We start from the raw sequence: 57,671 nt of genomic DNA on the forward strand, positions 1-57,671 counted from the left end.
ATTACTATCACCGTTATAAGTGAGGTTTAGATAATGAACCGAGGCGTTAAGGTTTTTCTTTTTCCCTAGAGCAAATTGAGCTTCCAAGCCTAGGTCGTGAGATTCTAGCTTTTCAACGTTCAGTTTGTTTTCTTTATTTTTGAATAGGTATTCGAATTCCAGTTGAAAATTTCGACCCACTTGATATTTGAGCTTTAGTTCATTTTTAAGGAAATTCAACTTATAATCTTTGCTAGAATAAACTTCGCTTCCACGTTTTTTTGCCCCTTTATCAAACCGATTACTAATTTGCCAATCTTGCTTTCTCCAAATTAGTCGTAAGCCATTTTGACTTAGTTGACTTTTTTCAAAACCATTATTTAAGAGAAGTTTACTTTCATTATTCAAATAGATATAGTCATAAGTCACCTTCGCCTTTTTCGGATGAAATGAAAAGGTATTTTGTAGAGACGATGTCAGGTTGATAATGTTGGGATTGTCTTGGGTCGATGAAAAAGGATTGCCATATAGGTTGAAATCATTATTCGTACTCTTTTTAGCGATTCTATAGGAAAAGCGATTACCAAATGAAGAGGCAAACTTCACAAGCTTAGAGTTCCCTTTAAGGCGCTTCAGTTGAATGTTGAAGCTTTGTCTGTATTCGCTAGTGTAAACCTTTCTGTAGTTGGTTGTGATATTGGAAATACGTATGTAGTTGGCTTCATCTTTAAAGCTCGAAATTTCAAATTCATTGATCTCTTTTATCTCGTTTTTATTGTAATCTGTCCATTTGTAAACGCCTTGTCCTGCATTTACCTCTAAATATGAATAGATGCGATCTGCTTCCAGTCCAGAACCCAATTCGTAATAGGTAGCTGTTCTAATAATTCCTTTAAAGATTCTTGAACGATGCTCGAGTTTACCCAGGAAGTTTTCTTCAGGTTTTTCATCACTGATATCTCGATTAAGAATACGTAGTTTTCGATAGTTACTAGTGAGCTTTAATTGGTTTTTTTTGTTCTTCTTTAACCATAGAATAAAACCGATGTCCTCTGATTCACTTTGAGAGCTCATTTTGTTTTCCCAAGGCAATAAATCTTTACGATATTGATAGAATGTTTCAAATTGATTTTGGCTTGTCTTACTGCTCTTTAGGTAGGCCTTGTAAGTTTTATTAGCAAAACTGTTGGCTAGCAAATTATGGCTTATTTTCTCTTTCCATTGATTATTTTCACTGTGTTGTTCCACTCCAATATTTAGAAATTTCAGTTTATAAATGGCAGCAATGTTATTTCTGAAAAACCTAGTTTCTGTGTCGTTTTGATCACTTGTCAAAAAGTTTGCATTCCAATTTAACTCAAATCGATTTTTGTGATATTGTGCGATGGCATTCTGTCGTAAGCCTTTGAATTGAGATGCCTGATTTAGGGCAGCAATTTCGTAAGTAAAACTGCTGATCTTATCCTTATATGTGTTCTTAAGTTCTATAAAATGCTCCTGACTCTTGCTTATTTGCGCCTCAATATTCCAATTTCGATTGAATTCGGGGGATCTGAATTTCTCCACTTCTTGAAAGTTGTCACCCAGATAATTATAAGCGATTGAAGTAATTAAAAATTGATTTGTGTCCTTAAGAATAGTTTTTCTATTGCTTTCAAAATTAAAGGCTAATGCTTTATTGTTTTTATCATCAATGGTAGAAAAGGTGTTGAGATCCTTATTGCTCAAAGCGAGTTCGAATAGACTATTGGCACGCTCAGAATGTTTGAATTGACCGCCAAAACTTATCATCTGATGTTTCTCAGGAGCTATCATTTGTGAGTTAAGTGAAAAATCACCCTGAGGGATTGAGTTAATAGGTGCTATCCATTCATAGACTCGCCCATTAGCTGAAGATTCAATTTGCTTGTAGTTACCTTTTTTATCACCTACATAAGAGAAGCGGATTCTATAAACAGCTAAACTGGGTTCGGTGGAATGGACATATGTTTCATAATCTGTCCCATCAATTTGTTGAACAAGCTTCTCGTATAGAACGAGATCATTTGTGTATTCTACTAGTTGAATTTGTGGGGTGATGGCAGCTTGAAGATTATCACCTAGCTGACTAAGTAGGGTTTTCTGCTCGTCGTTCAGATTCTGGCTGATGGTGTTGTTTTTATTATCCTGCTCGTTATAGAAGTTGAATTGGAAACTGGCTTTTTCACTCTTTATTTCGGTACTGTTATAAATGAGGTATCTGGAATAATTCTCTTCAGAATATTCAAACTCTGTAATAATTCGGGAATTCCTGTTTATGGGTTGACTTGTGTTGAAGCTTAGTTCGGCGGTGTTGTAATTGATCGTATAATCTTTATTTTCTCCACGAGAGAGAAGTTTACCGTCCTTGTAGATCTTCTCCGAACCGGCAAGAATGATGATATAGGTCTCGTTGTTTGTGCCAAATAAGCGGTATGGCCCCTGATTCCCCTCTACACCTTGAATTTCTATTCTGTTGAATTTTCCTTTAGCAATAGAAGCACTTATTTGCGTGTGGACTTGAGTTTTCTTCCCCTCAGAAACGGAACCGCTGTATTGACCACCCTGCACTTTTTTTCTAAACCTTAGGAAGTGTGATTTTTGTGAATTTTCAATCTGATAATCTCCCAAGGTAAGCTCATGTCTTTCGTTGAATAGCTTGATGTAGATACGATCGAAATCTTGTATCTGCTGTGTGTTTCCATCGGGCTGAATGGGAATGTTATCATCGGTTATGGCTGCTAGTATACTAACGTTCTCGCTAAGTTTACCTGATAGTTGAAGATTGAGATTTGAATTGCTAACCACATCCTGATTATTCCCTAATGACAAGCCACGGGTGTAACTTCCCTGTTTATTTAGTTGAGAACTAAAGTCGTTTCCCTGTGTCTGATTATTTTGAGCTAAAGAGTAGCGTTTGCCCCTCAGGACATCGGGCTGGTTGATTTCATTTGTGTGGTGTTTATATAAGACCTGAGAGACTTTGTAATTAAATACACGGTAGCTAATTGTAGCTTGTGCTCCTTTAGCTTTTAGTTTGGCTTTCGGAATAAAAATACCCTTGGCTAGGTTTAGTTGATAGTACGTATTATCCAATAACTCATTAGCGACCCATAGTTTTATTGTCGCGGGTAATATTAAAAGAGAATCAAGTTGGATACTGTCTTTTGTAATGTCAATCTTTCGGGTTCTGATATTGCTTGATTCCTGAGCATGGCTGGGCACACTCATAATAAGAATAAAGCAAAAGATCAGAATCTGTTTCAAGGCTTAGGAGTTAAAGGCTGAGTTTAATTTAAGGTACTAAATTTGGGGATAATTTTTTAAGACTAGACAGATGGACACTAAAAATGTTTAGTTTTGCAGTGTGAAATATGTATTTAATTCATGTCGATCAAAATTATCTTTATTTGTTTAATAAATAAGATTTCGTTTACATTCAAAACGACTTTTTAGATTCTAAATTGCTTAACAAATGATTCTGTTTTATAATCTATCTATTTTCTTTTATTCTTTATTGGTACGAGTTGCATCTTTATTCAACCCTAAAGCTAAACAATGGGTTAATGGTCGTAAAGATATTCTTAAAAAGATTGAAGAAGCTGTAAAAGGTGAAAGCAATTTGGTTTGGTTTCATTCGGCATCCTTAGGGGAATTTGAGCAGGGGAGACCTGTGATAGAAGCTTTCAGAGCCAAGCATCCCGATTATAAAATAGTATTGACCTTCTTTTCTCCATCAGGATATGAGATTCGTAAAAACTATGAAGGTGTAGACTACGTTTTCTATTTACCAGCAGATACGAAGCGAAATGCAAAGGAATTCATTCGATTGATAGATCCTAAAATGGTTTTCTTTATTAAATATGAATTCTGGTATCATTATTTAAACCAGCTTAGAAAAAAGGACGTACCTACCTATATCTTTTCCACAATATTCCGTCCTAATCAGATGTTTTTTAAACCATGGGGAGCATTGTATCGAAAAATACTGAAAGCTTTTACTCATTTCTTTGTTCAGAATGAGGAATCAATAGAGTTGCTAAAAGGAATTGGGTTTGAAAATGTGAGTCTGGCAGGTGATACCCGTTTCGATCGCGTTTATTCTATTGCTCAGCAAGCCAAAGTTTTACCACAACTTGAAGATTTTGCTCAAAATCGACCTGTGATGATTGCTGGGAGTACCTGGCCAAAGGATGAGGAAAATATCATCAAATACATCAATACCTCAGCTGCTGATTATAAATACATTATAGCTGCCCACGAGGTTGATGAGAATCATATCAAGAATATTGTAAGTGGTATTGAAAAGCCATACGTACGATTTACCACAGCTACAAAAGCAGAGATAGACGCTGCTGAAGTATTGGTTGTCGATTGTATTGGTGTGCTATCTTCTATGTATCGTTATGGTGATATTTCCTATATAGGTGGAGGTTTCGGTCGTGGTATTCACAATACCCTTGAAGCTGCTTGCTATGGAATGCCGGTTATTTTTGGCCCAAATTACCACAAATTTAAAGAAGCAAAAGATCTTCTTGCTCTGGGCGGAGCTCATACCTACGAAAACTGTGAGAAGTTAAATAGCCTTCTCGATTCTTATCACGAAGATGCCAAGCTGAGAAAAAAATCTGGCGATTCTTCAAAAAATTACGTTGATAAGATGAGGGGCGCCACAGATAAAATTCTTAACACAATAAAGTTTTAGTTTAAGCTAAACCTATCTTTCTTCACGATTTCAGCTTGTTAGTGTTGTTCTAAATTTCATAATCTTATTTTAAATAGATTTTTCACCAATTTTATTCAGAAAGTCGCTATTCTCAGTACGTTCGGAACGTATTGTGTTATCTAGATATTTTCTTTTTGGAAAACTTTTTGGTTTTATTAAAATCGTTAAATATTGACTGTGAGGTTATTAACAGTAAATTGTGGATAACTTTTCTCGATTTCTCTGTATTGGTATTGTTGGTTTGGAAAACGATAGCTAAATTGCATAAGAGAAAACAAAAACTGAAAAAAAACAGAGCTTTCACGCTTTTATGTAAATAAATAGTGAGCTAAATCTACAATTAATATTGATCATGACAGTTAAAGACAAGAAACAAGAGCCGATGGTTAAACAACAAACTTTTGATTCAAATGACGCTTATCAAGCCTCTCTAGAATATTTTAGAGGTGATGAATTAGCTGCACGTGTTTGGTTGAATAAATATGCCTTGAAGGATTCTTTTGGCAATATTTATGAGAGAACACCTGATGATATGCACCGTCGTATCGCAAGTGAAATTGCACGTGTTGAGCAAAAGTACTCTAACCCCTTGTCTGAAGACGAAATCTTTTCAGTATTAAAAGATTTTAAATATATCGTACCTCAAGGAAGTCCGATGTCTGGTATTGGAAATAAATTCCAGATTGCTTCTTTGTCTAACTGTTTTGTGATTGGAAATGAGGGTGATTCTGATTCTTATGGAGGCATCATGAAGATTGACCAGGAACAAGTTCAGTTGATGAAACGCCGTGGTGGTGTTGGCCATGATTTGTCACATATCCGTCCAAAGGGTTCTCCTGTCAAGAACTCAGCTTTAACATCTACGGGTATTGTTCCGTTTATGGAGCGTTACTCGAATTCAACTCGTGAAGTGGCTCAAGATGGTCGTCGTGGTGCTCTAATGCTAAGTGTATCAGTAAAACATCCAGATTCGGAAGAATTTATCGATGCGAAGATGGAGCAAGGTAAGGTTACAGGTGCGAATGTTTCTGTGAAAATCCTTGATGGTTTTATGGAAGCTGTTCTTGCTGGGAAAGAATATACTCAGCAATACCCTATCAATTCAGATAATCCAACTTATACAAAAGATATTGATGCTGGTAAATTGTGGAAGAAAATCGTTCACAATGCATGGAAATCAGCTGAACCAGGTATTTTATTCTGGGATACTATTGAGAAAGAGTCAGTGCCTGACTGTTATGCAGATCTAGGTTACCGTACTGTTTCGACTAACCCTTGTGGTGAGATTCCATTGTGTCCTTATGATTCTTGTCGTCTTTTGGCTATCAACCTTTATAGCTATGTAGAGAACCCATTCACACCTCTGGCAAGTTTTAATTACGATTTGTTTAAGAAGCATGTTGCAATGGCTCAGCGTATCATGGATGATATTATTGATCTTGAGCTAGAGAAAATTGATGCTATTATTGAAAAAATTGAAAAAGATCCTGAAGAGGCTGAAGTGAAACGTGTTGAACGCAACTTGTGGCACAACATTAGAACCAAGGCTAAAGAAGGAAGACGTACAGGTGTTGGTATCACTGCTGAAGGGGATATGGTTGCGGCTATGGGCTTGCAATATGGAACTGAAGCTGCTACAGATTTCTCTGAAGAAGTTCACAAAGTGATTGCAATTGAGGCATATCGTGCTTCTGTTCTTTTAGCTAAAGATCGTGGTGCATTTACCATTTTCGATGCTAAAAGAGAAATCAATAACCCATTCATTCTACGTTTGAAGGAGGCTGCTCCTGATATGTATGAGGATATGGTGAAATATGGTCGTCGTAATATTGCTTGTTTGACAATTGCACCAACGGGAACAACCAGTTTGATGACACAAACAACATCGGGTATCGAGCCCGTATTTATGCCAGTGTACAAGCGTCGTAGAAAAGTGAATCCAAACGATAAGAATGTTCGTGTTGACTTTACGGATGAGCTAGGCGATTGTTGGGAAGAGTTTGTTGTATTCCATCATAAGTTTGTGACTTGGATGGAAGCTAATGGTATTGAAACAGCAAGACATTTTTCAGATGAGGAAGTTGCTGAGTTGGTAAAACAATCACCATACCATAATGCAACATCGAATGATGTAGATTGGTTGCAAAAAGTACGTATGCAAGGTCGTGTTCAGAAATGGATTGATCACTCGATTAGTGTAACAGTGAACTTACCAAGCGATGTGTCTGAAGAACTGGTAGGCGATCTTTATGTTGAAGCTTGGAAAAGTGGATGTAAAGGTTGTACCGTTTACCGTGATGGTTCACGTTCAGGTGTATTGATTGCTAATGATAAAAAAGAAGAAGCAGCTGGAAAAGGTATGCCTGAAAAGCGACCTGCTGAGCTTGAAGCTGAGGTTGTACGTTTCCAGAACAATAAAACAAAGTGGATTGCTATTATTGGTCTTTATGAAGGACAACCTTACGAAATCTTTACGGGTATTCAGGATGATGATGAGGGCATTCTATTGCCTAAGTCGGTGAATAAAGGATTTATTCTTAAGCGTAAGGATGATGAAGGCAATACGCAATATGATTTCCAATACAGCAACAAGCGTGGCTTTAAAACGACTTTCGAAGGTCTATCGTACAAGTTTGACAAGGAATTCTGGAACTACGCAAAATTGATCTCAGGGGTATTACGTCATGGTATGCCAATTGAGCAGGTCGTGAATTTGATTTCAGGTCTGCAGCTCGATAGTGAGAATATCAATACATGGAAAAATGGTGTTGAACGTTCACTTAAAAAATACATTCCAAATGGAACTCAAGCCAAAGGGATGACATGTGAAGATTGTGGATCAGAGCATGTTATTTACCAGGAAGGTTGTTTGATTTGTCAATCATGCGGAACTTCTAAATGTGGATAAACAATTAGAACAATAAAATAGGAAAGGACGTTCGTAATGAGCGTCCTTTTTTTGTTTTTTCTTTTTTTCGCTCAAGCCGCTGGGCTCTTACTTTTTGCTTAGATCAAAAAGTAAGCTCCCCCGGAGGGCAAATGAGCACCATTGTATTTTAGTTCGCGAATCAAAAATCAAGTCAGTCTGATCCTTGTTCACTCTCTGTTGAAGCAATTGTAACACGCCTCACGGCAGACTGACAAAGCCCGCTCAAATTTTTTTAAGAAAACAATATTTTTTTTCGTTCTCAGATCGCGGTGCATTGAGCGAAGCCGAAAGGAGAGGAGTTTGGGGAGGTGGTTAAATAATTTGGACTTGCAACAAAAATAGGAGGCATTAAAACCAAAAAAAATCCGATCGTTAGACCGGATTTCTTAATAATGATTGAGAATGTAAATCTCTATTTTTTCTTTCCCTTAGAGAATGAATCTTTAAGCGATACAGTACGGTTAAAGATCAACTTCTCTGCAGAACTGTCCTTATCAGTTGAGAAATAACCCAAACGCTGGAATTGGAAACGATCTTCAGCTTTTGAATCTTTCAAACCAGGCTCTACAAAACAGTTGTCAAGAATTTGTAATGAATCCTCATTGATGAACTCTAAGAAGTCTTTTTCTTTGTGACTATCTGGTGCTTCGTCATTGAATAAACGATCGTAAATTCTAACTTCAGCTTTAGCAGCATGCTTAGCAGAAACCCAGTGAAGTGTTCCTTTTACTTTACGCTTGCTTTCTTCAGATCCGCTACCTGATTTTGATAGTGTATCATAAGTCGCGTGAATCTCGGTGATATTACCATCAGCATCCTTCACTGCTTTTTCACACATCACAATATAACCCGCCTTAAGACGAACTTCTCGACCTGGAGTCATTCTAAAGAATTTCTTAGGAGCATCTTCCATAAAGTCCTCACGCTCGATATAAAGCTCTCTAGAGAATGGAATTTCACGAGAACCTGATTCTGGATCTTCAGGGTTGTTTTCGATGCTTAGGAATTCTTCTTGTCCCTCAGGGTAGTTGGTTAATACCAATTTCACTGGATTAAGAACAGCCATCACACGAGGTGCTGTTTTGTTCAAATCTTCACGTACACAGTGCTCCAAAACTGCAACATCAATAACGTTATTACGTTTTGCTACACCAATGGTATCTGCAAAGTTTTTAATCGAGTTTGGTGTATAACCTCTACGACGCAAACCAGAGATGGTTGGCATTCGTGGATCATCCCATCCAGAAACGTGCTTTTCGTTAACCAATTGAAGTAGCTTACGCTTACTCATTATGGTATAACTCAAATTTAAACGTGCAAATTCACGTTGCTTTGGTTGGTACTCTGTATCTGTAATATTACCTACAAACCACTCGTAAAGTGGACGGTGAACCTCAAATTCAAGTGTACAGATTGAGTGAGTAATACCCTCTAAATAATCCGACTCGCCATGAGCATAGTCGTACATTGGGTAAATACACCAAGCGTCACCCGTACGGTGATGATGAGCATGCATAATACGATACATCAATGGATCGCGCAAGTGCATGTTTGGTGATGCCATATCAATTTTGGCACGCAAAACCTTATCACCATCCTTAAATTCGCCTGCTCTCATTCGAGCAAACATATCTAAGTTTTCCTCAACAGAACGGCTACGGAAAGGACTTGCAGTACCTGGAGTTGTTGGTGTACCTTTTTGCTCAGCAATTAACGCTGCAGATTGGTCATCAACATAAGCCTTACCATCAGTAATCAATTTCACAGCCCAATCGTATAGCTGTTCAAAATAATCAGATGTGTAATAAGGATCGCCATCCCATTTAAAACCTAGCCATTTAATATCTTCCATTATAGAATCTACGTACTCGGTATCTTCCTTTACAGGATTGGTATCGTCGAAACGTAGGTTACATTTTCCCTGGTATTGCTGGGCAAGGCTAAAATTTAGGCAGATTGCTTTTGCATGTCCAATGTGTAGGTAACCGTTTGGTTCCGGAGGGAAACGGGTGTGTACTCTACCATCATTGACATTGTTTTTCAGATCCTCTTCAATGATCTGCTGGATAAAATTCAGAGATTTTACTTCTTTAGCACTCTCTTCATTCATAGTCTTGTTATCCATACTTCACTCTAATTTAGATGATACATGTATTGCCTGAGATTGTTTATGATCTCGCCTTGCTTTATCTTTCGATTTACCTCGATAAACGATTTAATCACATTAAAGCAGATATAAAGGGTTCGAACTGACAAAAGTAGAGATTTTCACTAAATAAAACGGCTCCTATATCTATGAATTTGCATGATAGCTTGAAATAGAATTCGGCTTAGGGAAATTTGTCCTATATTCGCCCTGAAATATTTTTACAAGTATGAAAGGAATTATAGAACTAGAAGGATTGGAATTTTACGGCTATCATGGCTGTTTTGTTGAAGAACAGGTGGTAGGCAATAAGTTTGTTGTGTATGTGCGCATGGAGTATAATGCTGAGAAACCAGCTGCCTCTGATGCCATTACCGATGCACTCAACTATCAGCGAGCATACGAGATGATTCAGGAAGAATTTAAGATTAAATCTCACCTGCTTGAACATGTTGGTCAACGTTTATTGGATATGCTTTACGCTAAATTTCCAGAATTGGAGCATGCTACCGTTAAAGTATCCAAAATGAATCCCCCTATGGGCGGGCAAATCGAGAAAGTTAGTTTAACTTTAAGTCGATAAGTTTTTGATTCTCTTTGAACTGCGAGAATTGAAGAAAAAAAATATTAGAAAAGCTTTAAAAAGTTTGTAAAGTATTTTCTTTATTACTTATCTTTGCATCGCTCTTAAAGAGAAAAGGGTCTCTTGGCCGAGTGGCTAGGCAGTGGTCTGCAAAACCATCCACGGCGGTTCGAATCCGCCAGAGACCTCAACTAAAACCCATCTGTGAATTTCACGGATGGGTTTTTTCTTTTTGTATACTGAAGGTTCTAAATTCCTTCTTCCTTAGCAATTTTCAGAACAGCATGCTGATGTCATCGAACTTCTAAAAGATGGCAAGTCCATCCTATAAACTGCCACATCACGACGATTTTATCACAGGGAAGACCTTTTTCGCATAACAGTCAAAATTTGATGTATTAGCCTGCAATTTGCAGTTCTCTGCGCGTATATAGTGCACTATCTTCTTTGTTTATTTTTTTGATCTTCTGGCTTATAAATCGTAAATTGTATATTGCTCGATAAGTATTTTTAAACTCATAATATCTACCAAAAATCTTTCTGCATAAGGTACTCTGAATTTGAAATATAATACCCTTAATATTTGATCTTATGTATCAAATAAATAGTAAGGGATACAACATATATTAATTGATTAAAGTAAAAGCTATGGCAGAAAGTGTTTACAAAGTAGTTGAACTAGTGGGTACAAGCCCTGAATCGTGGGAAAAAGCCGCAGAAGTTGCTGTTAGTAGAGCAGCTGAAAGTCTGCGTGACCTTAGAATAGCGGAGATATCGAAACTCGATCTACAGATTAAAGATGGGAAGATTGAAGCTTATCGTGCAAGAGTGTTGGTTTCATTTAAGTTTGAGGGGGGACATTAAACCAGCACACCGTATAAGTAATCGCTTGAACAGAGGTTTCAAGATGTCTTAAAAAGAATATTCAAAATAAAAACCCATCTGTGAATTTCACGGATGGGTTTTTTCGTATGTGTAATTTTTATTGTTTTCATCTATTGTAACAAATGTTACTCTTTTTTCATTTTAAAAGCCCGACTTTTGTTTATGTGTTAGTAGTAATCAGCTTAATACAATAGATCATGGAGATAAAAAAGATATTTGAAGCGGAGTCGTTTGTAAACGGTCATGGTGTTGAAGCCAGAAAGTTTCATCAAGATGAGTATATGATGATGGTGCATTTAAATTTGAAGCCAGGTGATACTATTGCTAAACATGCAGCACCTCTTGATGTTCGTTTTTTGGTTTTGGAAGGAAAGGGAATTGTTGAGATAGGAGACGAAAGCAAAGAAGTGGAAGCAAATACCCTAATCGAAAGCCCTGCAAATTGCGGACATGGTTGGAGAAACGAGAGTGATTCTGTTTTGCGAATTGTTGTAATTAAAATGATGAAATCTGCAAAATAGTAAGAATTGAAAAGATATAAATGAACCCATCTGTGAATTTCGCGGATGGGTTTTTTCTTCTTGTATAATGAAGGTTCTAAATTCCTTCTTCCATAGCAATTTTCAGAACAGTATGCCGATGTCATCGAACTTCTAATAGATGGCAAGTCCAAGCGAAAAAATGCCACATCACGACGATTTTCTCACAGGGAAGATTTTTTTCATATAAGAGTGCAAACTTGATGTATTAGCCTGCAATTTGCAGTTTTCTTCGCGTATATAGTGCACTATCCTCCTTGTTAATTTTTTTGATCTTTTGGCTTATAAAGCGTAAATTGTATATCGCCCGATAAGTATTTTTAAACTCATAATATCTATTAAAAACCATACTGTCAAAGGTCCTCTGAATTCAGGAAAGTTTATCTGTCAATTCCCGAATTAATTGTTCTTTCATTCTTTTTTGATTTCCGGTGCTTCTTGTTGCAGATATTTAATTCCAGCAAATAAATTTCCTTGTTTTCGATTTTGTCTTGGTTCGATGCTCTCAATTAATATTGCTTCCAAAATGTCTCCAAAATATTTGATAGTTATATCGTCAAAATAACAGGCTATATGCTTGTGTATCTAATGAATAAGTTGTATGTTCTGATTAATTAGAAACGCCATAGGTTTCTCATTAATTCCTATGGCAAAAAAAAAAATAATGAAAGAACACCTACTTCTAATCCGTTAGTTAGGGGCTTTGCTCCTTTGGACCTCTCATATACAAAAATAGCCTGAAAAAATATTTTTTCCTATTACTCTTATTTATTTTCAAGATCTTTTTTATACACTGAATTGATGAAAATTAAGTTACTAATTTTGTTACCAACTAAATTATTGTATGATGAAAACTACATATTGTACTAAGATTATTTCTTTATTACTGGTTATTGGACTTTGTATTTCCTGTCATAAAACATATGATGAACCCTCAGAAAATTGGGATGTTGATTTGAATTTATATTTCAATAATCTTCCAAATATTTCTGAAGAAATGCCAGACGAGACGGCAGAAACAGTAGTTGAAGGGCCGATTCAAGAAGAGGATTCCGATTATAATTATTCAATAACAAAATATCATGCAGCGGAGGGTTTTGATGAACAAATTGTTTTGAATCCAACTACTGATGTTATTTATCCGGGTGCATTGGTTCAAGGAGAATCAATCCTTGATGGAACGTATACCCTTATACCGGCAAAACGCAAACCAATAAAAATTTCCACTTCTCTTATCGGTTCAGAATCTGTTTCAATTGAAATTCAAGATCCTAAACTGTCTTCTGTTAGAGAATCAATAAACAAGCTTATGAATCAGGAATATGAATGTCCACCAGCAAATATGGGTTTTGAAATCTATGATGCATATTCCGAGCAGCAATTAGATTTATCTTTACACGTAAGTTACAAGGGTAAAGCACTTAAAATTAGTGGGGGGTTTGATTACAACTCGCGGAAAAAAAATACCCGACTGGTAGCCAAATTTATTCAAAGCTACTACACTATCGATATGGATCAACCACTAAAACCTTCCGACTTATTTGAGGAACAAATTGACAAGGCACTTATTGGCACCTTTGCTCCCATGTATATTTCAACTATTACGTATGGGCGGTTAGCATTTTTTACAGTTGAATCGAGTTTAAGCAAAGATAGTGTGAAAGCCTATCTTAATGCTTCCTATAGAAAAGTATCAGGGGGAGCTTCCATAGAATTTAATCGTCTTTTAGCTACTTCCAATATTAGGGTCTATATATTGGGGGGATCTGGTGAGGATGCTTCGAAAGCAATCGATGGTTATGAGGCATTTAAAAACTATATTAAACAAGGAGGGAATTATTCCAAGGAATCGCCTGGTGCGATAATATCGTATACGCTGAGAAACATAAAGGACAATTCGATTGCAAAAATCGTATACGCTGCTGACTATAGTATTGTTGAAAGATTTCCGAAAGCTTTTAATTATGTTTTTACTATAGATGCACTTGAAATAAAGGACATGAATGATTTCAATGATAAAAATGGCATTTATACACAGTATCCTAATAAAGAGGAACTAATTGGAAATATTAAATGTAATGTTTCGGGAACAGCCGATGAAGAGGAATTGTGGCACTATTATGGAGGATATTGGCCAATTGCTCGTGATGTATATAAAAATTTAGATCAGGATCCAATCGATTTTAAAGATGGACACTGTACACGAAAACCTGCCGTGTTTGACAATATATTCATGAATGATTCTATTACTTTTAGATATTCATTTAGTGATTATAATTGGAATATATCTAATGAATTAATAGAAGAACATGAAGAAACAATCTCTGTATCAGAGCTAATTAATACAGCAGATAGTGGAAAAGACCTTCTCGTTAACAAAGAGAAAATATATATTAGTTTTAAAATTGCTTATGAAAAAACAGAGAATTAGTAATAAAAGAGATCAAGACTAAAAACTTGCCAAAAAAAACAGACGAAAATCCCTTCTGTTGATGGTTTGCAAAAACCAGTTTTAAAAATGCCGAAAAGTAAAGAAACAACCCTTTTAAGTGATTTGCAACCTTATACCTATATCAAACCCTTAAGAAGCGATTTAGGCGCATTTATGGGCGGTTATGAGCGCAACAGATATGCAATGTGTTAAGAGGTGAAAAAGGAGCGGGAAAAAGCCGCTTATTAATGAAAGCTATTAACCTTTTTGCATGAGAAGATTTAAAATGTCTATTTCTCTCTCATTTCAATTCCAGTATGGTGCGATTAAGAGACCTCAATTAAAACCCATCTGTGAATTTCACGGATGGGTTTTTTCGTATGTGTAATTTTTATTGTTTTTCTCTTTTGTAACAAATGTTTCTCTTTTTTCATTTTAAAAGCCCGACTTTTGTTTAAGTGTTAGTAGTAATCAGCTTAATACAGTAAGTCATGGAGATAAAAAAAATATTTGAAACGGAGTCGTTTGTAAACGGGCATGGGGTTGAAGCCAGAAAATTTCATCAGGATGAGCATATGATGATGGTTCACCTAAATTTGAAGCCAGGTGATACGATTGCTAAACATGCAGCACCTCTTGATGTTCGTTTTTTGGTTTTGGAAGGAAAGGGAATTGTTGAGATAGGAGACGAAAGCAAAGAAGTGGAAGCAAATACCCTAATCGAAAGCCCTGCAAATTGCGGACATGGTTGGAGAAACGAGAGTGATTCTGTTTTGCGAATTGTTGTAATTAAAATGATGAAATCTGCAAAACAATAAGAATTGAAAAGATATAAATGAACCCATCTGTGAATTTCGCGGATGGGTTTTTTCGTAGTTTATTTTTTCTGCAAATCTGATATTTTTCCGTTTATCTATAAAACTAATTAGTTTTCGTCCTATTCTGCCATTGAATCGACTTTGTTACGGTTTAATTATTTGCTCAGTAGCCTCGATTCGTTTAGGGAAAAGCTCAGCCCGTCAAGTATTTTTTATTCATGTTTCTTTTTTCAGTAAATTAAATGGACTCGAATTTTCAGGTTCTTAAGTCTTGCTGATTCAAGCTTAAGTCATTGGGCAGGAGTTGATTTGAAACATTTAAGTCATTAAAAAAATGCTTATTATGGAAAGAGTAAAGGCGTATGCAGCAAGTGAGGCAGGGGGACAATTAAAACCTTTTGAATATGAATTACCTGAATTAAAGTGTGATCAAGTGGATATCAAAGTTCATTATTGTGGTATTTGTCATTCTGATTTAAGTATGCTAAATAATGAATGGGGCATGACGAATTACCCCTTTGTTCCAGGACATGAAATTGTAGGCGAGGTCGCTGCAGTAGGTCATCATGTGGAAACGCTAAAGCCTGGCGATTTAGTTGGCTTGGGCTGGAATTCAGCATCCTGTATGCACTGTAAACAATGTATGGATGGCAGTCATCATCTTTGTAATAGTCTTGAAGGTACTATTGTGAGGCGACATGGTGGCTTTGCAGATTATGTGAGAGGGCATTGGTCCTGGGCTATTCCTCTTCCTGAGGGTATCGATATGAAGAAAGCTGGTCCCCTGCTTTGTGGTGGCATTACCGTATTTAATCCGATTATTTTAGCGGGTGTAAAAGCCACCGATAAGGTAGGTGTTATCGGTATTGGAGGACTTGGTCATATGGCTTTAAAATTCCTGAATAAATGGGGTTGTGAAGTCATTGCGTTTAGCTCTAACCCGGATAAAAAAAGGCAGATACTCTCCATGGGTGCAAGCAAAGTTATCAATTCCAGAAATCCTGATGAATTAGAAAGCATTGCGGGTAGTTTGGATTTTATCCTGAACACCACCAATGTCAGTTTAGATTGGAATGCCTATTTATCTGCTCTCGGACCAAAGGGAAGATTGCATACGGTAGGTGCCGTTTTAGAACCGATGGCTATCCCAGCCTTTTCCTTGATAATGGGTGAGAAATCTGTTGCAGGTAGTCCATTGGGTAGTCCAGCACTCACGCTTAAGATGCTCGAATTTTGTGTTCGTCATGATATTTATCCCATGGTGGAAGAGTTTCCTTTAGCAAAAGTGAATGAAGCTATGACACATTTGGAAGAAGGAAAGGCCAGATATCGTATTGTTTTGAAGGTATAATCGATTGCTAGCATTATCAGATGAATAAAAATCTTAGAGTTAAGATTTGATATACAAAAAACGAGCTCCAAATGGAACTCGTTTTTTTATCATACCTGAAAATGAATTATGATTTTTCGACTAAATAGGTTAATGTTGAGACCCCAGATAATCGTAACTGTTTTATCAAAACGGTCATGATTTCCTTTTTAATGTCTTTTTTTGCACTTAATTGAACAACTGCCTTTGGGTTTTTCTTAAAAAATAGTTTCATTCTATCGGCCAACTGATCAAGAGGGCAAAGTTCATCATTAAAGAAAATCCCATCTTTTGTGACTTTCAGATTCATTGATAAGCCTGATGTATTATGACTTGGGAGCTTCATAACACGAATAGGAACGATTTTATCTATGAAGCTGCGTTCCGATCCTTTTAGATCAAAATAAGCTTTATTGAAGAAGTTTATTGCTTTCTCCTTGCGAACTTGAAGATGCGCTTTTCCAATGGCTTTCATTGTGAAATCCAGTGCTCCTTTGCTTGTGCCTTTATCGAATTCGTAAACAACAACACCTTTGCTTATTTGAGCTTTATTTTTTCCACCAAAACTCATTTCTTTAACTTCTGGTCCTGTTTTCCCCCAATAATCTTTGCCCTGAATAAAGCTTTTTACAATGGCAAGAATTTCGTTCTTTGAAGTTATTTCATCATTAATAAGATAATCATCTGCTCTGTTTTGCATGATTCGCAGAACATTTCTTTTTTTAATTTTGGACTCTACTGATTCAGTCCCCTTTTCGGCCATATTAGCCAGTTTGGTTACAACCTGATTGCTTTTAGGCAGATTTTTGGCTGTCCATTGACTTAGCCATATCTGGCTACTATCAGCTTGAACCATAAGAGGAGGTAGTGTATTTACTTTCTTTATGATTTCGGGCTGTGTGAAAGCTTGTAAGAGCAGAAGCCCCATAGGTATAAAGAGTAATGCTTTTGCAACGCCCCATCGTTTAACTTGTTTCTTTTTCATCATTTTTAATCGTTTTGAGATTGAACCTTGTTTGAAATGATTGGCTACAGCAAAACGTCTTTTGCCCACAGCTTTTTCTAAAATCAACAGTTGATATTGTGTTGCATCGATGCCTGTGTTGAGTACGGCCTGATCGGCCTGAAATTCATGAACCAGTTTGAGTTCTTTCTTAAGTAACCATGCAAAGGGGTTGAACCATTGCAAATAACAAACCAGTTCGATTAAGATCACATCAAATGAATGATACAATCGGATATGTGCTTCTTCGTGCAGAAGAATGGCTGTTTTATTCTGTTTGTAGTCCTGTTTCGAAAGCACAATGTAATTTAAGAAGGAGAAAGCCTGTATGGCATCGCTAACAATTGCCAGTAGGATATCTTTATAGGGTTTAATAGTAGCTTTTCTCAGCCATTTTAAAATACTTCGGTACGAGAGTAGAAAATGAATACTAAGTAGGCTTAGAATGCTCAAGTAGACTATTGCGGTCCAGTTTATTGGCTTAGACTTAGGTGTTTCTACTAGTGGTTGTTTTTGATTTGGACTGATAACAGCTGTTTCGAGCAAGGGCATTTCAATCAATTCCCGAACTTTTTGAATGGGAGCTGAGCTGATTTCGTTTGCTGGAATTAAATGTGCCAGTAAAGGCATAGCAAAGGCTGCACAAACCGATAGCAAAAGTGTTAGTCTTTTGTATTTGTGGTTGGCGTCTTTGTTCAGCAAAAGCTTGTATAGCACATAGAAGAATGCCAGGCTGATACCGACCTTTATCATATATGTTATGAAGATGAGCATAATTAGCTTTCTTTAGATTTTTCGATGTCCTTAATCAGTTTTTTAAGCTCGTCAAGCGATAGGTTTTCTTCTTCAACAAACATGGACACGACGCGTTGGTATGAGTTATCGAAGTATTTTTGAACGACATTTCCCAAAGTTTTTTTGCGATAATCGGCTTCGCTAATCGCAGCAAAATAGCGATGTGTTTTCCCAAAGGATTCGTGATTGATAAAACCTTTCTCTTCTAAAGCTCTTACCATAGTTGATAGGGTGTTGTAATGCAATTTCTGATCGGGATACTTCTTTTGAAGATCTTTAACAAACATTGGGCCTTCTGCCCAAAATAATTGCATGATCTCTTCTTCCTTTTGTGTTAGCTTCTTCATAATGGGAATATTTTAAATCAAATATAACTATAAATTATAGTTATACAACTATATATCATAGTTTTCATTTCGTAGAACTCTGTGTTTCTGTTTTGTATGAATGCTGTGTTTTAACTTAATCCTTTTGTTTGTGAGCGCTGCAGACTGAGAATTAAGGTTCAATCGTTTTTCTTCAAATTTTTATTTTTTTTCAATATGATAGATGATGACAAAATATCTCTCTTCAATTTTAACAGTATTTAAGTCATAAATCATTTTAACTTTTCTACATATAAGCCTTAAGGCTCACGAATTTTTCTATATTTGTTAGAACAAGCCGGAAAGATGTTGTAGGAAACGACAGTAGCTTGAAAAAGTGTTTAATTTAAAAATTATAGACTATGTTATTTTTCTCAAACGATAATGCTCCCAAAACAAGTTATACGCCACTAGAATTAATCAGCGAGATGGAAAAGCGAGATGATATTCTACTTATTGATATTCGCGAATCGCATGAACTGGCGCAAGGAGGGATAGAGAATGCAATTCACATTCCTATGGGTCAAATACCAGAGAAGATGGGAACTTTGCCTAAGGATAAGGATTTGGTCGTATTTTGCCATTTAGGCTTCAGAAGCAAGCAGGTAAGACGCTATCTTCAAAAGGGTGGATTCCATAGAACAGCACATATAAAAGGTGGAATTAACCGTTGGAATCGCGAGGTGCCTACTAAATAGTTTAAGCCTTCATCAATGATATTTAAAAGCTCAATAAGTTAACTTATTGAGCTTTTTTTTCGTTTAGACAAATTTCTCTCGCTTTTGCAGATTGATTAAACTCCAAAGAATGGAGATGACTGATCCTCCGACAAGCATCATTCTGTTTTGATAGAGCACATTTTGCCAAATGGAGTAACTCATGTTGCTGGGTACATCAAAAGGGTTCAGGAAAATATTCCATTTGCTAGATTCCAGAGGTTCTGCCAAAATCAGAAATACCAAGCCAATAATCACCATAACAACCGCTGCACCGCTGGCATTTTTGATGAGAGTTGTGAATAAAAAGGATAAACTCGCCAGGAATATCAGGCTATACATAAGCTCGTAAACCATATGGAAAACAGGGATGTGAATGACTGTGAATACGACTATCCAAGACATAAATGTCATAATAAGCAGTAAGAGCAAGATGGTGAGTATAAAACGCACCAGATAGACCTTGTAGCGGTAATTGGGAATACCGAATAGGATCTCGAGCATGCGTGTGTCTTTATCGGATTGGATATTATAAATGACGGGATAAAAAAGGATAAGAATCCCCGGAAAAATAAGTGTCGAGAAAATATCAGCCTCTTCGGGACTATCGCTCGAGAAAAGCATAATACCCGCAACCATAAGGAAGAAGGCAAAAGCAGCAATCAGAAAATAGATGAACTTATTGGCAAATATAATCTTGAAATTGTAGCGGATAAAATCGCGTATGAGTTTTAATTGTTCTATTCCTTTCATAAATATGATATTTTGAGAGAGCTATAAGAGAAACTCCCTTTTTACCCTTGTTTTTCTTTACTCCGCCTGAGGCGGACTTCGTTTCACTCAGCCTTAACATCTTTTATACCTTTAGACCTTTTGACTTTTATACTTTAAACTTTTACTTTTCTTTCTACACTTCATCCTTCAGCTTGATGAGCGGAGTCGAAGCATCCTTTTCATTCAACAGACAGAGGTAAGCATCTTCCAGATTGGCTTTTGTGTTTATGGCTCCATACCCTGGATTTTCATCAGACAGACAACGAACTCGTATTTGATCCCCATCTCTCATATGATGAATAATGACATGATCGGCTTTTAGCTGTTCAAATTCCTCAATTGAAACGCTAAGCATCCAAACTTTTTCATTGGCAATACTGGCCATGTGCACTGGCTCTCCCAAATACTTGAGTTCACCCTTTTTCACAACCCCAACTCGATTACACGAGCTAGCCACATCTTCGATGATATGGGTAGAGAAAATCACAATTCTATCCCGACTTAATTCAACCAGAAGGTTTCTAAATCGGATTCTTTCACGAGGATCAAGTCCAGCTGTTGGTTCATCAACCACTAAAATTCTTGGTAAGTGAAGCAAAATTTGAGCGATTCCTATTCGCTGTTTCATACCGCCGGAGAAAGAACCAATTTTATCATCTTTCTGATCGAGCATATGCACAGCACTCAATACATATTCAATGCGCTCATGTCTTTCCTTATTATTTTTTAATTTCTTGATGATACCCATATAATTTAGGAAATCCCAAGCACTCATATTTTCGTACATGCCAAATTCCTGTGGGAGGTAACCAATCAAACCCTGTAGCTCTTCACGTTTCTCACGTACATCAATTCCATTAATAGTGATTTGACCATAACTCTGTTCGAGGATACCGCAAATAATTCGCATGAGCGTTGATTTACCAGCTCCATTGGGGCCTAACAAACCAAACATGCCATTTTCGATTTTCAGCGATACGCCTTTAAGCGCCTTGAAAGGCACTTTCTTTTTGCCGATAATTGGTATGATTTGAACAAAGCGATAGAAGTTGCGTCTAATAGCTCCAAAGCTTCCTTTTATTCGGTTGATATTGATCTTCTCACGATATAATTTGTCCGATGATAGTTTGATAACTAAGGCTAAATACCAAACAATACCAACAGGAATCAAGAGACCAATCAGATCGTATTGCTGATAAGCAAAGTTGAGTACAAAGAGTGGGAAGAACCAAAAAGCAGCTTTCTGGATAGTATAAATCAAATACTGAGCCCATTTTCGTTTAGCCTCCTTTTTCAGATGATCCCGATAAGCCAGAATTGGCTGCATAAAGCTCAGTAAGATGATCTGGAGAAGTATGGATAGCATCAAAATCCACATTTGAATTTGGAGATGATAGAAAATGAAGAAGACCATAAAAGCGACAAGAGGGATTTGCCAAATTAAGGCTATAAAATTGTTTAAGGATTCGTAGGCTAATTTTAAGCCAAGGCGTTCTCTAATTTTAAGTCCAGACTTCCATTCGCGAGTAAATCTGTTATCCCATTCATAAATTTTAACCAGATTTCTGATTTCAATATGTAAAGGTTCGTCGGGAGCAATAAGTTCTTCGTTGGCCTTCCGTAAACTAGCCGATATAAAATAGATGCAAGCCGGCACAGACAGCAATAATACCAGAAAATCAATAATCTGCCATATTTTACTATCAACTTCAGCAAAGATGAAATAGCTTCCTAATATCCATAGGGCAAATTGAATGCTTTTCACCCATGTTTTCTGACTACGTAACCATTTGAGACTCGTTTGTAAACCCGCATATACGGTTGGAATAAAGACCAAGGTAAGAACAGTGCTTAAGCTTAAACCACCAATAACGGTGATAGCAAAAGGAACACCAATGTCAGTTACATACTCACCCCTTCCAAGTGCCAATGGTATTAAGGCAATAATGGTTGTAATAGCTGTAATAAGGATGGGGCGAATTCGAGCTAATCCTGCCATAATGAGAGCACGAGATTGTCGATACCCCCGTTTTTGAAGCACATTGGAATAGTCAATCATGATAATGCCATTGTTGACCACAATACCCAAAAGGATAATAAAGCCCATAAAAACATTAGGGTTCATAAGCGGTGTTCCTGTTAAAATAAGGGCTATCAATGATCCGATGGCTGCCATAGGAATAGAGAACATCATGACAATAGGCATGGTAAAGGATTCGAATACGGATGCCAGAATCATAAAAATTAGAATAAAAGCCATCAAAAACAGAAAGCCAAATTCTTCCAATTGATTTTCTTCGTGTATCACTTCAAGGGCGATGCCTGAAGGGAGATTTAAACGCTCCACTAGCTCGTCTATTTCGACTCTTGCTGCTGTTAAGAGATCTTTATCGTCATTAACTTCATCGATAAATTGATATTCTACCTCTAGCTGTTTCTCTTGATTGGTTCTTTTAATACTTGACAAACCATCGGTGAAATTGAGATTACTAATATTTTGTAATTCAAATTCGGCACCTTGATTTCCTCTTACTCTAAGTTGTCTCAGGTCTTTGGCATCACGGGTTTCTTTTGTTGTTTCTCCCAGTGTTTTTATGATGATATCGTATTCATCGCTGCCATGTTTGAACTTAACACCACTGGAAAATTCCTTTTGAAATGAATTCAATTCTGACAAAACTGAATTGACAGGAATATCGTAGATAGCCATTATTTGCTTATCCAATTCCAGAAGCATTTCAGGACGTTTGTTGGGTATTTTAATCGAAACGTTCTTGATAGATGAGAGTTGTTCCACATAATATTGAAGATCATCTGAGAGATCTAGCATCTTATCGTAATCTTGTCCTTTAATAACGAGTTTTTCTTTTTGTGTACCCAGACCAAATAAACTCATTAATGAGTTGCCCCCATCAAAATCACCACCACCGCTACCAAAGCGTCTGCCTTTCGCTGGTGGTTCCCAACTGAAGGTCGCTCTCGGTATTTCGCGGACACGTTCCAGTATGTTTTTTTTGATTCCAGGAACGCTTAGGTTTTGTTTTTCACGATAGTCGTCAACTAAAGAGATGGTTAGAATAGCTTCCTCTTCGTAAACCTGACTGGTAACATCCTTCTTCTCTTCAAGGGATTCAATATTTTTTTCTACTTCTCGAATAACGAGATCTGTGTTGTTAAGAGTTGTTCCTCCGGGAAGCGTGACATAAAGCGTGAGTTCTTTCGTTTCGGCTTCATTTTTCGTCATGAAACTCAACCCCACACTGATTAGGAGGGTGATAAAGAATAAACCAAGTGCGCCTAGTATGGTTCTTCCAGGAAATCGCATGCATGACTTTAATATAACCAAATACACCTGAACGAGTCGGTTATGATAGGAGATGTTCTCAAAATTTACAGCGGGAATATTCCCCTTACGTTTCAAGAACGAATGGGTTATCATGGGTATTAAAAGCAGGGCTACAACCAATGAAACCAGAAGTGTTGAAATGATGGAAACACCGATGTGTTTTCCCATTAGCTTAATCAGAAAGTTTGTTGAGAACAAAAAGGGCAAAAACACCATAATGGTTGTTAGTGTAGCTGCAAATATGGAACGCCAAACTTCTTTGGTTCCCTGAATAACCGCTGTATCTGGATCAACTTTTTTAGCTGCCAGTCTATAGATATTTTCGAGGACGACAATACTATTGTCGAGCAGCATACCTATGGCAAGAGCCATACCCAGTAGTGTTAGTGTATTGATGCTAATATCGTAGGCATAGAAAAAATTAAAGGCCGTATAAACGGATATAGGAATGGCCAAGGCAACAGCGACAACCAATCGTATGTTTTTTAAGAATATCCAAAGAATAAAAATGGCCAGTATCCCACCAACAAGAGCCAACTCGATAATTAAATCGATATTGGTTTTCATGGTTTCGGCAGAATTGGATTGGACGACTATGCTAACCTCTTTGCTTTCTAGTTCTTGATTAAGCTCCTCAATTTTTTCAATTACTGTGTCGGCCAAATCAATAATATTTGATTGAGCATCGCGTGTTATTTGTATCGTTACGGCTTCTTTTCCATTAACACGAGAGTATGAACTTTCTTCCTTGACGCCAAAGCGAATATCAGCAATATCTTTAAGTTTGATTTTGCCTTGTTCCTTGACGACCAATTCATGAATATCTGTGATATCAGTAAATTCTGAAACCACATTCACAAAGTGCATTCTGTTTTTTTCAATAACTTTTCCCGCAAAATCTCTTCTATTGTTATTTTGGCTAAGAGCAGAACGAACGTCTGAGGGACTAATGCCATAGCTTTTGCAGACATCATCGCGGAGCTGTATTTCAATCGATTTTTCACGACCGCCAAAAATGGCCGTATTAGCAACTCCATCTATATTGCTGATCTTATCGATTATTTCGTTTTCAGTAATTTGTCTAACTCTATCAACACCTCCACTACCGCGAACTTGTAAGTTCATGAACATATTGGTGAGTTGCTCCATATCAACCTTCACAACCTGAATCATAAATTCTTTAGGAAGATTTTTCTTGGCTTGTTCTACTTTCTCAGTTAATTTAAGGTAAGCGTACTTGGTGTTTGTTCCTTGTTCGAAAGAAATTTCAATCCAACCTCTTTGTTGTCCAGCCGTAGATGAAATTTTTTCAACACCTTCAAGACTTCCCACAATCCCTTCGAGAGGAATAATGGCTTGGCTTTCCATATAGCGAGGATCTACTTCCTGACTTGTACCAACCTGTACAAATAGCAAGGGGAACTGTGTATTTGGAAGCAATTCAACCGGAAGTTGCTTGTAGGAGAAAAAACCCAACATGCTAAGCCCGATAAAGAGCATTGCGATTAAAACCTTTCGTTTTATAATGAAATTCATTTCTGTTCAGATTTTAGTATCAGGCTTCGATTAACTTCTTTGGTATTACTCAGTATCTACTGACTTTGAAAAATGACTCTGTACTCTATCGAATACATAGTAAACACATGGTATTACCACTAATGTTAGTAATGTTGAGGTAATCAAACCTGCAATTACGGCTATGGCCATTGGGGCTCGTAAGGCGGCACTTTCACCAAAACCGATGGTAAGCGGCAGTAAGGCCAAAATGGTTGTAATACTGGTCATGACAATAGGTCTAATTCTATTCTCACCAGCCATTACTATCGAATCGATTAAGCTCTGTCCTTGTCGCTTAAACTGGTTAATGGCATCAACCAGAATAATGGAGTCATTTACCGCAATTCCACCCAGCATAATAATACCGATATAAGCCATGATATTCATTGGAATTCCCAGAAGGAAAAAGGCCCAAACGGCACCAACTCCAGCCAATGGAATGGTTAGTAGAATGGTGAATGGATGAATTAGTGATTCAAACTGAGAAGCCATAACCATATAGACTAAAATGACAGAAAGAATCAGAGCAAAACTTAAGTTTGAAAGGGCTTCCTGCCTTTTCTGCTCTTCACCAATAAGGCTTATCTGATAGCCTTGTGGTAATTCTAAGCCTGCTAGTTTAGCGTTAACTTTATCTATAACCTGATCAAAAGCCTCTGAACCTTGAATATCGGCACTAATTTTACCAATACGAGTCTGGTTTCGTCTTAGCATTTGCTTGGGCGATGAGGATTGTTTGATATTGGCGACTTCGTATAGTGGTATTTCAGCATCACCGCTTTTAATCAGTATCGTATTAAGCTCCGACAGACTTATATCAGGCAGTTGGATACGGATATCATTCATCTCACCACCTTGTTCGAATTTACCAGCATCCTTACCCATTAAAAGATCCTTAAGTTGGCTGGTAATAGCTTGTGTGCTTAGATTAAATAGTCCAGCCTTATAGCGATCTATGACAACATCAACTTCGGGTGCTCCCTCTTCAATATTGGTTTTTACATTCGTTAAATCAGGTATTTGAATTAATCGTTCCTTAACTTGATTTGAAAGGCGTTCCAAGACCTCCATATTTTTTCCTTTTATCTCTACTTCTATAGGTGCACTCTCAGTTCCGATGGTCGATTGCAAAGCTGTTTCGTCACGAATAATCGTAATTTGAGCATTGGGAATGTCGGAGATTAGTACACCAACATGATTTAGAATCTCTTCAGAGTGATCTAGAAATTCACTTCTCAATCGAACTTTGATATTGGCGGTATTTTCGTTCTGAAAAACAGATTTGCTTGTTGATGAACTGGAGCCAGGCCCCACCTGAGTGTAAATAGTTTCGAATTGCTTACCCATAGATTGACGGAGCATGGATTCAATTGCTTCAACTGTTTTGGCTGTTCTTTCAAGTTGCGTACCTTCTTTTAATTCAATATCGAGACTAAATTCACCCGTCCCACTTTTAGGGAGGTATTCGTTTCCAACATAGGGCATAATGAGACCGGTAATCACAATGATGACAGTTGCACCAGCAATAACCAAGGCTCTTTTATCGAGTAATTTCTTTAGTAATTTGCCATACCAGGCAATTTTCACTGATTTGAATTTGATATTTTTCCCTTTTCCTTTGTAAGCAAAATTGAATAGCATCGGAATCATCAGAATGGCAACAAAAAGAGAGGCAATTAGTGAAAAAGCAACCGTCCATGCCTGATCTTTAAATAAGGCACCCGAGGCGCCGTGCATATAAACGATAGGTAGAAAAACAACAATGGTCGTTAGTGTTGAAGCGACAATGGCTCCTCCTACTTCTGAGGTTCCCTCTATGGCGGCTTCTTTTACCGAGAGACCCAATTCCATTTTTCGGAATATATTTTCGATCACCACAATGGCATTATCAACCAGCATACCAGCTCCCAGCGCCAAGCCTCCCAAAGTCATGATGTTTAGACTGAGGCCATTAAAATACATTAGGTTAAATGTGGCAATAATAGAAACGGGAATCGCAAAACTCACGATAGCTGTTACTTTTACGCGACGTAGAAAAACGAAAAGAACAAAAATAGCGATGAGGACACCTAGTAATGCTGTTTCTTGAACTTCATCAATGGCCTTTTGAATAAACTGGCCCTGATTTTGAACAGTAATAAACTGGTAGCCGGGTAAGGCTTTTTTGATGGTGAGCATCGTCTTTTCAAAATCCTCCACAGCCTGAACGGTATTCGAGCCAGTCTCTTTATAAATGGATAATCCGACACATCGTACACCATTAATTCGCACAATGTTTTGAGCTTTTTTAGCTACAAAACTTACTTTAGCCACATCCTTCAAAAGAATAGGGACTTTGCCTTTTACAAGTGGCTGCTTTTGATTGTTTGATGGCTGTGAAGCTCCTGTTGGCGCTTCTTGTTTAGTACCTACAATAACATTCTCAATTTCATGAATATTTCGAATTAAACCAGCACCCTTGATGATATACTTTGTGCCCATTTCCACAATACTTCCGCCGGATACATTTTGATTGAGGCTTTGTATTTTTTGTGCAATCTGATCGATTGTAATTTGGTGAGCATCCAGTATGTATTGGTTGGTTTCTATACGAACTTCCTTTTCCTGAGCACCAGTTAGTTCAACTTCGGCGATACCTTTCAAACGAATCAGTTCATTACGAATATAGTTTTCACCTACTTTTCGTAATTCATTCATATCCTGTATTTCAGGATGAAGCATGCCTACTATTAGAATTGGAGAGGCATTGGGATCGTGTTGTGTGATCGTAAATTCATCTATCTCGGAATTCTGGCTGAACGAAGAAAGGGCCTTCTGTAAATCTAGGAAGGCTTCGTCCATATCGTTACCCCAGGTGTATTCAACGGTAAGTCTTGCCGATCCGACCATACAAACGGATGAAACCTGACTGACACCTTTTTGTCGAATAGTTTGCGCTTCGATACTTTCAATGAATTGTTTTTCGATCTCTTCGGGTGGACGCTCACCTGCCTTAATTTCCACAAAAATGCGAGGTGCATTCATTTCTGGAAACAGATCAACGTTTAATTTACCAAGCGAGACGTAACCTAAAAGTAATATCGCCATTACAATCATGGATACTGTCACTGGGTAGTTGACCGAAAACTGTGTTATTTTCTTCATTTTGTAAGCCTTTATAATCGTTTTTATGCTATTTTGAATTGAGAACGAAGGGGTTTCAAAATATCAAACCTATTTTATAATTTTAATCTTTGAGTTGTTTCTTAATGTTTCAAATCCTTTCACAACCAAACGATCTTTTTCTTCTAATCCTGAGATGATTTGTACTTCTTTAGGATTTTCCAATCCAAATTGGATCTGTCTCTCTTCGGCTAATCCTTTATTCACCACAAAAACAATATTCCCATTCTGTTTGTTCAAGATTATATCCTTAGAAATAACAATAGCTTTATCGGCTTTAGCAACTACAATTTCCCCTTTTGCAAACATGCCAGGACGCAATAGTAATTTTGAGTTATTGATATTGATAATGGCTTTGAACGATCTTGTTTCAGAGTTGATGGCAGGAGATAATTGAGCTAAAACACCACTTAGCGTATCTCCAGGAATTGTGTAATTGACAATCTTTACTTTTTGTCCTTTTTTAACCAATGTCATATTCTTCTCAGCGAGATTAATCTCCATATGTAGCTTACTATAATCCATAATACCAATTAGTGGAGAGCCCGCATCAATTTTAGTATTCTGGGTGTAATAGTTCAGACTAGTAATCGTACCCGAAAAAGGCGATTTAACTTTTAGCTTAGCTAAACGAAACAAAGCATCTTCGTATGAGTACTTGGCGTTAATCGATTCAATTTCTGCTTTTTTTACATCCGAGAGGGTCACACCACCTTTTTTATACAAAGATTGTTGCTTTTCAAAACCTTGTTGGGAGATTTGTAAATTCAATTCTTGAGATTTTATTTTGATATTATTCTCGTACTCTTTGTCTTCCAACACAATAATTTCAGTGCCGACCTTAACGTAATCACCCAAAGCATATTTTTTTCCCGTCTTAGGATTTACCTGGAGGTGATATTTTCCAGCAAGCTCACTTTTTAATGAGACTGTTTTAATCGGATTTACTGTTCCTGTTGTACTAATGAATTTTTCGATACTTTGGATAGCAACTTCTTTCACTGATACTTGTACTGCAATATCCTTATTTAGGTCAGTTGCTGTATCGTTACAGGCTGAAAATAACGTGATACTTAGGATTAAGATGGCGATTCGTTTCATTGTTATGGTGTTTATATGGTGTATCATGATTGGCATTATTCTTAGTTTTTAAGCAAATTATCTTGCAATTCCTGAGGGACAAAAGACCTGTTGTGTTCAAAATCCCATAGGGACTGAATTTTAAGATTTAGCAACTCTAACTTGTAGTTGATTAGAGAATTGGCAAGGCTCATTTTCTTTTCAGAAAGCTGATTTTGGAAGCGTTCCAAATCCATACTAGTTAAATCGCCATTTTTGTAGCGTTCCAGATTAATATCGTATGTGAGTTCAGCATTTTTTTGGTTCTGTTCAGCAATCTCAATTTGTTGTATTAAATTCTTTAGGTTTCTGTAGATTTTTCGAATGTTGATTGTAATATCATTCTTCAAGCTGTTCATATCGATTTCGCGACTGTCTATTTCCAATTCTGCAGCTCTAATACGAGCTTTTCTCTCTCCCCAATCAAAAATGGGAATTGAAAATGTTACCCCAACTCTCGGACTTTTAGTAGGTCTATCGTAAACTTTTCTCCATTCTTCATTGTTTCCCATTAATCCAACTGATAGACTAACATTACCATTGAAAGCATTTTGTTCAGTCGTTTCTATTAAGTCAAATCGGGCATTATTTAAATCGATTTGTCTTTGGGTTAATTCTAACCTTTGGCTTAAACCGTTTTGAATGGCTTTCTCAAGATTAACAATCACTGGAATATATTTGATGTCGGTACTAACAGCAACTTCTTCGTATAATGAGATTCCTAAGAGCAACTTGAATTCGTCTTTTGCATTTTCAAGGTCAACTCGTTTATTGTCAAGGTTAGATTGACTGGTGGCGTAATTCAATTCTGCCTGATAAAGTTCTTCCTTAGCCGATAAACCACCTTCAACCTTACTGTCGATAATCTCCTTACTCACTTTTTGATTCTCAAATTCCTCTTTAGCAATTTTAAGAGCCATTTGTTTTTGGTAGATCGAATAAAACGCTTGATTCACTTGCCTTTCCATATTTAGCATTTGGATGGAATAGGATAGGGTGGCATTTTCTAAATTCAATTCGTTACGAGTTAAATCCATCTTCGTTTTATTGAATTTGAAAAGAGGCTGATCGTATTGGATGTATAGTGAGTTGTTGTATCCCGCATAATTTGAGCTACTTGCTTCAGAGAAATTATCTTGATAACCAAATTCATCGCTTAGAGATAAACGGCCATCAGATAATTTAATGGGTTGTGAAACGGTGAATGTTCCTTTAGACCCCTTATTTTCGGATGTATTCCAAGTCGAAAAATATTCATTATATGACTCAGTCTTTTCATAAGTTATGGGTGTAATATCAAGTGTGAATCGAGATTTCAATGAAGCCAATTGAGCATTTAATCGCTCCTTGTTTTGCTCCATGTTAATCTTTGATTTCATAATATCAGGACTGTTTGAAAAGGCTATTAAAAGAGCTTCATCCAGTGTAATTTCTTTTTGAGCTTGAGAGCCTAAGGAGCTTAGTAATATTACTCCGGCACATATGAATATCTTCATTAAATCAAGCTTTTGTTTCGTTCTGATCATGCCTTATATAGTTTCTGGTTATTTACTTGTTTTCAACCCATTTAATTGCATCTGCAAAGAGAAATGCACCTCGGGATTTGTTGTTTAACTCAACTTTTGAAGTTTCTGGTGTAATGAAATAGGTTCCTAAATAATTCCATCCATTTTCCAGTTCCTGATCACTTTTGTTAATCTCTTCAGCCCCCGATTCGTGATGGATTTTGAAATTATAATCTGTTTTTTTACGTTGCCTTCTTCGACTCCATCCTTCTACTTTTTCGATATGGCAAAAGACATCGTAGTAGGCAGGTTTTTTAAGTTCTGCTTTCCACGAGGCTGAGCGATCACCTTGTCCGGATTTTGTGAAGAATGCCGAACGAACATATTTGCCAAAAAATCCAGAACGCAAGACATTCTTCCATTCGTTTGGCGGGTTCCATGTGCGTAAACGTGAGTATTCATGAGTTGAAACTCGTTTATCATCTAACCATTGTTTCAAATAACTCTTGTTGGATACCTGCACATACTCAAAGCCCTTATCTTCGTTGTCAACAACAAATTCGTTATCGGCAAGAATACCGTCAAATGCCTCACATTCCCTTACTTCGTTGAAGAAGCCAGTCTTTTTTGTTTCAGAAAAAGTACTGAAATCGTAAACCAGACTGTTGGGTAAATTTTCCGATATGTGAGTTGAGATATTCATTCTACTGGGTTGAGTAGAAAAAACAAAACCAACCTCACGAGCTGAATTTGCAGGTACAAAAATGGTTTTAGAGAATGCCGGTTTCTCATCGCCTTGATTTCTACGATTTCGTCTGCTATTTTGATTTTTTAGCTCAATGCTTACCGATACCATACCATCAGAAGATTCAGGGTTTGATATTTTGTATCGAATTTGATACTTAATATGATCGCCTTCCTTTACTTTATAGGTTTGTAAATCTTTGATTAAGAAGCCAGGTAGCTTATTCGTTTTGTACCAGTTTTTCACATCTTCTTCAATCGATTTACCACAGTTCTTGCTTAAGAAGCCATCAAAATCTTCAAAACTGAATTTTTGATGCTTGTTCTTTTCGATATAAGATTTAAGTAAGCCGTTAAATTTTTCATCGCCGTAGCGAGCCTTTAGTAATGAAAAAAGATGTATGCCTTTGGCTTTTAGAATATCATTCAGATAGATTTGTTCATCATCATTATTTGAAGGTTTTAAACCTGCTTTTACGATTTCCTGAAGAGATGATTTTTTTAATTCCAGATTAATGCGCTCTTCTTTGCTTATACCATCGAATCGCCAACGAGAATAAGATTGCGATGGCACATTCTGTTCTTTCAGGTAAACACCTAAAGCTGTATTTAAAGCTGGATAATCAGTCGAGCTTAATTGTGTTGAATAGCCATAGTAGTTTGGGAATGGTGAATACGTATTTCGGTCAACACTTTCGAATTGATACCATTCTGTTGATGGAGGCATAAAATTACCACGCACAAATCGTTTGAATATTCGTGATTGTAGTTCTTCATCAGAGACTTCTTCATTATCACGTTTCATTCGTCTTTCGAATCGTTTTTTTCTCTTTTTGAAATCAGTTTCCTCCATCAAAACCCCTTTTTCAGGATAAAAAATGATTTCGGGCTGCACAGCATCACTACTGATTGACCAAATATGTTTATCAAGTGCGAATTGAATAGGTACTTCGGCTAAAGCGAATCGCTTAAATGGGTATTCTAAGTTTATCTTGCTTTCATATTCAGTTTTTAACTCACGAATTAATGCTGGTAAATTTCCTTGTATCGAATCAAAATGTTGAAGGAAAAATTGATTTCCTCTAATGGAATAAATTGAATATTCGATGGAATCTACAGTTGTACTATATTGTTGGTAATCTCCAATTAACAAACTTATTTTTGGAAGAGCAGTTTCAGGTTTAAATTCAAAAATACTATCTGAAACGATTGTGAGCTTTCCTTGTGATACAGGAGTCAGCTTATTTTTTGTATGAACTGTTAAAGAATAATTAGTGAAATCTGGCGAATGCAAAGCTGGGTTGAGAGATGCAAAACCCACTCCTGAAGTCGGGTACCAAAGGGCTTCATTAGTTAGACAAACAAAGTTGTTCTGTAGATAAGAGAATCTCTTTCTTATTCTGAACATGACTGCACTGAAATTATCTTCTACGAGTTCGGGGTTTAGATCGAGAAAGTGAGTTCTTTCATCAACTGATCCTTCGTAACTAATAACCAATTCTACATATTTTGCCTTATTCAATTTGTCAGAAAGAGCGATTTTGAGCAAGTGAATTTCTCTTTTAAATTCTAGCTTTTTATTGTTTTCTGTAATAGAAGTAATTTTCAAAGAAGGATTTAAGCTAAAGAGTAGCGTATCTAATTCTGAATTTGATGAATTATAAAGCTTTAGTTTACTTACTGCTGATATTTTTTCTCCTAAGTGATTTAAATCGATATGGCAATCTCTAATTTCAGCTTTAGGATATGATAGGTATTTGTTATTTAAGCTTATCATTTTATGCCTAAACTCATCATTATCAACTTTTATATCGATGTATTTCCAAATTAACCCACCACCACATAGAAATGCTAGTAGAGCCAAATAGATTGGCAAATTCACCAAACGTTTGGATTGTGGTAAGCGATTTAATTTTGAGATTGTAAAGAAGATGAAGCCTATCCCTAAGAAGAAGTAGATTCCTCGGTGGATGATGACTTCAGTTAGATTCCCGAAGCCACCAATGGTAGAATTCATCATTGGCACTTGATAGGCGATATAATCGAATATGTGATAGAACTTCGTATTTAAATAAAAAATAGTGAGTGCGATATACCCCAGAAGGATGATAAATGTGATGGCTTGATTTTTCAATATTGTCATAAAAAAGAAAGCCAAACCAAGTATGAAAACCAAGGTTGGTATTGAAATCAAAAGGGGATAATATAACAGTTGCAGTACACTTTGAGAAGACTCATTACTTAAAAAAGAAAAGCCAATTCCCATCAATAAAATCAAGACATTGAGAATGATAAAAACGATGATTATCCCAAAAGATTTTCCAAGAATATACTCACTATTGGTCATCGATCGGGCATAGATCACCTCAACCGAGTCGTTTTTACTATCCTGTTTTAAAAATTCGGAGGCTAGAAATATAGCTACAATTGCTTGTCCTAAATTCAGGATAATTAGGTTGGCATAAGGGATCGCAGCTGGTAAGGCTCTAAAAATCCATGGCGCATCACTTCCTTCTACAAAAGCAGCAATATTAAAAATACTTATCGATAAGATGGATATACCTGCAAAGATTCTGAAAAACCAGGACCGAAGTAGGGTTTTGGTTTCAAATTTAGCTACTGTGCGTATTGTGTGAATAGAGATCATATTGATAGTTGCTAAATGAGGTGTGAGGTTTTTTCCATGAAATAGACATAGGCATGCTCAAGATTTGGCTCTATCTCTATGGCATTATTGAGTTGACTCCCATCTCCAATAAGTTGAACGTCCCAGCCTTCTTGAGTAGGTATGGTTGAAACTACGGCGTATTTATCTTTGATTAAATCATATTCGTAGCCAGATGTGCTGACTTGCCAAACATGACCTCTAGCCTTTTCGATTAAAGCTTCGGGTGTCCCTTTAAAAGCCAGCTCTCCATTATTTAATAGGGCTAGGTTATTACAGACGCTGGATATATCACCTACGATGTGTGTCGACAAAATAATTGTTACATCTTGTTGACTGATTTCAGATAATATGTTTCGAAATCGAATTCTTTCTTCAGGATCAAGACCCGTTGTGGGTTCATCTACCACAATTAGTTTAGGATCGCTTATCAATGTTTGAGCAATTCCTAATCGACGTTTCATACCACCAGAAAGCTTGTTAGCATCTCGTTCTCGAACATCGAATAGTCCGACCTTTTCAAGCCATTCATCAACCTTATTTCGTCTCACTTGTTTACTCCTTATGCCAGCTAAAGACGCTGCATAATCAAGGAATTCCCAGGTTTTTAGTTTTGAAAAGAATCGAAAATCCTGAGGTAGATAGCCCAGAATGCTTCTAATTTCTCTACGATCTTTATGCAGATCAAATGAATCGAAACTTGCAGTCCCTGTTGAGGGTTCCATTAGGGTAACAAGTATCCTCATGAGGCTTGATTTCCCCGCTCCATTGGGGCCAAGTAAGCCAAACATACCACTACCAATTTCCAGATTAATATTATCGAGAGCTTTTTTTCCGTTAGGATAAACTTTGCTAAGTTCATTAATGTTAATCTGCATCTAGAAGCTTGTTTTAATTCAAGTTAATGATATTCGGATACGATGACACAAGGAAGGCTTGGTATCATAATTATATGTTGAAACCCTATCAAATATACAACTTATGCTAAATAAATAGTCTTGGGTGATTCAATTTTAGACGAAGTAGCTTGTTTACCCGATCTATACAAGACATGAGACAAGAAATAGGAAGAATAGGTTACAATTATTATGACATTTCTTCATTTTTTCAGATGACATTTATGGAGTATACCTTCAGGTAATAGTGATTTGCCTTTTTTAGATGAGTACGGAACTTCTCTGACTAATAAACTCTTTTTGACCTTACTATTTTGATGCTACTCTCCTGTATTCTTTGTAAATTAAGAAAAAGCTATGCGGTATGACACGGATCAAATCACCTGTTGATATTACTAGATTATTGAATTCTTCTGATCCCCATGAAAGGGAGTTGGGCTATCAGTCTTTTCTCGGCCGGACTCATTGGTTAAAGGGAAATTCACCTGAAGACTTGTGTCGTATGGCTTGTACTCAGTTGCAATTGAATCCAGGGCATATTTTTGTAAATCCTACTAAAGTTTACGCCACATCTATTCTTTGGGCCAGTCAAACCCGACTGGAGGCTGATAAGCTCTCGATGGTTGAGGCTGCTTACCGTTTTATTCATGATCAAGGGTCAGATTTTCCTCCAATAGTAGTTTGGAACTTCTATCAATCGAGTCGAATAAAACTGGTGATTCATGATGGACATCACCGTGCCTTTTTCTTCAATAACTTAAATCATAGAATAAAAGCAGTCGTGCTCGAACCCATTTCTAATTATGCAGAAACAGAGTCTCGTTTTACATTGGCCTTCCAAATTCGAAAATTGGCGATTGACCTGCCAATATACTGACTTGACTTATTGAAAAAACCTGTTTCAAACCTATATATTTAAGTAGGTCTAGGAAACTAAAAAGCTCAATAATTCAAATTATTGAGCTTTTTATCTTTGATTGGATTTTATTTTTATTCAACCAGTATACTTTGTTTTATAACGATAGGTTCTCCCTTTTCAGAAATACCCTCAACTGTTAATTCGTATTCTCCTTTTACATCACTACTTGTAAATTCTAAATTAAAATTCTTTTCTTTTGTTAGATTAATACTGGGTTCCCAAAGTAGATCTGTTCTGAAATCAGCATGATTTCTTTGTTGATATTCACTTGTGTTTAAAAATTCAACTCCGTGAGTAAACAAGGGTAAATAGTAGCGTTCCGTATTTTTTGGTAATTCTGATAATTGACAATCCTGTTTTTTTGAGATCACATTTATGATTCCATATAAGTGTGATGAACCATAATAATATTCACAAGGAACGACCTCTATTTTGTCAATTTCTTTTGAGTTTATATTCAGAATTTTGGACGCGTCAGACAAGATGAGTCCATCGAACATGAGTAGGGGATCTCGTTTAAAAACACGCACAATATCTGGACTAAAAACATACATATGAGGTTTTTTCTTTTTGTATTTAATCTTAACCGTAGATATAAATTCATGGAAATATTCTTCTAATGAATCCAATTGGATGTAGTCATCAATTTTAATAAAGTGCTTAGCCTTTCCATAAAAATTGGCTTGCCCTCTATATATGCAGGTATCCTTTGTTTCATGGAATGTTTCTTGCTTGTAAATATTACGAATTCTGAAATTTTCAAATTGATCTTTGATAAAGTCTAATTGATCTACTTTTAATTCTTGGTTATTCCACGGCATAGGAGCAAAACCTTCGGAATTAAATTTGTCTTTTAATTTGATAGCCAGATCTAATTCATTTCTGCCTTTAACTTGTATTGAAATATCATGAAGCCCTTTCTTTAATGGAAGATTAAAGTAAAACTTACCTTGATCATTTGTACAAAATGTACTGATGTCAGCATAGCCCCCAATTTTTGAGAGAAAAATATTTTCATTACTAAATGCTTGTTTTGTCTTTCTCATTTTCACCGTACCTTCTATCACGTATGACTCGTCTTCTGGATATCGATAAGCATTAACTGAGTATGTATTTGAGTTTTTTAACCAAACTGTTTCTAGACCCTTTTCAGCTATCCAACTTTGTTTCCCGAATTTCTTTATTTGTTTAAAGTAGGGAAGCATGTTTGCTCCAAAATCTGAATATAAATTCATATAATCGATAATATTTACCGATGATGTATTGGGTTCTTTGAGTTTTATACTTGCTGATAAGAATAAGCTATCGTCTTGATGGGATAGTTCTTCTAAATGAAGATTAATTTTTATTTTTTGTCTCTGCTTCGTTGTTATTCTTGGTTTTTCAATAAATCGACCTCGATGTGATTTTGTAAAATGTATTACAGCAGTTTTAATAATCTTCCCATCTTTATTTTTTACACAAATGTTGTAATTGGTTGATTTTAGATCCTTTATTCTTATAAGATGCTCCCATTTTTTTTGACTAAATTGAAATTCTTTATCTAAAACAGTTCCTTCTCTAGATAAAAGTTGGAATCTATGAGAGCCATCAATTACAGAATCATTTTTTGTTATTGAAACTCTTAGAATTCGATTAAGATCTTCAATTTTCGTGTGAATCGAAATGCTCCCTTGTTTAGATTCTGAGGGAGTTTGCTTGTTGTTTTTAAGGTTTTTGAATGAAATATCTAGTTTCTTAGAAATCGGACTTTGACTATCATCAATATTCTGATTATTGAAGATAAAAAGAGGACTGACGTTTATGAAGTCTGGAGAATTCGTTTTCATCCAATGCGTGTATGCATTAATGGCGTAATTACCTGTAGGGAGTTGAGATGAAATTACAAATCCACCTTCTCCCATTCCATGTTCCAGAATAATATCAGTTTGCTCTACTGGGAATCCATTTTCACCAATTAATTCAACGTAAGCTACTTTACTGGTTTTTGACAGTTTCTGATTTTTTGCATTGATACAATAGAGTTTAAAATGAACAGCTTCCCCTGCGATATAAATCTTTTTTTGTAGATGCACATGCATCTGTTCAGTAGGTAGTTCTTGAGAAAAACCATTTAGAATTGAAGTCAGACTCACTACTAGAATAAGGCTTATGTACTTAAATATTTGATTTTTCATAGTTCTAGAATTCAATGTTATAAGTAATAGTTGGTATTGCTTCTCCAAAAACAGATAGTTTATATCCAACCATTCGATCCTCTTCAATACGGAAATATGACGAATAGGTATTTCTCTGGCCAGTAAGATTATAAACACCGAAAGCCCACGAAGTATGATAGGATTTGTTCTTTTTTAAATTACCCTCTAGTAGTAATGTAATATCAGTTCTGAAATAGTGGGGCAGTCTGTATGCATTCCTTTTAGAATAATAGACTATTGGAATACCTTGAATTTTATATTTTGCAGTCGGATAAGTTGCTGGACGACCCGTGTGGTAAACAAGATTTGTAGAAAAAATAAAACGCCTGGAAAGCTTAAAACTAAGAAAGGCTTTAAGGTTATGAGGCTTGTCGTAAGGGGCTCTGTACCATTCCCCATCGTTCACAGCAAATTCACCAGATTGATCTTTTGATTTTAAATAACTTCTTGAATAAGAGTAGCTGATCATTCCATTAAAACGGCCTGATTTTTTTCGTAAGAGCAATTCCAAACCATAATTTTTACCATCGGCATTTAAAACCTCAGTTTCAGTAAACTCATTTAAATAGAGTTCTGCACCATCCTTATAATCTTTGGCATTTTTAATTTGTTTAGTATAAGCTTCAATAGAAAATTCAACAGTAGAATTTAGAAAATTGCGATAATAACCTAATGATAACTGATCACCAATTTGAGGTTTAAGATAACGATCACTTAGCTTCCATGTATCTGTAGGTGATATCGAGGTCGTGTTGGACAACAAATGTATGTATTGGCGAGTTCTATTATAACTAGCCTTAAACGAATTGTTATTATTCATGGCATAGTTAACTGAAAATCTAAGTTCAGGTCCATGGTAAATATTGTTGAGTCCACTCGAAGTGTTTTGAATTTCTGTTCTATTCAGACTACTAGGTTTATTGCCTTTATAAATGGCTTCCTCTCTTTTTCCTAAATTACCATATAAAGAATAACGAAAACCAGCTTCAGCATTCAAAAAACCAAGTAAGTCAAATTTACCACCAGCAAATACTGCTGTCTCTAATCCTTTTTCAATATTAATTTTATTCAATGATACGAGTGAAAATTCAGAATCGGGTTTTAATTCTCCTGGACTGATCTCATAAAATTTTGCTGCTGCCCCAAAATCGAAACTTGTAAAAACATCTTTCTCATATGTGAGATGAGATTTAAAGCCCATATCTTTAACTCGATGAGTCAGTTTAAAGGCGTTACTCGGAACATCATTCGAAGACATATCGTATGAAAAGCTTGTGAAATGAGCACTATTTTTCATTTTTAACTTTTCGTTGAAGCGATACCTCCAGTTGAGAGAACTGACAAAATTATTGAAATTATAAACGGTGTCAGAATGTAATTGAAATTCATCTTCACTTTTATAATAGCTGAGTTCTATTTGATTGTTTGAATTTGGTTTGTATAGTATTTTTCCATGTAAATCATAGAAATTAGATTTTGAATCAACCAATTCTTTAGAGTCAATTTTCTTGATTATCCAATCCGAATATGTGAATCGAAAAGAGTTCATTATTGAAAGCTTTTTCTTTAATAAGGGAAGATTAAGATAGGCTTTGGATGTAATAGGACTGATTCCAACTTTACCCTTGATTTCATCTGTTATTGTTTCTGAGGAATGAATGTCGTAGGTTGAGGAAATACGACCTCCAAATTGAATTGGGATACTTGATTTATAAAGGCTCGCATCTTGAATCATATCGTTATTGAAGGCAGAGAAGAAACCAAAAAAGTGGGCAGGGTAGTAGATAGGTGCATTGTCAATTAGTATTAGATTCTGATCTGCAGAACCTCCTCTTACATTAAAACCAATGGCACCTTCACCGGCACTCTCAACACCAGGAAGCATTGTTGTACTTTTAATAATATCAGGTTCTCCTAGTGCAGATGGTAGGCTTTCAATATCTTTTGAAGCAAAGTATTCTAAGCCCATAGCTGTTCGCTTAACCTTGTTGTCTTTAGCAAAAACTTTGATCTCCTTAATAGCCTGCATTTCTTTTCTCAGTTGGACATCTAATCGACCATCACCCCGTAAGTTAATTTTCCGCACCGATTGCCTTAATCCCAAGTATTTAAAATTTAAGACATAGGCTCCCTGTGCAAGTTCAATTTCAAAATAACCATTCTTATCAGAAGTCACACCTTTTTCCATATTGGGTAGAAAAACTTCAACTCCCTTAAGAGGTAGGCCAACACCAAAAAGCTTAATGTTACCGAAAACTTTAGCTTTTTTACGTCCCAAGGCAACTCCAATTTCATGAATAATATATTCTTGTTGCTGCAAAGCAGCAAAATCATCTTCTATCTTTTCATTATTTTGAACATCAACTTGAACTTCCTTAATTTTTCTTTGAAAACTAAATTCTTGATCTAAATTATCAAATTGAGTTAGAATCAGACTATTTCCTCTAATGATGAATTCGATTTTTGAACCTGATAAAACATCAGTTATTAAAGTATGAAGGTCAACTTTAGAGTAGTTTTTTTTAAGCTTAATACCCTTAACCCAAGTTTCATAATAATAGGATTGAATTTGGTACTTACTTTCAAGTTCTTGCGTTAACTCTATAAACGACATGCCTTCGTAGCCAATGCTAATTTCTTTTTTATCCTGTGCAGAAATTGAATTAACCAGAAAAATGATGATTAGGAGAATGAGTGTTTTTTTCATAGTTTTTACAGATCAAATTTTGAGAGAAGAACAACTGCATCCATGGGGGTTTTTGTCCCGATTTTTAATTTATTACTTCTAATAAAGCGTTTCATTTCTTTTTTTTCCTGAGGGAAAACTTTAAAAATATCACTCCTGCTACTTATAGTTATAAGCTCATCATCTTTAATTAGAAATAGACTATTCGCAATAACATATTTGAATTTTCCAGATGAATCAGACTTTAGTATTTTATGTTTTTTTCTTCTGACGACGTATTGGGTATTTTGAAACTTTACAACCTGATAATAGCTCTTTGGATCTAACTCGGGGTGCACTAAATCTCCTCTGAGGAAATCAAACCTGTAAGGGGATTCTGTAATTGTAAACCCCTCAAGAAAGAAGGGATTTACAATAATATTTCTCTTCGTTTTGTCTAGGGTTTCTATCGCAGTAATTATCTTCTCTGTTGAAATATCATAGGAAAACTGAATATCATCAAATCGAATACCTTTAAACAAAAAGCTTCCTTTGAGATCCATTCTTTCAAGAAAGAATTGTTCTCCTGAAGCTATAGATGTTTTAGGCACCCAGGTTTTACCATTAATAATAGTTTTTAAATTGCTTTTTGATAAGGGTTGCCCTGAGATATCAGGACTAAATCCTAAGAATATCAGGATAATAAGATTGGTTAATAATAGTTTTGTTTTCATATTTATATAGATCAGGGCCAAAATGAGGGTTTTTTAGTTGGGTATTTTTGATTGCACTCATAACAATGTCTAAACCTAGCTTCGTATACGGTTAAGCGAGGTCTAATTATTACTCTTTCAATAAAATATCTTGTAAGGTCTGGTGGAGAATTATCGGGAACGGTAATGTATATGAATGTTTCACATTCCTTAGGGAAATCACTGAATTTAACAGAATAGTCATCCTTAGAGAATATGCCTTTTTTGGTACGAACCGAAGAAACTTCAAAATAACCTAAGACTTCACAATCGCCTTCACAAGTAGATATATTACCTTTAATATTAGCAGGTAATATATCGTATAGATTACCATTTGTTTGATGAATGGCCTTCATGTTTTTCCAAAAGATAAAATTTTCTTGTGAGACGGAATAGAGGCGCATGTCGAGTAGGTATTTATGCTTTAATTTGACCTCATGCTTTAAAATTGTTGATGTTAGGAGATGATTAACCTCTCTATTCTCAATGTCAGAGGCATCATAAAGGTTAATGATAGGAAAATCGTTGACTGGATAGCAAACCGTTTGGGGATTTTCAGTAAACTTAGTATCAACTTCAAAAGGTGTATGCCACTCGTAACTCTCTTGGTATTCCCAACGTAGATAAGAACCTATATTTTCATTATTTTTGGCGTCAAAATAAATGCCAACAGCTTCTTCAGTATTATCATCAGTAATAACTTCCATTTCATCTCCATAAAGAGAAGTTATTTCAAAAGGGGGAAGCATCAATTCGGGCGTAGATTCATATTTATCACCAGAAAGGGTTTGGATTTCAATCCAATAAGATCGTCCAACTTTACCTTTGATTGTTGTGAATGAACTCTTATATATACCAGGCTCGGTTTCACTTAAAATTTCAGTTTTGTTTAAATCATCATGTAAAATTACTAGAGCATTTCTCTCCGGTTTTAAAGGAAAACTATCGGCAAAACTAACAGTCCTAAATAAGCGAACTTCACATGGTTCGATTTCATCCGTAATTTTACCATCTACCACGAGAATTGAAACATCACCATCAATTTCTGGATAGAATTTTTCTGTGCATGAGAAAAAGATCGTGCATAAGAGTGAGATCGTTATGAATTTTTTAATAATCATTTTTTACTTTCATTTGAGGTCGGCCAAAATGATGGTTTTTTAGTTGGGTATTTTACATTGCATTCATAGCAATGCCTTCTTCGGACTTCGTATGCTGTTGTGTTTTCTCTGGGAATGATTTTAACAATCTGGTATTTCATTGGGTCGGGTGTTACACCTACTATAATAAATGTTTCACATTCTTCTGGGAAATCAGTAAAATCAACTGTAAAGTTGTTTTTTGAGAAAAAAGCTCTTTTTCTTCGTACCGAAGAAGCCTCAAAAATCCCTAAAACCTTATTAGTGTTATTGCAGCAGCTGATATTACCTTTAATGTTAGCAGGTAAAATATCGTAGAGATTACCATTTGTTTGATGAATAGATTTCATGTTTTTCCAAAAAATATAATTCTCCTGAGAAACAGAATAAAGATTTATATCGATGAGATATTGATGTTCTAACTTGACTTCATGTTCTAAAATTGTAGATGTTAAGAGGTGATTAACCTCTTTGGTCTCATGATCAGAGGCATCATAAAGGTTAATTAGTGGATAATCGTTTACAGGATAACAAACCTTTTGAGGATTATCAGTGACCTTGGTCTCAAGATCAAAAGGAGTATGCCATTCATAACTCTCTCTGTATTCCCATCTGAGATAACTTTCTGAGTTTTCATTATTGTTGGCATCAAAGTAAATTCCTACACCATCTTCTTTCGAATTATCACTTATTATGGCTTCTAATTCATCTCCGTATATTGAGGTAATCTCAAATGGCGAATGAATAACTTCAGGAGTTGATTCATATTTTTCACCAGAGAGTGTTTGAATTTCGATCCAATAATTTACTCCTAAAGTTCCTGTAATTTCGTTTGAAGAGCTACGATATACACCGGCTTCGTATTCTGTTAAAATTTCCTTGTTTCCCAAATTGTCATTCAGAATCACAATAGCGTCCTTTTCAGGTTTTATTGAAAAATCATCTGTAAAACTAACAGTCTTAAATAACCTGACTTCACAAGGGGTGCCATCATCAGTGATTTTACCATCTACCACCAATATATCAACATTTTCATCAATTTCAGGATAGAATTTTTCCGTGCATGAAAAAAGTATCAGGCTGAATAAGATGAATAATATGGGTTTGATATTGGACATATAAATGGGATTTTATTGTTTCGCTTTTTTTCCTATTTGTTGAGGTGACATCAAGGCCAAAAAGAGGGTTTGTTAACGGGATATTTCACATTACACTCATAGCAATATCGCCAACGGACTATATATACCATCTCCGTGTTCTCCTGATATGAATTAATAATCTTATATATATATGGTGGAGGTGGAGGAGTTCTCATATCATATCGCTTCATGAATTTTTCGCAGCTTTTATCAAAATCCGAAAATTCAAGTGAAAATTCATTTTTGGTGAAGAAACGTTTCATTTTACGAACAGATGATGCTTCGAAATAACCTAATACTTCACAATTGTTCTCACAGGAAGAAATATTGCCTTGAATATTAGCGGGCAAAACATCGTAAATATTGCCATTGGTCTGGTTAATAGCTTTCATGTTTTCCCAAAACTCATAGTTTTCTCGAGTAGTAGAATAAAGATGCATATCAAGAAGGTAGATGTGTTCTAGTTTAACCTCAGTTTGCAAAATTTCGGATGTTAAGAGATGATTAACCTCTTTTTTTGCTAGATCAGAAGCATCATAAATATTGATTAGAGGAAAATCGTTTACCGGAAAGCATATTGTAGTTGCATCTTCAGAAAATTTATCCTCAACTTTAAAAGGGGAATGCCACTCGTAACTTTCTCTATATTCCCATCTAAGATGGCTAGATTTATTATTTTGGTTTGTAGCATCAAAATAGATACCTACACCTTTTTCCTTTGAATTGTCACCAGTTATAAATGTTTGTTCATCTCCATAAATAGAATTTATTTCGAATGGAGAATTCATTTTTTCGGGTGTTGATTCATACTTGTCTCCAGCTATGGTTTGGATTTCTATCCAATAGCTATTGCCTATTGTCCCATTAATTTCATTAGATGAACTACGGTAGATACCTGCTTCAAATTCTGTTAAGATTTCCGATTGTTCCAGATCATCATGTAGGATTACGATTGCATCTCGTTCAGGTTCTAAGGAAAAATCATCTGTAAACTTAACTGTCCTAAATAACCTGACTTCGCAAGGGTTGCCATTGTCATCCGTAATTTTACCATCAACAACAAGTATCGAAACATCTTCATCAATTTCCGGATAGAATTTTTCCGTGCAGGAAAAAAATATCAGGATGAATATGATGAATAATATGGGTTTGATATCGGTCATATAAATGGGGCTTGATTCGGCTAGTTTTGTTTTTCAATGATAAAATTAGGGCCAGAAAGATGGTTTTTTAACGGGGTATTTCTCATTGCACTCATAACAGTAACGCCAACGAAGAATATATACAGTAGCCATGTTTTCAAAATAGGAATCAATAATATAATATTTGCTTAAGGGTGGACTGCCATCTTCATATCTTATGATGAATTTCTCACATTCTTTATCAAAATCAGAAAATTCAAGTGAAAATTCATTTTTGGTGAAGAAACGCTTCATCTTACGAACAGATGATGCTTCGAAGTAGCCTAAAACCTCACAATCATCTTCGCAAGAAGAAATATTTCCTTTAATATTTGCAGGTAAGATATCATAAAGGTTCCCGTTGGATTGGTGAATAGCTTTCATGTTTTCCCAAAACTCGTGGTTTTCTTGAGTCGTAGAATAAAGACGCATATCCAGAAGATACTCATGTTCTAATTTAACCTCATGCTTTAAAATTTCGGATGTTAGGAGATGGTTAACCTGTTTTGTAGCTAGACTGGAAGCATCGTGGATATTAATTAGAGGATATTCATTTACAGGATAACATATTGTAGCAGCATTGTCGTAATATTTCTCAACAACAGTATAAGGGGAATGCCATTCGTAACTCTCTCTATATTCCCATCGAAGATAGTTACCCTTATTATCTTCATTTGTAGCATCAAAATAGATACCTACACCTTTTTCTTTTGAGTTATCATCAGTTATAAACGTTTGTTCATCCCCATAAATGGAATTTATTTCGAATGGAGAATTCATTTTTTCGGGGCGTGACTCATATATGTTTCCAGCTAAGGTTTGGATTTCTATCCAATAGCTAATGCCTACTGTCCCATTAATTTTATTTGATGCACTATGGTAGATCCCTGCTTCAAATTCGGTTAAAATCTCTGTTTGTCCCAGGTCATCATGTAGAATTACGATTGCATCTTGTTCTGGTTTCAAAGAAAAATCATCTGTAAACTTTACTGTCCTAAATAATTTTACTTCACAAGAACCAATTTCATCCGTAATTTTTCCATCTACGATGAGTATTGAAACATCTTCATCAATTTCAGGATAAAACTTCTCGGTGCAAGAATTTAGTAGCAATACTAATACTGAAAAATAAAGTAATTTTATCTTTAAGCTCATCTAAAGTTAGAGGTTAGTGTTTGCTTAAATGTAATAAATTAATTTATAGATAAATATGATGTAAATTGGAATAATCATATTAAACTCAAATTGTTACAATAATAAAGCCATCTCTATAATGAAATGGCTCTTGAGGCTTTTGATAAATGGGAGTTTTAAAGAAATCTTTATAAAATCAGTTTTTACTTATTTTTTTTTAGAATGCTTAAGAATAGATTAGTGTCTAATTTTTGAAATTATTAGATTGCTATTCTTATTAGCTTTGAGTTTAAGATTATTAGTAATTGGATTTTCGATAATTAATAACTCACCTTGGTTTAAGATATAGTCATTCCCTTCGTTATTAAAGGCTATCTCCCCTGAGTAGAGATATAAGAATATTGTGGTTTGCTTATCAGCAATAGTGAAGTCTATTTTTTGTTCTTTCAGAAGGGCTAATGAGCTCAGCTCACCTTTTGTCTTTCCTTGTGTCATTAGGTTAAAGTCGGTACAGATACCAACAGATGAGGTCTGCCATTCACCTTCAAATTTATCGGTTTCAAATTTTTTCAGAGTTTTCGTGTATTGATTCTTGTGTGAAATTTCTATTTCGCCATCTAGAATCATAATTTTTCGCGATACGCCAGGTAAGGATGTGAAATCTGATTTTTCTACTTCAACCTTAGCAGTACTTAGCCTGAAATCGAAATTTCTTAAGCCATAATCAGCTGTTTGGGGATAGATATAAAGTTGGGTGCTGGTTCCGCCTGACCAGTTGATGGTATTGAATTTATCAGCACTTATGATTGAGAATGACATAGGATTTTAAGAGTTTTATTTATGATACTTGGTTTCAAACTTAATAATTTGTTTTTCCATTCGCATTCTATTTGGTAAATTAGGAGGTACAACTCCAAAAATGTTCCATGGCGAAAACAACCAGGTGGCGTCGCTTTTTGATTTGGAGGCTTCGCCATATCAATAATCAAACTTTCATTTTAATCTTAAGTGTTCTTATTGGGATCGCTTCAGGTATGACGGCTCTTATTTTAAAGACAGCCGTATACCGAGGTCGTGAATTTTTACTTGAGGGCATTAATTGGAGCTATCAAAATTATTTGTTTTTCCTCTATCCTATGATTGGTGTCGGATTAACAATAGTATTCAAAAAGTATATCATTAAGGATTTTGTTAAGCACAATATAACGTCTCTTCTACATGCTATTTCAAAACGTAATAGTATTGTCAAATTACACAAAACGTATTCCTCAGTAATTGGTTCAATCATTACTGCAGGATTTGGTGGCAGTATTGGTTTAGAGTCACCCATTATATCTTCGGGTGCTGCTATCGGTTCAAATATGGCTCGTAATTTTCATTTGAATTATAGAGAAATCACGATACTAATGGCTTGTGGTGCTTCGGGAGCTATTGCAGCTATTTTTAATACGCCAATTGCTGCGATTGTTTTTGCTTTGGAGGTTTTGTTAATTGATTTATCTCGTTTTTCTCTTATTCCTCTTTTAAGTGCATCAGTCAGTGGAGCCATAACAACAAAGTTGTTCTTGGATGAGGATATTTTGATTGAATTTGCGATTACACACGCATTTGAGATTAAGGATATTCCCTTCTTCATTCTTTTGGGTATTCTATCAGGATTAACTTCAGTGTATTTTACGAGGATGTTCCTTTGGATTGAAAATCGATTTGAATCTATTCGCTTACTTCGAAATAGAATGCTAATTGGTGGCCTTGGACTTGGTGTTCTGATCTTTTATTTTCCGGCACTTTATGGTGAAGGTTATAATATGGTAAAAGCCTTAATCGATGGTCGATTAGATGAGGTTTTTCAATCTAGTTTGTTTGAGAACTACACCGATGTGTGGTATATGGTGGTTATTTTTATAGGAGCCATGGTCATTCTGAAAGTTGTGGCAGCTTCAATAACTATTGGAGCAGGAGGGATAGGAGGAATTTTTGCGCCATCTGTTTTTACGGGTGCAATGCTTGGTTTTCTATTCGTATTTATTTACAATCATTTTCAATTTGGAGAACCTTTGTCGGCTAGTAATTTTACGTTGGTGGGTATGGCAAGTGTTCTTGGGGGTGTACTGCATGCTCCTCTAACGGGGATTTTCCTAATCGCAGAAATTACAAGTGGTTATGAGTTGATTGTACCTTTAATGCTATCAACAACAATTTCATTTATCACCGTAAAAAGTCTTCAGAAAGAATCAATTGTAACTTCTCAGTTGGCTAAAAAAGGTGAACTGATTACGCACAATAAAGATCAGGCAGTTCTAAGATTCATGCAACTTTCAAAAGTTATTGAAACGGATTTTAGGAGGATTGATGAGGAAGCTACTCTTGGCGATTTAATAAAAGTCATTTCAAAATCGAAGAGGAATATTTTTCCAGTGATTACCGAAGAAGGTTTTTTAATAGGCGTTGTGCTTTTAGACGAAGTTCGTGAGATCATGTTCGATAAAAAAATGTACACAACACCTATCAGTCAGTTAATGATAATGCCTCCAGCTTCTATTTCTTATCAGGATTCGATGGAAACGGTTCTGAAGAAATTTAAGGAAACTGGAGCTTGGAATTTACCTGTAATCGATAATGGGAAATATATTGGTTTTGTCTCCAAGTCCAAATTATTCTCAGCCTATCGTCAACTTTTAGTTAGGATTACTGCTGACTAGACTCGGTACATAACAACCTCTTTTACCTCAAGAAATGCTGCTTCAAGTAAACACATCTGTTTAAAGAAAAAATCATAACATTTTTCCCAGTCATCTTTGTTATAAATTGATATGCCAGGCAAATGGTAATACATGACACTCACTTCTTTAAAGCCTTTTATATAGTAATCTTTGTTCCAAATTAGATCTTGTCCGCAGGTTTCATCAATCACGGTTTTGTATTTTTCAAAACTTTCGAATACAGCCAATCTGTTTGCATCCAGTTTACTATCAACCTGAAGAACAACAAAAGCACCTTCCTCATTCAAATCGAACTTCAATTGAACTTCTTTAATCTGAGTCCCCTTTAGAACCCATGAGGTCATTTTACGACCATTCTTTTTTGAATAGCGTTTAAATCCATCCCAAAATCCCATTTTAATTGCTTTGGCTTCGTCTTTTGTGTACATATGATATCGTGTCTGTAGTTATTCTCAAAAGGATATAAAAAAAAATATTTCGGATATTTAAAACGAAAATTTATTCTCAGTACAAAAATAAGGATATCTTAAGATTATTAAGCGTTCTAGCAGGATAAAAAATAATACTATCTTTAGAACTCAAACGATTATAAATTAATGACTAGAAATAGTATCCTAAAATATATATTGCCATTGCTTCTTCTATACTCTTTGAAGACTACGGCTTATTTCGATCCAGATTCGACTAATATCGATTCGATTCGTGTGCGTAGCTATGTCGAAGGGCCACATATTAAATATCTTTCTGCCAAACGAGTTGAAGCCTTTTATATCATTCATGATAGTTTAAAGAATAAGGCGAAAATTACTCGAAAATATTTTAGATATAAGAATGATACGATTCGTTTCAATGGATTTGCTGGGAATGATAGCACAGAATATATTATACCACGGACTATCAAACCCCAGTCAGGATTGTTAGAATCAAATGGTAAGATTGCTGTTTTTGGTGATATACATGGCCAATTCGATTCGATGAAAGCCATGTTGCGCTACAACAAAATAATTGATGAAAATAACAATTGGATTTGGGGCGATGGACAAGTCGTATTTACTGGTGATGTTTTTGATAGAGGCGATAAGGTAACAGAATGCTTGTGGTTACTGTTTAATCTCGAATTGCAAGCTCAGAAAGCAGGTGGTAATGTCCATTTACTATTGGGAAATCATGAAATGATGGCTCTTTTGTTTGATAATCGATATGTTGATAATAAGTATCTTCATGCAGCGCATGCTAACAAATATCATTATTCCCATTTTTTTGGAAGACATACTGTTTTAGGAAAATGGTTGCGAGCCCGTAATACGGTCATACGTATTAATAAACTGCTCTTCGTTCATGCTGGAATTTCTCCAAAATTGATGGAAAAGAAAATGAGCATAAAAAAAATTAATCAGGGAATGCGCCACCATATCAACAATTATACTCAACTTGAAGACACAACTCTGGTTGACTTATTCTTATATTCAGAGAGTCCTTTATGGTATCGAGGTTACCTTTCAAGAACAGAAAAATATTCAAGAATAAGCCTGAATGAAGTCATAGAAACTTTAGATTTCTATGAGGCTATCGTTATTATTTTTGGCCATACGCCAGTGGCAAGAGTTTATCCATTCTATTCGTTTAAACTCATTGCAATGGATGTCCCAATCGGAGATCCAAAATATATAGACCAAGGCTTATTGATAGATAATCAGATGTATTACCGTATATTTGCACACAAAGAAAAAGAACGTATAAAATAGATAAACAATGGATCTTCTTTTAAATTCACCAGAAATATCTTCAGAAATCATGGGAGGCAACTTCCTAGATTTGATGCTACGATTTGGGCTAAATCTTTTAGCGACAATATTCGTTATCATATTTGTTTATTTTAGAGCTACAGGGAAACGCTCCTATGTGTTTACTTATATTCTAATTTCTACAACGATCTTTTTTCTTTGTTTTCTTTTGGGAAGCATCGATCTTCAATTAGGTTTTGCTCTTGGTCTATTCGCCATATTTGGTATTATCCGTTACCGTACCGATACCATTCCTATTAAAGAAATGACCTACCTCTTTTTGGTTATTACTCTATCCGTAATTAATGCGCTAGCTAGTCGTGAAGTAAGTGTGAGTGCTATTCTATTTACAAACCTGATTTTGATGGCAACCACTTGGGTAATGGAGACAGTATGGATGAAACGTCATTTGGCTAGAAGAAGTCTTATTTTTGATCGAATGGATCTGATTCACCCTAGTAAGAAAAATGAATTAATCGAGAACATCTTTGAAAGAACAGGAATTGTAGTCGTTAGATTTAAAGTTGGACAAATTGACTTATCGAAGAAGAGTGTGCGTCTGACTATCTTTTATAAAGAAGATGCAACACCTAATGTTTTATCTGATCCTGAAATGAGCGATAAAAGTTTTGATCGTGAATAGTATACTTAAAGCTCAACAAAGCTTAATATTTTAAATATTAATTTGTCTGGGGATATAAAACTTGATAAAATAGCTTCTTATGAGATTCGTACTAAAAAACCAGCTCTTATTATTGTTTTTTCTTTTTACCACACTTGGGCTTAATGCACAAACTGAGGAAACTGAAAAAGTATTTGAAGCGCCTTATTTATTTGGCTCCGACACCTTAATTGAACTCTCTATTACAACTAACATTAAAGAATTAATCAAAGATACAGGTAAGAAAAGCAAGTATCATCAAGCACGTTTATCTTATCAATTGGGAGATTCCATTGTAAGCATGATTGTTCAGTTAAAAACGAGAGGGCATTATAGAAAAAATAAAAATGTTTGTTCTTTCCCACCTTTACGGGTTAAATTCAATAAGGCTACTTCTAGTTATACACTTTTTCACGATCAGGATAAGCTAAAAATAGTTGGACACTGTAGAAATAATAATTCTCGCTTCCAACAAATGGTTTTTCAAGAATATCTTATTTATAAAGCCTATCAGATTCTTTCTCCAGAAGGCTTCAGAGTTCGTTTAGCAAGAGTAATCTATAAGGATAGTGCTAAAGACGTAAAGAATTTGGAAGAGTATGTTTTCTTTATCGAAGACTTTGAGAAAATGGCGAAGCGAAATGGTAAAATCCCAATTTATAAGGATCGTATTCACCAAGATAATACAATGATTAATAAGGTGACACGTATGGCGATTTTTCAATTTATGGTTGGCAATACCGATTGGGGAGTTCCTACTCTTCATAATATAAAAATGATTGCTAAAACTCCTACTTCTCGCCCAGTGCCAATTCCATATGATTTTGATTGGGCTAGTTTAGTGAATGCCCCATATGCAGTTCCCAATGCGAATCTTGATATTGTAAGTATTCATGAGAGATTGTTTCGTGGATATAAACGAACTCCAGAAGAACTTGAATTTGTTTTTAAAGAATTTAGGATGAAGAAAGATCTTTTCTACTCTCTTTATCAAGACAGTGATTTACTTACTGAAAAAGAAAAAAAGCGTGTGATTGAGTATTTTGATGAATTTTATCAGATTATCAATGACCCGAAACTGATAAAAAGGTTTTTTATTAATAATGCACGTCAAGTGAGGTATAAGTAATTTTAAAACTATAGTCTCCATTAACTTTCCAGCAAAGCCTAAAAAGCGTTTCTTTGTATCTGAAAAATATAGATCATCAGATAAGATTATTATGGGATTACTTTTAGCATTTGATAAAAATAAAGTTGAAGCTGGTTGCGACGAAGCTGGGAGAGGATGCCTTGCTGGACCAGTAGTAGCCGCTGCAGTGATTCTACCTCCAAAGTTCAAAAATGACATTCTTGATGACTCGAAAAAGTTGACTGAGAAAAAACGTTATGCTTTAAGGGAGATTATTGAGAAAGAAGCTTTGGCTTGGGCTGTAGGTATTGTTAGTCCTGAAGAAATCGATAAAATTAATATTCTTAATGCCTCTTTTTTAGCGATGCATCGTGCTATCGATCAATTAAAAGTGAAACCGGAACAACTCTTAATTGATGGAAACCGTTTCAACCCCTACCAGGATATCCCTCACCATTGCATCATAAAAGGAGATGGAAAGTATTTAGCCATAGCCGCTGCTTCCGTGTTGGCAAAAACTTATCGTGATGACCTAATGCTTGACTTGCATGAGGTATATCCTAATTACGATTGGAATAGCAATAAAGGTTACCCTACAAAAAAACACCGATTAGCTATTCGAGAGCATGGTAATACACCACATCATCGTAAAACTTTTGGTATGCAACCTGATCAATTGAGCTTAGAATTCTAAAATAATACGCGTCATTTTAGGGATTAATACTTCTCTTAATATTCTCATATAAGCAAGATTATTAGATGATTATCCTTTAATTGAGTTTCGTTTGTTCTATTTAGGATGTAAGTACAACGAGAAAATTCGCAACTTAATCTAAAATAATTCTCCGCAATCCGGCGTTATTGCGCTGTAGTATAGTGTGTTATGCTTTTATCCCCATTTTGAACCTACATAGCTTTCTTCTCAAATTCAGGAATAATATTAACTTTGTATTCATTGATATACTTATAATCAACATTCACAAATAGTGAAGTTACTTACCAATTGAAAGTAAGAACCTCACATTAGATTTTAAATTAAAACAAGATGAAAAAATTAGCATCACTGGTTTTGGGTTTAAGCCTTTTGTTGACTTTTAGCACTGCTAAAGCTGACGAAGGAATGTGGCTTTTATCATTACTGAAAAAACAAAACACTGCAGAAATGCAGAAGATGGGCTTTAAACTAAGCGCTAAAGATATTTACGATATCAACAATAACAGCATGAAAGATGCTATTGTTGGTTTAGGAAGAGCAGGTAGACCTTTCCGTCATTTCTGTACAGGAGAAATTATCTCAAATCAAGGCTTGTTCCTAACGAATCACCACTGTGGTTTCCCTTCAATTCAATCTCACTCAACAACTGAGCACGATTATCTTGCTGACGGTTTTTGGGCATATGATAAAAGTGAGGAATTGACCAATGAAGGCATCACTGCTTCTATCATGGTACGTATGGAAGACGTTACTAAGAAGATTCTTGCTACTGTTAACGATGAAATGACAGAAGATGAGCGTTATGAAGCAATTGATAAAGTTGCTACTGAGATTGAAAAAGCAACTGAAGAAGGTTCTGAATATAAAGCTAGCGTAAAGAGTATGTTTGCTGGAAATCAGTACTTCCTTTTTGTTTATGAAATTTTTGAAGATGTTCGTTTAGTAGGTGCTCCTCCACAATCAATGGGTAAATTTGGTGGTGATACTGACAACTGGATGTGGCCACGTCATACTGCTGACTTTTCTATGTTCCGTATTTATACGGATGCTAACGGAAAACCAGCTAAATATTCAGCTGATAACGTACCATTGAAGCCTAAGCATCATTTACCTGTTTCTATCAAAGGTGTTCAAGAGAAAGATTTTGCAATGATTATGGGTTTCCCTGGAACCACTAAACGCTACCTAACTTCTTTTGGTCTTGAAGAGACAATGAAGATTACAAACAAGAATCGTTACGATATCCGTACAGTGAAGTTGGATGTTATGATGAAGGATATGTTGAAAGATCCTAAGGTTCGTATTCAGTACGCTTCAAAGCATGCAGGATCTGCTAACTATTGGAAATATTCTAATGAGCAAAATAAAGCTTTGAAGAAGTTGAACACAATGGGTGCTAAGAAAGAGATTGAGTCTGAATACAATGCTTGGGCTAACAAGAAATCGAAAAGAACAGCTAAATATGGTGAGGCTCTTAATATGATTGAGAAAGCATATACTGACCGTAAAGATGTTCGTTACGATATGTCATTCCTAAGTGAGGCTCTTCTTCAAGGTGCTGAGATGTATATGTTTGCATATAGATCAACTGGTTTAATGAAGAAATTATCAGCTGATACTCTAGATCAAGCTGCTATTGCTAAAACTGTTGAAGGTCTTAAAGGTTCTGCTAAAGGATTCTATAAAGATTATAACCTTCCAACTGATCAAAAGTTAATGTCTGCTCTTTTTGCTAAATATGCTGAGAATATTGAACTAGAGAAACGTCCTGATATCTTTAAAGTTATTGCTGAAGAGTATAATAACGATTTCGAGAAATTTGCTGCTGATGTTTATTCTAAATCAGTTTTTGCTAGCGAAGAATCTTTCAACAAGTTTCTTGAAAATCCAACTGCAGAAGTTATCGAGAATGATATGGCTTTCAAAGTAGGTAGTTCAATTATTGCTTTGTATAGAACGACTGCTGGTGAAATGAACAAAGGTGCTGATCAACTTAAAAAAGGTAAGCGTTTATTCGTTGATGGATTGATGCAAATCAATAAGAAGAAAAACTTAGCTCCAGATGCGAATTCAACTCTTCGTTTAACTTACGGTACAGTTGGTGGTTATTCTCCAAAAGATGGTGTTTATAATAATCACTATACAACTCTTAAAGGTGTAATGGAGAAAGAAGATTCTACAAGTCACGAGTTTAGAGTTCCAGCTAAATTGAAAGAATTGTATAAGAACAAAGATTTCGGTCAATATGCTGATAAGAATGGTAACCTTCACGCTTGTTTCTTAACTAACAGTGATATCACTGGTGGTAATTCAGGTTCTCCTGTAATTAACGGAAACGGTGAATTGATTGGTACTGCTTTCGATGGTAATTCTGAGGCGATGTCTGGTGATATCGATTTTGAAGATAACCTTCAAAGATGTATCAACCTTGATATTCGTTACACACTTTTCATTATTGAGAAGTATGCAGGTGCTAAAAACTTAATTGACGAGATGACTATTGTAAAATAATCTCTCTTAAGATATTATCAGTTCTAAACTGGTATAACAAAACAAAAGGATGTTCGATTGATCGAACATCCTTTTTTGTTATCTTAATATCCACTAAATTTGAGCAGAGTATTAATTTTATATCTCGAACGAATCAAATAATAAAATGACAAGAAAAATTACCATGTACACCGATGGCGCTTGCAGTGGCAATCCAGGACCTGGTGGCTACGGCACAGTTCTTCTATCAGGCAAGCATCGAAAAGATTTGGCTGAGGGATATAAATTAACAACCAACAACCGTATGGAGTTGCTGGCTGTGATTATTGGTTTGGAAGCTCTAAAAGAAGAAGCTTGCGAGGTAACGGTTTATTCTGATTCGAAGTATGTAGTTGATGCAGTTGAGAAAAAGTGGGTCTTTGGCTGGGAGAAAAAACGATTTAAGGATAAAAAGAATCCGGATCTTTGGATGCGATTCCTGAAGATCTATAGAAAGCATCAAGTTAAATTCATTTGGATAAAAGGACACGCAAATATTCCTGGCAACGAACTTGCAGATAAGCTTGCTGTAATGGCATCTCAAAAGCCTAATTTACCTGATGATATTGGTTATAAGCCTTAATAGATAATAATGGCTGCTACAATAGCTATTGGGTATATACAAAGCAAGATAATGACCAAAATCCCTATATAGCGATAGTAAGCTTTAAGGCTCTGAAAAGCGTGCCTCAATACATCCTGATCATTTTGTTTCAAGGCCTTCTTTGTGCATCGTGCAAAACAATAGAGAAAGTTTGACGGGAAGTAAACTAAAATTGCCATGAATAAAAAGAAGAATGTAATTCCAATAAGAGGAAGATCATGATCGAAATGTGCTTCAATTTTATGAGCAACTAATGGAAATACGATTGTGTACAGCAAGAGGAAGCCAAATTTGATGAAACCTAAAATGGCCATAAATTTTCCCCACATGGCAATCTCTTTGAGATAAATCTTAGATTGCTCATCAATACAAAGATTTTTTAAATCGGCTGTATCAGTCATAACTCAAGCTTTTAATCCAATCTATAAGATACGAAATTTTGGGGAGAAAGTTATCAGATTAGATGACTAAGAGATCAATGCCATTTGTTTCAAATCTGTTTAAAACATCTTTCATTTCATCTTGACTGGGTTCATTCAGAAAGGCATATTTCTTTCTAATTCCATGTTTTCTCATCTTAATCAGAATCTTTCTGACCTCTGGAGATAGCTTTTTCATTAGATTTGAAATCTCCTTAATTTCTTCCTCACTGTTATTATAATCGGGAACAAGTACAAGGCGCAGTTCTTTGAGCTTGCCTTTGAGATTAAGATAATGAATAGATTTCAATATTTTCTCATTAGTAAAACCCGTAAGCTGCTTGTGAATTTCTGGGGAATAGGCTTTAAGATCTATCATGAAACCATCAACCCAATCCATTACTGTTTCCCATCTATTTTGATCTACATTGCCATTTGAATCAACTAAAATAGAAAGGTTTTTAAGTTCTGGATGATTTTTTATTGAGATAAATAATTGCTCTAGGAATTTCGCTTGAAGCATGACCTCACCACCAGATACGGTAATCCCAGATATAAAATCCTTGACTTCCAAAATTTCAGAAATCAAATCACTTACAGACATGTTTTTATAGAAAGGACTGCTATTCTCAGGGCAAACTTTTAGGCAAGTATCACAATGTGTACAAGTAGCTTCATTATGAATAATCTGCTTCTTCACCTTATCAATGGCTAAGCTTTGTGTTGGGCATGCTTCTGCGCAAATTCCACAATAATTACACAAACCAATGGTATGTGAATTATGGCAATACATGCAATTGAGATTACAGGCTTGGAAAAAGATGACCATTCTGTTGCCTGGGCCATCAATCACACTCGATTTGATGATGCCACTAATATTGGCTCGCAGTTTGTTCATGTGAGTTTACTC

41 protein-coding genes and 1 tRNA gene (2 of these 42 running past the window's edge) are annotated in these 57,671 nt (G+C 35.7%); 19 read left to right on the forward strand and 23 right to left on the reverse strand.

Annotation, left to right across the window (positions count from 1 at the left end):
* On the reverse strand, window positions 1-3,264 hold the 5' portion of the coding sequence (locus ACXR6G_RS14425) for a hypothetical protein (protein WP_458362143.1). It extends 180 nt beyond the left edge of the window; 3,264 of the gene's 3,444 nt are visible here — the first part of the coding sequence; it begins with the start codon at window positions 3,262-3,264; its stop codon lies off the left edge, out of view.
* 208 nt (window positions 3,265-3,472) lie between these two features.
* Here ACXR6G_RS14425 and ACXR6G_RS14430 point away from each other — a divergent pair, with 208 nt between their 5' ends.
* Both ACXR6G_RS14430 and ACXR6G_RS14435 read left to right on the forward strand, forming a co-directional pair.
* Complete coding sequence (locus tag ACXR6G_RS14430; protein WP_458362144.1) at window positions 3,473-4,702, forward strand: 3-deoxy-D-manno-octulosonic acid transferase; 1,230 nt, start codon at window positions 3,473-3,475, stop codon at window positions 4,700-4,702.
* Window positions 4,703-5,075: 373 nt separating this feature from the next.
* Window positions 5,076-7,631: an adenosylcobalamin-dependent ribonucleoside-diphosphate reductase gene (locus tag ACXR6G_RS14435; protein WP_458362145.1), complete on the forward strand. Its 2,556-nt coding sequence runs from the start codon at window positions 5,076-5,078 to the stop codon at window positions 7,629-7,631.
* Between the two features lie 433 nt (window positions 7,632-8,064).
* Here ACXR6G_RS14435 and ACXR6G_RS14440 read toward each other — a convergent pair whose 3' ends face one another.
* Entirely contained in the window at window positions 8,065-9,777 is a 1,713-nt protein-coding gene (locus ACXR6G_RS14440; protein ID WP_458362146.1) for a glutamine--tRNA ligase/YqeY domain fusion protein, read from the reverse strand.
* Window positions 9,778-10,027: 250 nt separating this feature from the next.
* Here ACXR6G_RS14440 and folB point away from each other — a divergent pair, with 250 nt between their 5' ends.
* From folB to ahr, 8 genes are all read left to right on the forward strand, one after another.
* Entirely contained in the window at window positions 10,028-10,381 is a 354-nt protein-coding gene (gene folB, locus ACXR6G_RS14445; RefSeq protein ID WP_458362147.1) for a dihydroneopterin aldolase, read from the forward strand.
* 117 nt (window positions 10,382-10,498) lie between these two features.
* Window positions 10,499-10,569 (forward strand) — tRNA-Cys (locus ACXR6G_RS14450).
* 460 nt (window positions 10,570-11,029) lie between these two features.
* Window positions 11,030-11,245 carry a dodecin family protein gene (locus tag ACXR6G_RS14455; RefSeq protein WP_458362148.1) on the forward strand — a complete coding sequence of 72 codons (216 nt, stop codon included), beginning with the start codon at window positions 11,030-11,032 and terminating at the stop codon, window positions 11,243-11,245.
* A 218-nt stretch (window positions 11,246-11,463) separates the two neighbouring features.
* Entirely contained in the window at window positions 11,464-11,787 is a 324-nt protein-coding gene (locus tag ACXR6G_RS14460; protein ID WP_458362149.1) for a cupin domain-containing protein, read from the forward strand.
* A gap of 862 nt (window positions 11,788-12,649) precedes the next feature.
* The gene (locus ACXR6G_RS14465; protein ID WP_458362150.1) at window positions 12,650-14,236 is read left to right on the forward strand and encodes a thiol-activated cytolysin family protein; all 1,587 of its coding nucleotides are present in this window, start codon (window positions 12,650-12,652) and stop codon (window positions 14,234-14,236) included.
* Window positions 14,237-14,323: 87 nt separating this feature from the next.
* Window positions 14,324-14,449: a hypothetical protein gene (locus tag ACXR6G_RS14470; protein WP_458362151.1), complete on the forward strand. Its 126-nt coding sequence runs from the start codon at window positions 14,324-14,326 to the stop codon at window positions 14,447-14,449.
* A gap of 278 nt (window positions 14,450-14,727) precedes the next feature.
* Window positions 14,728-15,054, forward strand: coding sequence for a cupin domain-containing protein (locus ACXR6G_RS14475; RefSeq protein ID WP_458362152.1), 327 nt, complete (start codon window positions 14,728-14,730; stop codon window positions 15,052-15,054).
* A gap of 343 nt (window positions 15,055-15,397) precedes the next feature.
* The gene (ahr, locus tag ACXR6G_RS14480; protein WP_458362153.1) at window positions 15,398-16,405 is read left to right on the forward strand and encodes an NADPH-dependent aldehyde reductase Ahr; all 1,008 of its coding nucleotides are present in this window, start codon (window positions 15,398-15,400) and stop codon (window positions 16,403-16,405) included.
* 106 nt (window positions 16,406-16,511) lie between these two features.
* Here ahr and ACXR6G_RS14485 read toward each other — a convergent pair whose 3' ends face one another.
* Both ACXR6G_RS14485 and ACXR6G_RS14490 read right to left on the reverse strand, forming a co-directional pair.
* Window positions 16,512-18,200, reverse strand: a complete 1,689-nt coding sequence (locus ACXR6G_RS14485) for a M56 family metallopeptidase (RefSeq protein ID WP_458362154.1) — start codon at window positions 18,198-18,200, stop codon at window positions 16,512-16,514.
* A gap of 2 nt (window positions 18,201-18,202) precedes the next feature.
* Window positions 18,203-18,568, reverse strand: a complete 366-nt coding sequence (locus tag ACXR6G_RS14490; protein ID WP_458362155.1) for a BlaI/MecI/CopY family transcriptional regulator — start codon at window positions 18,566-18,568, stop codon at window positions 18,203-18,205.
* A 380-nt stretch (window positions 18,569-18,948) separates the two neighbouring features.
* Between ACXR6G_RS14490 and ACXR6G_RS14495 the strand changes: the two genes are divergently transcribed.
* Window positions 18,949-19,284 carry a rhodanese-like domain-containing protein gene (locus tag ACXR6G_RS14495; RefSeq protein ID WP_458362156.1) on the forward strand — a complete coding sequence of 112 codons (336 nt, stop codon included), beginning with the start codon at window positions 18,949-18,951 and terminating at the stop codon, window positions 19,282-19,284.
* Between the two features lie 63 nt (window positions 19,285-19,347).
* Here ACXR6G_RS14495 and ACXR6G_RS14500 read toward each other — a convergent pair whose 3' ends face one another.
* The 7 genes from ACXR6G_RS14500 to ACXR6G_RS14530 all read right to left on the reverse strand — a co-directional run bounded on the left by ACXR6G_RS14500 (window position 19,348) and on the right by ACXR6G_RS14530 (window position 35,052).
* Window positions 19,348-20,055: a hypothetical protein gene (locus ACXR6G_RS14500; protein WP_458362157.1), complete on the reverse strand. Its 708-nt coding sequence runs from the start codon at window positions 20,053-20,055 to the stop codon at window positions 19,348-19,350.
* A gap of 154 nt (window positions 20,056-20,209) precedes the next feature.
* The gene (locus ACXR6G_RS14505; RefSeq protein ID WP_458362158.1) at window positions 20,210-24,958 is read right to left on the reverse strand and encodes an efflux RND transporter permease subunit; all 4,749 of its coding nucleotides are present in this window, start codon (window positions 24,956-24,958) and stop codon (window positions 20,210-20,212) included.
* A 45-nt stretch (window positions 24,959-25,003) separates the two neighbouring features.
* A complete protein-coding gene (locus ACXR6G_RS14510; protein ID WP_458362159.1) occupies window positions 25,004-28,123 on the reverse strand; it encodes an efflux RND transporter permease subunit in 3,120 nt (1,039 codons plus the stop codon).
* Window positions 28,124-28,192: 69 nt separating this feature from the next.
* Window positions 28,193-29,242: an efflux RND transporter periplasmic adaptor subunit gene (locus ACXR6G_RS14515; RefSeq protein ID WP_458362160.1), complete on the reverse strand. Its 1,050-nt coding sequence runs from the start codon at window positions 29,240-29,242 to the stop codon at window positions 28,193-28,195.
* 41 nt (window positions 29,243-29,283) lie between these two features.
* Window positions 29,284-30,756, reverse strand: a complete 1,473-nt coding sequence (locus ACXR6G_RS14520; RefSeq protein WP_458362161.1) for a TolC family protein — start codon at window positions 30,754-30,756, stop codon at window positions 29,284-29,286.
* A 52-nt stretch (window positions 30,757-30,808) separates the two neighbouring features.
* Entirely contained in the window at window positions 30,809-34,156 is a 3,348-nt protein-coding gene (locus ACXR6G_RS14525) for a golvesin C-terminal-like domain-containing protein (protein WP_458362162.1), read from the reverse strand.
* A gap of 11 nt (window positions 34,157-34,167) precedes the next feature.
* Window positions 34,168-35,052 (reverse strand): ABC transporter ATP-binding protein, encoded by an 885-nt coding sequence (locus ACXR6G_RS14530; protein WP_458362163.1) that lies wholly within the window; start codon window positions 35,050-35,052, stop codon window positions 34,168-34,170.
* A 382-nt stretch (window positions 35,053-35,434) separates the two neighbouring features.
* Between ACXR6G_RS14530 and ACXR6G_RS14535 the strand changes: the two genes are divergently transcribed.
* Entirely contained in the window at window positions 35,435-35,947 is a 513-nt protein-coding gene (locus ACXR6G_RS14535) for a hypothetical protein (RefSeq protein WP_458362164.1), read from the forward strand.
* 113 nt (window positions 35,948-36,060) lie between these two features.
* Here the strand turns inward: ACXR6G_RS14535 and ACXR6G_RS14540 are convergent, their stop codons facing one another.
* The 8 genes from ACXR6G_RS14540 to ACXR6G_RS14575 all read right to left on the reverse strand — a co-directional run bounded on the left by ACXR6G_RS14540 (window position 36,061) and on the right by ACXR6G_RS14575 (window position 47,016).
* Window positions 36,061-38,166 carry a hypothetical protein gene (locus ACXR6G_RS14540; protein WP_458362165.1) on the reverse strand — a complete coding sequence of 702 codons (2,106 nt, stop codon included), beginning with the start codon at window positions 38,164-38,166 and terminating at the stop codon, window positions 36,061-36,063.
* Window positions 38,167-38,170: 4 nt separating this feature from the next.
* Window positions 38,171-40,894, reverse strand: coding sequence for a TonB-dependent receptor (locus tag ACXR6G_RS14545; RefSeq protein WP_458362166.1), 2,724 nt, complete (start codon window positions 40,892-40,894; stop codon window positions 38,171-38,173).
* A 5-nt stretch (window positions 40,895-40,899) separates the two neighbouring features.
* Window positions 40,900-41,586 (reverse strand): hypothetical protein, encoded by a 687-nt coding sequence (locus tag ACXR6G_RS14550; RefSeq protein ID WP_458362167.1) that lies wholly within the window; start codon window positions 41,584-41,586, stop codon window positions 40,900-40,902.
* An 11-nt stretch (window positions 41,587-41,597) separates the two neighbouring features.
* Window positions 41,598-42,725 (reverse strand): DUF4249 domain-containing protein, encoded by a 1,128-nt coding sequence (locus tag ACXR6G_RS14555; protein ID WP_458362168.1) that lies wholly within the window; start codon window positions 42,723-42,725, stop codon window positions 41,598-41,600.
* A complete protein-coding gene (locus tag ACXR6G_RS14560) occupies window positions 42,722-43,861 on the reverse strand; it encodes a DUF4249 domain-containing protein (protein WP_458362169.1) in 1,140 nt (379 codons plus the stop codon). Before ACXR6G_RS14560 ends, ACXR6G_RS14555 begins: the two co-directional genes overlap by 4 nt.
* Before the next feature lie 50 nt (window positions 43,862-43,911).
* Window positions 43,912-45,045 (reverse strand): DUF4249 domain-containing protein, encoded by a 1,134-nt coding sequence (locus ACXR6G_RS14565; RefSeq protein ID WP_458362170.1) that lies wholly within the window; start codon window positions 45,043-45,045, stop codon window positions 43,912-43,914.
* 45 nt (window positions 45,046-45,090) lie between these two features.
* Window positions 45,091-46,218 (reverse strand): DUF4249 domain-containing protein, encoded by a 1,128-nt coding sequence (locus tag ACXR6G_RS14570; RefSeq protein WP_458362171.1) that lies wholly within the window; start codon window positions 46,216-46,218, stop codon window positions 45,091-45,093.
* A gap of 216 nt (window positions 46,219-46,434) precedes the next feature.
* Window positions 46,435-47,016 carry a HutD/Ves family protein gene (locus tag ACXR6G_RS14575; RefSeq protein ID WP_458362172.1) on the reverse strand — a complete coding sequence of 194 codons (582 nt, stop codon included), beginning with the start codon at window positions 47,014-47,016 and terminating at the stop codon, window positions 46,435-46,437.
* Window positions 47,017-47,123: 107 nt separating this feature from the next.
* Between ACXR6G_RS14575 and ACXR6G_RS14580 the strand changes: the two genes are divergently transcribed.
* Window positions 47,124-48,899, forward strand: coding sequence for a chloride channel protein (locus tag ACXR6G_RS14580; protein WP_458362173.1), 1,776 nt, complete (start codon window positions 47,124-47,126; stop codon window positions 48,897-48,899).
* On the opposite strand, the gene ACXR6G_RS14585 is transcribed toward ACXR6G_RS14580, so the two are convergent.
* Entirely contained in the window at window positions 48,896-49,348 is a 453-nt protein-coding gene (locus tag ACXR6G_RS14585; protein ID WP_458362174.1) for a DUF4268 domain-containing protein, read from the reverse strand. The two genes, ACXR6G_RS14580 and ACXR6G_RS14585, sit on opposite strands and share 4 nt — an antisense overlap.
* A gap of 168 nt (window positions 49,349-49,516) precedes the next feature.
* On the opposite strand from ACXR6G_RS14585, the gene ACXR6G_RS14590 reads away from it, so the two are divergent.
* The 6 genes from ACXR6G_RS14590 to rnhA all read left to right on the forward strand — a co-directional run bounded on the left by ACXR6G_RS14590 (window position 49,517) and on the right by rnhA (window position 56,321).
* Window positions 49,517-50,665, forward strand: a complete 1,149-nt coding sequence (locus tag ACXR6G_RS14590; protein ID WP_458362175.1) for a metallophosphoesterase — start codon at window positions 49,517-49,519, stop codon at window positions 50,663-50,665.
* Window positions 50,666-50,672: 7 nt separating this feature from the next.
* Window positions 50,673-51,347 (forward strand): DUF4956 domain-containing protein, encoded by a 675-nt coding sequence (locus ACXR6G_RS14595; protein WP_458362176.1) that lies wholly within the window; start codon window positions 50,673-50,675, stop codon window positions 51,345-51,347.
* Between the two features lie 79 nt (window positions 51,348-51,426).
* Window positions 51,427-52,494 carry a hypothetical protein gene (locus ACXR6G_RS14600; protein WP_458362177.1) on the forward strand — a complete coding sequence of 356 codons (1,068 nt, stop codon included), beginning with the start codon at window positions 51,427-51,429 and terminating at the stop codon, window positions 52,492-52,494.
* A 91-nt stretch (window positions 52,495-52,585) separates the two neighbouring features.
* Entirely contained in the window at window positions 52,586-53,188 is a 603-nt protein-coding gene (locus ACXR6G_RS14605; RefSeq protein WP_458362178.1) for a ribonuclease HII, read from the forward strand.
* Between the two features lie 351 nt (window positions 53,189-53,539).
* Complete coding sequence (locus ACXR6G_RS14610; protein WP_458362179.1) at window positions 53,540-55,720, forward strand: S46 family peptidase; 2,181 nt, start codon at window positions 53,540-53,542, stop codon at window positions 55,718-55,720.
* 145 nt (window positions 55,721-55,865) lie between these two features.
* Window positions 55,866-56,321: a ribonuclease HI gene (rnhA, locus tag ACXR6G_RS14615; RefSeq protein ID WP_458362180.1), complete on the forward strand. Its 456-nt coding sequence runs from the start codon at window positions 55,866-55,868 to the stop codon at window positions 56,319-56,321.
* Here rnhA and ACXR6G_RS14620 read toward each other — a convergent pair.
* The 3 genes in view from ACXR6G_RS14620 to ACXR6G_RS14630 are tightly spaced (at most 58 nt apart) and all read right to left on the reverse strand, a layout consistent with a single transcriptional unit that may run on beyond the window.
* Window positions 56,318-56,743 (reverse strand): hypothetical protein, encoded by a 426-nt coding sequence (locus ACXR6G_RS14620; protein ID WP_458362181.1) that lies wholly within the window; start codon window positions 56,741-56,743, stop codon window positions 56,318-56,320. The genes rnhA and ACXR6G_RS14620 overlap by 4 nt on opposite strands.
* 58 nt (window positions 56,744-56,801) lie before the next feature.
* Window positions 56,802-57,659: a YjjW family glycine radical enzyme activase gene (locus tag ACXR6G_RS14625; protein WP_458362182.1), complete on the reverse strand. Its 858-nt coding sequence runs from the start codon at window positions 57,657-57,659 to the stop codon at window positions 56,802-56,804.
* Window positions 57,634-57,671: the 3' end of a YjjI family glycine radical enzyme gene (locus tag ACXR6G_RS14630; protein ID WP_458362183.1), read on the reverse strand. Its footprint extends 1,504 nt past the window's final position; 38 of the gene's 1,542 nt are visible here — the last part of the coding sequence; its start codon lies off the right edge, out of view; the stop codon is at window positions 57,634-57,636. Before ACXR6G_RS14630 ends, ACXR6G_RS14625 begins: the two co-directional genes overlap by 26 nt.

The sequence above is a fragment of the Ancylomarina sp. YFZ004 genome, from assembly GCF_054254355.1.

What these genes read in the sequence shown, in the direction of transcription:
- ACXR6G_RS14430 (WP_458362144.1), top strand. Translation starts at nt 3,473, where the DNA reads ATGATTCTGTTTTATAATCTATCTATTTTCTTTTATTCTTTATTGGTA.
- ACXR6G_RS14435 (WP_458362145.1), top strand. Translation starts at nt 5,076, where the DNA reads ATGACAGTTAAAGACAAGAAACAAGAGCCGATGGTTAAACAACAAACT.
- ACXR6G_RS14440 (WP_458362146.1), bottom strand. Translation starts at nt 9,777, where the DNA reads ATGGATAACAAGACTATGAATGAAGAGAGTGCTAAAGAAGTAAAATCT.
- folB (WP_458362147.1), top strand. Translation starts at nt 10,028, where the DNA reads ATGAAAGGAATTATAGAACTAGAAGGATTGGAATTTTACGGCTATCAT.
- ACXR6G_RS14455 (WP_458362148.1), top strand. Translation starts at nt 11,030, where the DNA reads ATGGCAGAAAGTGTTTACAAAGTAGTTGAACTAGTGGGTACAAGCCCT.
- ACXR6G_RS14460 (WP_458362149.1), top strand. Translation starts at nt 11,464, where the DNA reads ATGGAGATAAAAAAGATATTTGAAGCGGAGTCGTTTGTAAACGGTCAT.
- ACXR6G_RS14465 (WP_458362150.1), top strand. Translation starts at nt 12,650, where the DNA reads ATGATGAAAACTACATATTGTACTAAGATTATTTCTTTATTACTGGTT.
- ACXR6G_RS14470 (WP_458362151.1), top strand. Translation starts at nt 14,324, where the DNA reads ATGCCGAAAAGTAAAGAAACAACCCTTTTAAGTGATTTGCAACCTTAT.
- ACXR6G_RS14475 (WP_458362152.1), top strand. Translation starts at nt 14,728, where the DNA reads ATGGAGATAAAAAAAATATTTGAAACGGAGTCGTTTGTAAACGGGCAT.
- ahr (WP_458362153.1), top strand. Translation starts at nt 15,398, where the DNA reads ATGGAAAGAGTAAAGGCGTATGCAGCAAGTGAGGCAGGGGGACAATTA.
- ACXR6G_RS14485 (WP_458362154.1), bottom strand. Translation starts at nt 18,200, where the DNA reads ATGCTCATCTTCATAACATATATGATAAAGGTCGGTATCAGCCTGGCA.
- ACXR6G_RS14490 (WP_458362155.1), bottom strand. Translation starts at nt 18,568, where the DNA reads ATGAAGAAGCTAACACAAAAGGAAGAAGAGATCATGCAATTATTTTGG.
- ACXR6G_RS14495 (WP_458362156.1), top strand. Translation starts at nt 18,949, where the DNA reads ATGTTATTTTTCTCAAACGATAATGCTCCCAAAACAAGTTATACGCCA.
- ACXR6G_RS14500 (WP_458362157.1), bottom strand. Translation starts at nt 20,055, where the DNA reads ATGAAAGGAATAGAACAATTAAAACTCATACGCGATTTTATCCGCTAC.
- ACXR6G_RS14505 (WP_458362158.1), bottom strand. Translation starts at nt 24,958, where the DNA reads ATGAATTTCATTATAAAACGAAAGGTTTTAATCGCAATGCTCTTTATC.
- ACXR6G_RS14510 (WP_458362159.1), bottom strand. Translation starts at nt 28,123, where the DNA reads ATGAAGAAAATAACACAGTTTTCGGTCAACTACCCAGTGACAGTATCC.
- ACXR6G_RS14515 (WP_458362160.1), bottom strand. Translation starts at nt 29,242, where the DNA reads ATGAAACGAATCGCCATCTTAATCCTAAGTATCACGTTATTTTCAGCC.
- ACXR6G_RS14520 (WP_458362161.1), bottom strand. Translation starts at nt 30,756, where the DNA reads ATGAAGATATTCATATGTGCCGGAGTAATATTACTAAGCTCCTTAGGC.
- ACXR6G_RS14525 (WP_458362162.1), bottom strand. Translation starts at nt 34,156, where the DNA reads ATGATCTCTATTCACACAATACGCACAGTAGCTAAATTTGAAACCAAA.
- ACXR6G_RS14530 (WP_458362163.1), bottom strand. Translation starts at nt 35,052, where the DNA reads ATGCAGATTAACATTAATGAACTTAGCAAAGTTTATCCTAACGGAAAA.
- ACXR6G_RS14535 (WP_458362164.1), top strand. Translation starts at nt 35,435, where the DNA reads ATGACACGGATCAAATCACCTGTTGATATTACTAGATTATTGAATTCT.
- ACXR6G_RS14540 (WP_458362165.1), bottom strand. Translation starts at nt 38,166, where the DNA reads ATGAAAAATCAAATATTTAAGTACATAAGCCTTATTCTAGTAGTGAGT.
- ACXR6G_RS14545 (WP_458362166.1), bottom strand. Translation starts at nt 40,894, where the DNA reads ATGAAAAAAACACTCATTCTCCTAATCATCATTTTTCTGGTTAATTCA.
- ACXR6G_RS14550 (WP_458362167.1), bottom strand. Translation starts at nt 41,586, where the DNA reads ATGAAAACAAAACTATTATTAACCAATCTTATTATCCTGATATTCTTA.
- ACXR6G_RS14555 (WP_458362168.1), bottom strand. Translation starts at nt 42,725, where the DNA reads ATGATTATTAAAAAATTCATAACGATCTCACTCTTATGCACGATCTTT.
- ACXR6G_RS14560 (WP_458362169.1), bottom strand. Translation starts at nt 43,861, where the DNA reads ATGTCCAATATCAAACCCATATTATTCATCTTATTCAGCCTGATACTT.
- ACXR6G_RS14565 (WP_458362170.1), bottom strand. Translation starts at nt 45,045, where the DNA reads ATGACCGATATCAAACCCATATTATTCATCATATTCATCCTGATATTT.
- ACXR6G_RS14570 (WP_458362171.1), bottom strand. Translation starts at nt 46,218, where the DNA reads ATGAGCTTAAAGATAAAATTACTTTATTTTTCAGTATTAGTATTGCTA.
- ACXR6G_RS14575 (WP_458362172.1), bottom strand. Translation starts at nt 47,016, where the DNA reads ATGTCATTCTCAATCATAAGTGCTGATAAATTCAATACCATCAACTGG.
- ACXR6G_RS14580 (WP_458362173.1), top strand. Translation starts at nt 47,124, where the DNA reads ATGGCGAAAACAACCAGGTGGCGTCGCTTTTTGATTTGGAGGCTTCGC.
- ACXR6G_RS14585 (WP_458362174.1), bottom strand. Translation starts at nt 49,348, where the DNA reads ATGTACACAAAAGACGAAGCCAAAGCAATTAAAATGGGATTTTGGGAT.
- ACXR6G_RS14590 (WP_458362175.1), top strand. Translation starts at nt 49,517, where the DNA reads ATGACTAGAAATAGTATCCTAAAATATATATTGCCATTGCTTCTTCTA.
- ACXR6G_RS14595 (WP_458362176.1), top strand. Translation starts at nt 50,673, where the DNA reads ATGGATCTTCTTTTAAATTCACCAGAAATATCTTCAGAAATCATGGGA.
- ACXR6G_RS14600 (WP_458362177.1), top strand. Translation starts at nt 51,427, where the DNA reads ATGAGATTCGTACTAAAAAACCAGCTCTTATTATTGTTTTTTCTTTTT.
- ACXR6G_RS14605 (WP_458362178.1), top strand. Translation starts at nt 52,586, where the DNA reads ATGGGATTACTTTTAGCATTTGATAAAAATAAAGTTGAAGCTGGTTGC.
- ACXR6G_RS14610 (WP_458362179.1), top strand. Translation starts at nt 53,540, where the DNA reads ATGAAAAAATTAGCATCACTGGTTTTGGGTTTAAGCCTTTTGTTGACT.
- rnhA (WP_458362180.1), top strand. Translation starts at nt 55,866, where the DNA reads ATGACAAGAAAAATTACCATGTACACCGATGGCGCTTGCAGTGGCAAT.
- ACXR6G_RS14620 (WP_458362181.1), bottom strand. Translation starts at nt 56,743, where the DNA reads ATGACTGATACAGCCGATTTAAAAAATCTTTGTATTGATGAGCAATCT.
- ACXR6G_RS14625 (WP_458362182.1), bottom strand. Translation starts at nt 57,659, where the DNA reads ATGAACAAACTGCGAGCCAATATTAGTGGCATCATCAAATCGAGTGTG.